Below are 55,651 nucleotides of genomic sequence, written 5' to 3'. Positions count from 1 at the left end.
ATCGTCAGCAGCTTGTCCGCCGCGAGCGCCGCAGGCCCCGGGTCCGCCGTCAGCACCCCGCCCACGGCCTCCGGGAACACCCGCCCGCGCGCGCCCCCGTCCAGCGCCTGCGCCAGGACCGCGACCTGCGCCAGCTCGTCCTGCACCGTCGGGATCACCAGGTCCGGGCCATACCTCACCACCAGGTCCCGCATCCCGGTCGCGTACTCCCACGCATCAGCTCGCGGTGCGCGGTCCGTCACCGGGTAGGACGCATCCACCACCGGCACGATGTCCACCCCCACCCACTCCACCCGACCCTCACCGGCGCTCGCGGCCGCCCGGGCGGCGAGCTGCGCGCCCAGAGCCCGGCCCGCGGGGCCACCGGCGCCCGTCACCAGGACGGTGGTCGTCGGCCCCGTCATCGATCGGTCCCCATCGGCCGCCTCCTCGTTCGGGTACACCGAGTCTCGCAACCCCGGGGTGGGGATGCACTCGGAACCCGCTGCACCACCGCCGCTGCTCCGCCGTTACTCCATGGCCGCCCCCAGCGGGTGGGACCGGATCGCGGCCGCCAGCTCACCCTCGATCCGGTCCAGGTAGACCCCCGTGGTCGCGATCGACGCGTGACCCAGCAGCTCCGCCACGACCTTCACGTCCCACCCGTCGGCGACCAGCAGCGTCGCCGTCGTGTGCCGCAGCGCGTGCGGCGTCGCCTCCCGCTGGTACGGCGCGGGCATCCGCGCCACCGCACGCGCCAGCAGCGCCCGGATCGCCTGCGTGTCGATCCGCCGGCCCCGCCACGACAGCAGCAGCGCCCGCTGCGCGTCCTCGTCCTGCGGTCGCCGGGCCGCCAACGTGGGACGCAGCACCGCCAGGTAGTCGTCCAGCGCCCGCGACAACGGCGGCGACAACGTCACCGTCCGCGTACTGCCACCCTTGCCCCGGATACGCCACGACGCATGCCCCGGCTCCCGCGTCACGTCCGCCACGTCCGCCCGCGCCAGCTCCGACACCCGCGGACCCAGCACCAGCAGCAGAGCCACCACCAACCGGTCCCGCGCCGCCAGGTCCTGGTCCGTGCGCGCCGGAGCCTGCGCCGGGGCAGTGGCCAGCAGGCTCCGCGCCGCACCCGCCGACAACGCCGTCCGCGCCGTCCGCAACGAACCCCGCACCTTCGCCGGCGGAGCCGCCCACTGCATCGGGTCCGCCTGCACCCAGCACTCCCGCGCCGCATACCCGAAGAACCGCGTGACCGACTGCCGGAACCGGTTCACCGTCGCCGTGCTGCGCCCCGGACCAGCCTTGCGCCCCGGATCCGCGTACCGCGCGTCCGGCGCCGACTGGTACCGCACCAGCACACTGTCCACGTCCGCACCCGTCACGTCGTCCAGCACCCGGTCACGACCCGCCAACCGCCCGAACTCCGCCACGTCACGCGAATAGCTGCGCGCCGTGGCAGGAGACAGGACACCACGGATCGTCTCGACCTCGACCGCCGCCAGATAACGACGGACGGCTTCTGCGACAGTGATGCGCTCAAGGCGCGGGGGAGCGACCATGACCGTCACCCTAGGCGCCGCCACTGACACTCCCGATATGCCGGAATGCACCCCTGACCTGCGACGAGACCACCCCCGCCACCCACCCGCCCGCACCGTGGTTGAATCCGCACGTGCGCGCCATCCAGTTCGACCAGTTCCACGGACCCGTCCACGTCCGCGACGTCCCCGACCCCACCGCACCCGACGACGGCGTCGTCGTCCAGGTCCACGCCACCGGCCTGTGCCTCAGCGACTGGCACGCCTGGTCCGGCCACGACACCGACATCACCACCCTGCCCCACGTCCCCGGACACGAGCTCGCCGGCACCATCACCCAGGTCGGCCCCGACGTCACCCGCTGGCACGTCGGCGACCGCGTCACCGTCCCCTTCGTCAGCGGCTGCGGCACCTGCCACTGGTGCCGCACCGGCCAGGCCCAGGTCTGCCCCCACCAGACCCAGCCCGGCTTCACCCACTGGGGCTCCTACGCCGAGCTCGTCGCCCTGCACGCCGCCGACGCCAACCTCGTCGCCGTCCCCGACGACCTCACCCTCCAGACCGCCGCCAGCCTCGGCTGCCGCTTCGCCACCGCCTACCGCGCCCTCGCCGGACGCGCCCAGGTCACCGCAGGGGAGTGGGTCGTCGTCCTCGGCGCCGGCGGCGTCGGACTCAGCACCGTCATGATCGCCGTCGCCCGCGGCGCCCACGTCATCGCCGTCGACCGCAACCCCACCGCCCTCCAGGCCGCCCACCACGCCGGCGCCGAGCACACCCTCCTCACCGACCCCACGGCGCTCGCGGCCGGGCTCGACGTCCCCGCCGCCGTGCACGAGCTGACCGGCGGCGGCGCGCACGTCGCGGTCGACGCCGTCGGCAACGAGCAGGCGTGCGCCGACGCGATCCTCAGCCTGCGCCGACGCGGCCGGCACGTGCAGGTGGGCCTGTTCCCGCCCGTGGACGGCGGCCCGCGGGTGCCGATGGGGCGCGTCATCGCCTGGGAGCTCGACCTGCTCGGCAGCCACGGCATGGCCGCCGCCGACTACCCGGAGATGCTCGACCTGGTCGCTTCCGGGGCGCTGCGCCCCCAGGACCTGCTGGACCGCGTGGTCGGCCTGGCCGAGGCCGCGCGGCTGCTGCCCACCATGGACACCGCACCGCGGGCCGGCATGGTCGTCCTGGACCCCCGCCGCCCCTGACCCCCCGCCCCTGACCGGCGCCGGACCTGACATCCGCGGCCCTGGGCGTCAGGTCCGGCGGCTGAACCGCGCGCGACCCTCGTCGATCGGCTTCGAGACCGAAGCTGCTTCGCTTTGAAGGCGCTCAGAGCGAAGTAGCCTCGGTCTCGAAGGGGAGCGGCGGCGGTGGTTCGTCGCGCAGCGCCCAGCGCAGGACGCCGTCGAGCGGCTCCGGGACGCGGCCCTGCGGGATCGCCTCCGTGAAGAGCCTGGCGTACCGCTCCTTGCGCCCGCTGCCGCTGCCCAGGAACCGGTGCAGCACCTGCGGCACGGTCCAGCCCTGCTGGGCGGGCTGGCGCCGCAGCCGCTCGAAGCTGCGCAACGCACCCTGCGCCGCGATGACCTCCAGGCAGCCGTCGACGCCGAGCGCACGCACGAGCTCGTCCTCCAGATCACGCTCGCACCCGAAGAACCCGAGCGCCGACAGGGGAGTGGTATCGCCGGGAACACGCCTGCCCGCCCGCTCCAGGGCCTTGAGCACGACGCGTTCCTCCGCGGAGTCGTACAGGCCGCCGACCCGGACCGGGACCGGGTGCGCCGCCAGGGCGGTGAGGTGGTGGCCCACGTTGGTCACGCCACCCATCGGCACGACCTGCACGGCGTGCGCACCCAGGGGGAGGGCCCACCGGGACGCGAGGGCCTCGATCGCGGCACGATCGCTCTCGCCCTCCACGAGGAGCACCGTGCGGGCGGTCAGGTCGAAGACGCCGGAGAGGTTCATCGTCCTCGGAGCGTAGGACGCCGGGGCGGTCGTGGGCGCCCGAATTACCCGCTGGTAGCGTGGTGCTCTTCGCTGAGCGTTGCAGAGGGTTGTGTTGCGCTATACACAATGCTTTAGAGCAGCAGGGTGGGCGTCGGTCTGGGGGGTGGGATCGGTCGGTTGCACTCGCACCACACCTGACTTCGGTCGGTTGCACCCATGCCACACCTGACTTCGGTCGGTTGCGCCGAGATCGGTCCATCGAGCGACCGATCTCGGCGCAACCGACCGAAGTCGCCAGGCAGCCCGTTGCGAAGGACCGAATCCAGGAACCGACGCCAGGAACCGACGCCAGGAACCCAGGCCACGGATCCAGGCCAGGGACCCAGGCCAGATGGCGAGTTGTGTGCCCGTCGACCATGTGCGTCACAGGGCGACCGCAGAGGCGCTCGACGCGCAAGCTTGTCCAAGGACACGCAGGCGCGCCCAGAGGGGACCGTCTGAGCTGCCTCCCAGCGCCGTTCCTCGCGCCGAAATGACATAATGTGCATTATCGGATCGCCAGAACGCACGCCCAGAGCTCAGCCTCCTGGCGCGATCGGCCACTCCTCGAACGACGTGCAGCGGCCGTCGGCGTCGAGCTCCAGGATCCAGAGGTCTCGCCACCGGTCACCGGACGGCTCGTACCGGACGTCGACGCGCACCACCGCCGTCCCGCCGTCCACCGCGACGACGTGTGCGCCCAGCGTGAACTGCTCGTCCGGCCCGTCGCGCTCGGCCTCCCAGAGCTCCGCGAGCGCCGGCAGGCCGACGACGGGTTCGGCCCACGGTGAGGTGCGGTAGGTGGCGTCGTCGGTGAAGATCTCGCCGAGGGCGTCGGTGCCCGGTGTGCGCCAGAGGCGTTCGTAGTCGCTTACCCAGGCCTCGGCGGTGGCGTGGTCGGTCATGTCACGAGGCTAGCGAGCCGTCCGGCGGTGTGCCGGGCGGTGGTCCGGGCCGGTCGACCTGTGCGGCCAGGCCGCGCGGTGCCTGGACGCAGTACGAGTCGGTGAGCAGCTCGGCGAGCTCGTCCCAGTCGGTGTGCTCGTCGAGCACGAGGCCGACGACGTCGGTGCCCCAGTCGGCCTTGAAGTACGGGCCGCCGAGGTGGGCGAACGCCTCGACCTCGCCGGGTTCGGCGCGGAACGTGACGCGGACCTTGCCGTCCTCTCCCCCGAACAGGTGTGCGACGGTGGCGTGCCGTACCTGCCAGGCGACGCCGGTCCAGGCGTCGCGTTCGGTGCACTCGGGCAGGCGGTCGAGGACGGCGGCGATCCGCTGGACGGTGTCGGTGGGGACGGGTGCGCGCTGGCTCACGGCAGGAGTCTCGCACCCGCCACCGACACTCCCCCGGTACCCGGACCAGCCTGCCGTCAGACCAGGCCGAGCTCCCGGGCCCGGGCGCCCGCCTGGAACCGGGATCCGGCACCGAGCGCCTCCATCAGCTCCGCGACCCTGCGGCGGTAGGTGCGCACGCCGAGCCCGAGCATGCGGGCGGCGGTCTCGTCCTTGACGCCCTGGCCGAGCAGGTCCAGCACCTGGGGTGCGATGCGGCGGATGTCAGCGATGCGGGCGTCGTAGACGGCCAGGTCGGTGGCGGAGCGCCATGCGGCCTCGAACAGGGAGATGACGCCCTGGACGGTCTCGGGCTGGGTGATCACGCTGTAGCTGCGCTGCCCGGCGGTGAGGTCTCCGGCGAGGATGACCAGCCGGCGGTCGAGGATGATCGTCTCGTTGATCTCCGCGGTGGAGATGCGGATCTGCGCGCCGTGCCGGTCGTGGTCGCGTGCCAGCCCGCGGGACGCGAGCGGGTCGAGCAGCAGGGCGGAGCGGTAGACCTTGCGGATCGTCGCGTCCCCGGGCCGGCGCCGGCGAATCACGCGGGCGAGCTCGTCCGAGGTCTGTGCGGCGGCCCAGGTGGCGAGGTCGTTGGCGGTGCAGGCGACGTCGGTGGCCGTCGCGAACAGGTGGGTCGTGCGCTCCATGAGCTCCTGCTCCCCGCGCACGATGGTGACGGCCTGGCCGGTCTGCATGACCACGATCCTGCCTCCCACCACTCCCCCGCGCCAAGGTCGGCAACAACCTGCCATCGTGCGGGGGCGAGCGGGGTGCGGCGTGAGGCTGGAGGCATGACGACAGCAGCAAGCACCTGGCAGCTCGGCGACCGGACAGTCCAGCGCGTCGGACTCGGCGCGATGCGGCTCATGGGCATGCCCTGGGACCCGCCGCGTCCGCGGGAGGACGCGATCGCCGTCCTGCGCCGCGCGGTCGAGCTCGGTGTGAACCACATCGACACCGCGGCGTTCTACTTCACCGCGACACGGTCGGCCAACGAGCTGATCAGCACGGCCCTGCAGCCCTACGGGGACGACCTGGTGATCACCACGAAGGTCGGCCCGGCCCGGTCCCGGGACGGCGGGTTCGAGCCGATGGCGCGGCCCGAGGACCTGCGCGGCCAGGTCGAGGAGAACCTGCGGCAGCTCGGCCGCGACCACCTCGACGTCGTGAACCTGCGCTGGGGCACCGCGCACGAGCAGGACCGGGGGTCGGTGGCCGAGCACCTCGGCGCCCTGGCGGAGCTGCGTGACGCCGGCCTGATCCGGCACCTGGGCGTCTCCAACGTGCTGCCGGAGCAGCTCACCGAGGCGCTGACCGTGGCGCCCGTGGTGTGCGTGCAGAACCAGTACGGTCTGACCAACCGGTCCGCCGACGCGCTGCTCGCGCTGTGCCGCGAGCACGGCATCGCGTTCGTGCCGTTCTTCGCGGTGGCGGGTGCGGCACCGACCCCGCCCGGGTCGACCCGGACCGGCCAGACCACGGAGGAGACCACCGAGCAGGCTCCGGCCGGTGAGGCGGAGCTGACCGCGGTGGCCGAGGCGCACGGCGTCACGCCCGCGCAGGTGCGCCTGGCCTGGACGCTGCACCGGGGCCCGCACGTGCTGGCGATCCCCGGCACGGGCAGCGTGGCGCACCTGGAGCAGAACGTCGCCGCCGGGGACCTCCGGCTCACGCCCGACGAGGTCGCCCTGCTCGACGGCGTCGCGCCCGCCTCCTGATACCGCACAGCAGCGAGCGGCGGCGTGCCCGGGAGGACCCCGGGCACGCCGCCGCTCGCACCACCCGGGCGACTACCGGTACTGCGCCGCGATCGGGCAGTCCATCGGGTCCGCGTACCCGAGACCCACGCGGTTCAGGTACTCGACGATGATCTGGTACGACTCCATCAGCCCCGTCTCGGTGTACGGGATGTTCTTCTCGGCGCAGAACGCCTGCACGATGGGGCGGGCGTGACGGAGGTTCACGCTGGGCATCCGCGGGAAGACGTGGTGCTCGACCTGGTAGTTCAGGCCGCCCATCGCGTACTCCACGAACCGGCCGCCGCGGATGTTGCGCGAGGTGAGCACCTGCCGGCGCAGGAAGTCGACCGTGTTGTCCTTGGGCAGCAGCGGCATGCCCTTGTGGTTCGGGGCGAACGTCGCACCCATGTACACCCCGAAGACGACCAGCTGCACGGCCAGGAACGACAGGCCCAGCGCGGGACCGAGCGTCAGCACCACGAGCACCGGGAACCCGATCAGCCGCACCCCCAGCAGGACGCTCTCCCAGACGCGGTGCTTGATGCCGGGGACGGTCGCGAGGGTCTGCACCGAGTTGGCGTGCAGCACCGGGCCGAACAGTGCCAGCATGGGGAAGAACAGCCAGCCCTGGCGGCGCGTCACCCAGCCCAGGAAGCCGGTGCGGCCCACCTCCTCGCCGGGCACGAACACCAGCGCGCCGGTGTCGATGTCGCCGTCCTTGCCGATCACGTTCGGGTGGCCGTGGTGCCGGTTGTGCTTGCGGTTCCACCAGCCGATGCTCAGCCCGACCACCAGGTTGCCGATGATCCGCGAGAACCACTCGTTGCGCCGGCCGTTCGCGAAGACCTGCATGTGCCCGCCGTCGTGGGCCAGGAAGGCGGCCTGCGTGAACACGACGCCGAAGAACGCGGCGACCGCGAGCTGCCACCAGGTCTGCCCCAGCGTCAGCAGCAGCACGAACGCGAGCGCCAGGGCGCCGGCGACGACGGCGGTGCGGCCGACGTACCAGCCGGCGCGGCGGCCCATGAGGCCCGCGGCGTTGGCGCGCTCGACGAGGTCGAAGTAGTCGTTGGTCTGCGCGTTGCGGGCCGTGCGTCGTTGCCGGGCCGGCCGCGGGGGTGCTTCGGTCGTCGTCATGCCGTCAACCTAGGAACGTGGTCTCGGGCGGCGCGTCCCCCGCGGGAGCCATTCGGACCCCCTACGTGAGTAGCCCCTCCGCGGGTCTACGGGAGCGGGAGGTCGTCCTCGGTGACGGGCAGGACGGTGGTGAGCTGGAAGCCGCCGTCGGGGGTGGGGCCGGTGGTGACGGTGCCGCCGAGGGCGGCGGCGCGTTCGCGGACGCCGGCCAGGCCGAGGCGGGCCCCGGGGGTGGGTTCGTCGTCGCGGGCGGGGGCGGTGTTGGTGATGCGGACGACGAGGTCGTGGCCGTCGTCGGTGAGGGTGAGGTCGACGGTCGCGGTGGAGCCGGGGGCGTGGCGCAGGGCGTTGGAGAGGGCTTCCTGGACGGCGCGGAAGGCGGTGAGGCCGACGGCCTCGGGGACGACGGCGGTGGTGCCGGTGTAGGTGATCTCGATGCCGGAGGCGCGGGTGGACTCGACGAGCTCGGGGATGTCGGACAGGCCGGGCAGGGGTGCGGTGGGGGCGGTGTCGTGGCCGCGCAGGATGCCGAGCAGGCCGCGCATCTCGGCCAGGGCGCGGCGGGAGGAGGTGGCGATCTCCTCGAACTCCTGCTGGACGCCGGGTTCGAGGCCGGGCTGGCGGTAGCGGGCGGTGGTGGCCTGGACGGTGATGACGGACATGCTGTGGGCGACGACGTCGTGCAGCTCGCGGGCGATGCGGTTGCGTTCCTCGAGCTCGCGGCGGCGGCCGGTCTCGGCGGCGCTGAGGCGTTCGGCCTGTTCCATGCGGACGATGCTGAGGATCCACAGGCGCATGAGGACGCCGACCAGCGCGATCCCGCCGCTGAGGGAGACGAGGACGACGCCGTTGGCGACGCCGCCCTGGGTGAGGTGGTGGGACAGGGCGGCAGGGGTCAGGACGGTGAGCATGGCGCCGGCGAGCCAGAGGGAGGCGGCCCAGTACCAGGGGTGGCGCAGGGCGAGCACGAGCACGGTGAGGCAGTGCGTCAGGAGCACGGTGACGGGCCAGGGCCACGGCCAGACGGGGTCGGCGTGGGAGGTGACGACCATGAGCGGGAGGGCTGCCGCGACGGAGGCGCCGAGGCCGGCCCAGGGCCAGCGGACGGCGAGGATCGCGGCGGAGCAGTGCAGCAGGGTGAGGCTCATGGCCGCGGCGGGGTGCGTGTCGTAGCCGGTGGCGGTCACGGGCCAGCCGACGGCGGCGAGGGTCACGGCGGCGACGATGACGACGGTCCAGAGCCAGACCACCTCGCGGCGGGCGATCGAGGACGCGGTCAGGTCGAGCCGGGCCAGGGAGCGCAGCGAGCGCAGCCGGCGGCGTCGGGTGGGGTGTGGGTGGTCCATCACGGGCAGGTTATGCCGTGGGGTGGGTGCGGCGCGTCACCCGTGAGAGGTACGTGCGTGTCGCACCCGGCTGGGTCGGTTAGGTTGTGGGGGTGCCACAGTCCGACGCCGACGCGATCCGCGTGCTGGTCGTCGACGACCAGTCGATGATCCGTGCCGGTTTCGCGGCGCTCCTGGAGGCCCACGAGGGCATCACCGTGGTGGGGACTGCCGACGACGGGGTCGGGATCGTCGAGGTGGTGCGCCGGACCCGCCCGGACGTGGTGCTCATGGACATCCGGATGCCGAAGGTCAACGGGCTGGACGCGACGCGCGCCGTCCTGGGCATGCCGGGCGTGGTGCCGAAGGTGATCATCCTGACGACGTTCGACGCGGACGAGTACGTGTTCTCGGCGCTGCGGGCGGGGGCGAGCGGGTTCCTGCTGAAGGACTCCCCGCCCGAGGAGCTCACGCACGCGGTGCGCGTGGTCGCGGAGGGTGAGGCGCTGCTGTCGCCGAAGATCACGCGGGCGCTGATCGCGGACTACGCGGCACGCCCGACGCGCCCGCAGGTGCCGGACGCGTCCGTGCGGTCGCTGACCGACCGGGAGCTGGACGTGATGAAGCTGGTCGCCGCGGGCCGGTCGAACGCCGAGATCGCGACGGACCTGTTCCTGGCGGAGCAGACCGTCAAGACGCACGTGTCGCGCATCCTGAACAAGCTCGACCTGCGTGACCGCACCCAGATGGTCGTGCGGGCCTACGAGTCGGGCCTGGTGCGCGCGGGCACCTGATCCCCCGCTCCCCCGGCCCGCGGGTAGCCTGTCGGCCGTGAGGATCGCCGTCACCGGTTCGACCGGCACGCTGGGCAGCCAGGTCGTGCGCCTGCTGGCCGCCGAGGACACGCACCAGGTGGTCGCGCTCGCCCGCCGCCCCGAAGCGGTGGCCACTGCCGTACCCACTGCCGTACCCACTGCCGCGAGCGCCGTGGTGGTCCGGTATGCCGACTACGAGGACCCGGGCTCGTTGCGGGCGGCGCTGGCGGGGGTCGAGGTGCTGGTGTTCGTGTCCAGCGACGGTGAGGCCGCGCGGATGATGGTGCACCACCAGAACGTGGTGCGGGCCGTGGTGGACGCCGGCGTGGGGCACGTGGTGTATCTCAGCGGGGTGGACGCCGACGTGTCGTCGCCGTTCTGCTATGCCTTCACCAACGGGTGGACGGAGCGGCTGCTCGAGGACAGCGGGTGCGGGTTCTCGTTCGCGCGTGCCGGTCTGTTCGCGGAGTTCTTCGGGGCGTTCCTGCGGCCTGCGCTGGGTTCGGGCGAGCTGCGGGTGCCGGCCGGGCGGGGGCGGGTGTCGCTGGTGTCCCGGGCCGACGTGGGGCGGTGCCTGGCGGCGCTCGCGGTCGCGGGGCCCAGCGGGACGCATCACGACCTGACCGGTCCGGTGGCGCTGGACCTGGACGCGGTGGCCGCCGTCCTGGCGGAGGTCGCGGGGCGGCCGGTGCGGTACACGGACGTGCCGCCGCCCGCCCTGGCGCGGGAGCTGGCCGGGGCGGGCGAGGACCCGTGGTGGACCTATGCGTACGCGAGCATGTTCGCGTCGGTGCGCGAGGACCGCTGGGGTGTGGTGTCGGGTGAGGTGCTGCGGCTGACGGGCCGGGAGCCGCGCACGCTGGGCGACGTCCTGCGGCAGGACGTCGCCTGACGTGCCTCAGCGGGACGCGCGCTCGGGCACCCTGTCGATGCCGCGGTCGGCGACGTAGTCGGCGAGGTGCTCCCCCGTGACGGTGGACCGCCGGGCCACGAGGTCGGCGGGTGTGCCCTCGAAGACGACGCGGCCGCCGTCGTGCCCGGCCCCGGGCCCGAGGTCGACGATCCAGTCGGCGTGCGCCATGACGGCCTGGTGGTGCTCGATGACGACGACGGACTTGCCGGCGTCCACGAGACGGTCCAGCAGGGCGAGCAGGTTGTCGACGTCGGCCAGGTGCAGGCCTGCGGTGGGTTCGTCGAGCACGTAGACGCCGCCCGGTTCCCCGAGGTGGGTGGCGAGCTTGAGGCGCTGGCGCTCGCCGCCGGACAGGGTGGTCAGCGGCTGGCCGATGGTGAGGTACCCGAGGCCGACGTCGGACAGGCGCCGCAGGATGGTGTGGGCCGCCGGGGTGCGGGCCGGGCCGCTGCCGAAGAACTCCTCGGCGCGGGCGACCGACATGCCCAGGACCTGGGCGATGTCCTGGTCCCCGAGGCGGTACTCGAGCACGGCGGCCTGGAAGCGTCGGCCCTCGCACTCCTCGCAGGTGGTGGCGACGGTGTCCATGAAGCCGAGCTGGGTGTAGACGACGCCGGCGCCGTTGCAGGTGGGGCAGGCGCCCTCGGAGTTGGGGCTGAACAGGGCGGGCTTGACGCCGTTGGCCTTGGCGAACGCCTTGCGGACGGGGTCGAGCAGGCCCGTGTAGGTGGCCGGGTTGGAGCGCCGGGACCCCTTGATCGCGGACTGGTCCACGACGACGACGTCGTCGCGCCCGGCGAGGCTGCCGTGGATCAGGGAGCTCTTGCCGGAGCCGGCGACACCGGTGACCACGCACAGCACGCCCAGGGGGATGTCGACGTCGACGTCGCGCAGGTTGTGGGTGCTCGCCCCACGGATCTCGAGGGCGCCGGTGCGGGTGCGGGGGGTCTCCTTGAGGTGGGCGCGGTCGCCGAGGTGGCGGCCGGTGAGGGTGTCGCTGCGGCGCAGGTCCTCGACCGTGCCCTCGAAGCAGATGGTGCCGCCCGCGCTGCCGGCGCCGGGGCCGAGGTCGACGACGTGGTCGGCGATGGCGATGGTCTCGGGCTTGTGCTCGACGACGAGCACCGTGTTGCCCTTGTCGCGCAGCTGCAGCAGCAGGTCGTTCATGCGCCGCACGTCGTGCGGGTGCAGGCCGATGGTCGGCTCGTCGAACACGTAGGTGACGTCGGTCAGCGCGGAGCCGAGGTGGCTGATCAGCTTGGTGCGCTGCGCCTCTCCCCCGGACAGCGTGCCCGAGGGGCGGTCCAGGGACAGGTAGCCGAGGCCGATCTCGACGAACTTGTCCAGCAGGGTGCCCAGGCTGCGTACCAGCGGCGCCACCGACGGCTCGTCCAGGTCCCGCACCCAGGCGGCCAGGTCGCTGATCTGCAGGGCGCACGCGTCGGCGATGCTCAGGCCGCGGACCTTCGAGGCGCGCGCCGCCTCGGCCAACCGGGTGCCGGCGCAGTCCGGGCAGGTGACGAACGTGACGGCACGGTCCACGAACGCGCGCAGGTGCGGCTGCAGCGCGTCCCGGTCCTTGCTGAGCACGGACCGGCGCACCTGCGGCACCAGGCCCTCGTAGGTGAGGTTGGCGCCGCCGATCTTGCGCTTGGTCGCGTCCCGGTACAGCAGGTCGTGCCGCTCGGTCTCGGTGTAGTCCCGCACCGGCTTGTCGCCGTCCAGGTACCCCGACTCGGTGAAGAACCGCACCGACCAGCCGCCCGCCTTGTACCCGGGCACGGTGATGGCGCCCTCGTTGAGCGACTTGTCCTCGTCGATCAGCTCGCTCAGGTCGATGTCGGAGACGGTGCCCCGGCCCTCGCACCGCGGGCACATGCCGCCGTGGTACACCGCCTCGCGCACGATCTGCTTCTCGCCTGTGGACGACGTCATCACGCCGCTGGCGGTGCGTGCCGGGACGTTGAACGAGTACGCCACCGCGGGGCCGGCCGACGGCGTGCCCAGCCGGCTGAACAGCAGGCGCAGCAGCGCGTTGGTGTCGGTCACGGTGCCCAGCGTGGAGCGCGGGTTGGCGCCCAGCCGCTCCTGGCCCACGACGATCGCCGTGGTCAGCCCCTCGAGCTCGTCCACGTCCGGCCGCGCCAGCGACGGCATCATGCCCTGCACGAACGCGCTGTAGGTCTCGTTGATCATGCGCTGCGACTCCGCGGCGATCGTCGCGAACACCAGCGAGCTCTTGCCGGAGCCGGACACCCCGGTGAACACCGTCAGCCGCCGCTTGGGGATCTCCAGGCTCACGTCGTGCAGGTTGTTCTCCCGGGCGCCACGCACCCGGATCATGTCGTGCTCGTCGGCCGGGTGCGTCACAGCTGCTTGATCCTCACGGTGTTGCCCGCCGGGTCACGGAACGCGCAGTCCCGGAACCCGTACGGCTGGTCGATCGGCTCCTGCATGACCTCGGCGCCGGCGGCCTGCACCCGCTCGAACGTGGCGTCCACGTCCGAGCTGCCCAGGATCACGGCGGCGTAGGTGCCCTTGGCCATCATCTCGGCCACGGTCCTGCGCTCCTCGTCGGTGACGCCCGGGTCGGCACCCGGCGGCGTCAGGACGATCGAGGTGTCCCCGCCCTCCGGGCCGACCGTGATCCAGCGCATGCTGCCCTGCCCCACGTCCAGCAGCACCTCGAAGCCCAGCGCGTCCCGGTAGAACGCGAGCGAGGCCTCCGGGTCGCTGTGCGGCAGGAACGTCTGATGGACGGTGACCGTCGGAGAACTGGTCTGGTCTGTGCTCATGACGCTCACGCTAGATCCGGTGCCCCGGTGCGCGCTTCTCGATTCCTGACCGACTCACGCACCGGCTCACGCACCGGCCGTGTCACCTGCTTGGCGATGCAGGCCGGCAACCCGGCCGTGTCGAGCACCTGGCCCTCCAGCGTCGGATCCGCCCGGTACACGCTCGGCGGCACCCCGACCAGCTCGGCGAACCGGGTGCTGAACGTGCCCAGCGACGAGCAGCCCACCGCGAAGCAGACCTCCGTGACGCTCAGGTCGCCCCGGCGCAGCAGCATCATGGCGCGCTCGATGCGCCGCGTCATCAGGTAGCTGTACGGCGACTCACCGTAGGCGGCCTTGAACAGGCGCGACAGGTGACCGGCCGACATGTGCACCCCCGCCGCGAGCGCCGCGACGTCCAGGGGCTGGGTGTAGTCGCGGTCCATGCGGTCCCGGACGCGGCGCAGCAGGGTGAGGTCGCGCAGGCGAGCGTCCTGAGCGGTGCTCGCCGGGGCACTGGCCGGGGTGGTGCTCACGGGGCAGATGGTGCCACGGCGGGGCGGCTTTGTCCCAGGTTCGGGTCGCTGAGCGGGAACAATGCGACCGTTTCGCGCGTTCCACAGAGCGGAATGAGCATTTGTCCGAAGTTTTCAGACCAGGGTCGTTCTCCCCTACCCGCTCTGTCCTCGGCCTTCGTGCCGGACCCTTGGTCGGCTTCCGGTCGGTGACCCGCCCAGCGCCCGCACAGGGCGTTCCCGGTGATCCTGGACCGGCTCGCGCGATGCTGCTCACCCGGCCCACCTATGCGAGGAGGACCACGTGACGACACCCGCCCTACGTCCCTACGCGCCGAGCGCCGTGCCCGCTGCCGAGCGCGGCGCCCGTCTGCGGGCGGTCTCCCCTGACCTACCTGATGAACCGGGTGCCGAGGAGGCCGGCACCCCGCACCCCGTCGCCCCGAGGGCGGTCGGACCACGGATGATCGTGGTCGGCGGCGTCCCCGGGGCGGGCAAGAGCACCCTGCTGGACCAGGTCGGGCGCGACGTGCCGCGCAGCGTCGTGCTGGACCCGGACCGTCACCGGCGGCGGATCGCCTGCCGGCTGCCCTCGTGGGTGCCGTACGGCGCCTACCGGTGGGCCGTCCACGGCCTGCACGCCGTGGAGACGGTGGCGCGGGTGGTGCGCGGTCCGCGCACGTCGGTGCCTCTGCTGGTGCACGACACGGCCACGCGGCCGGTGCGGCGGCGTGCCCTGGGTCTGCTGGCGCGGGCGCGGGGCTGGGAGCCGGTGCTGGTCGCGGTCGACGTCTCCCTGACCGACGCCCTGGACGGGCAGCTCGACCGGGGCCGCGTGGTGCGGCCCCAGCAGTTCGTGCGGCACTGGGAGCGGTGGACGGTGCAGCGTCCGCGGCTGACGGCGGTCGCTGACGGCGCCCGCGGGCCGTGGTCGGACGTGCACGTGCTGTCGCGTGCGCGGGCCCTGGACCAGGTCCGGGAGCTGGCACGGCGGGCGCCGGCCGTGGTGCCGGCGGGTGTGGGTGCCGGGGCGGCGACGTCGATGGCGCCTGCCCGGCCCGGCACGCCCTGCGCCGCGTGAGGGTCCCGCTCAGTCGTCGTGGGCGCCGCGCACGATGAAGTCGGCCGTCGCGGACAGGGACCCACCGTCCCTGTCCGCACGCTCGACGAGCGTGGTGTAGGCGGTCTCGGTGCTGACGCCGTCCTGGAAGGCGAGCACGCCCTTGGCCTGCTCGATGATCACGCGCCCGGCCAGGGCCGTGGCGACCCGGTCGGCGAGGGTGGTCTCGTCGAGGTGCTCGGGCTGGACCAGCACGAGGGCTGCCATGTCGGCGAGGGTCCGTGCGGTGGCCGACTGCTCGTCGGTGTGCAGGTGCTCGTCGCGGCAGAAGAGGTTCAGCCCGCCCAGCACCGTGCCTCGCCAGGTCAGCGGGTAGGCGTGCACCGAACGGAAGCCGGCCGCGACCGCGAGGCGGCCCACGGTGGGCCACCGCTCGAGCAGGGTGTCGGCTCCGGCCACCTCGATGGGCGCGCCGGTGGCCAGCACGTCGACGCAGGGGCCTTCCTCCACCTGTGACTGGTGCAGCTCCAGCTCGGCGGCGGCGTGCGACGTCGCGCTCAGGAGCTCCGGCCCCCCGGACGGTCCCCGCACGAGCAGCCCGGCCGCGTCGGACCCGGTGAGGCGCGTCGCGTCCCGGACGACGCGGTACAGCAGCCCGGTCACGTCGTGGTCGCGCAGGAGCACGGACATCGTCGTCGCCAGCGTGTCGGCGGGATCGCGGGGTGTCATGGCTCCTCAGTTCGTGGGTCCTGGTCGGTGACGATACCTCCCGTGCCAGGGTCGGTCCCGTCATGGGAGAACGTCAGCGTACGGTCCAGGATGTCGTCGACGACCGATTCCAGGGACGACGCGCGGCCGAAGGCGTGAGCCCGCAGGACCGCCAGGGCGTCGGCGGGCGGGATCCCGAGCTGCGCGGTGACGACACCCGTCGCCTGGTGCACCCGGGCGCGCTGCGGCCACCAGGGCTGGGTGCCGACGTCGAACGTGTCGGGATCCCCCAGCAGGGCGGCTCCTGCCGCGTCGGCCAGGAACTCCGCCTCCTCGAGCGAACGGGCCAGGCGTCCCCCGCGGACGTCGCCCCGCAGGTAGAGGGTCAGCACACCGATCACCCGGCCCAGGGGCCGCATCGGGACCGCGTACACGCTGACGGCGCCTTCGATCGCCGCGGCCATCGCCGTGAACATCGGAAACGCGGACGCGTCGGCCTGGCGCGACCCGGACCGGCCCGCGCCGTCGGCCGCCACGTCGGCGGTCAGCTCTGTCGACAGGTCCGCCGTCGCGCCGAGGTGCGTCACCACGGTGCGCCCCTCGGCGAACGCGAGGAGCGCGGGCCCCTCGCCGAGCACGGCCTGGAGGTCCTCGATCTGCGCGAAGGCGGGTTCGGCGATGCGCATCGTCAGGCGTTCGCTCGCCGACGACAGGCTCATCATCCCTGCCTGCGCGCCGAGGATCTCCGTGCAGGCGTCGCACAGGCGTGCAGCGAGTGGTTGCTCTGGTTGGTGCCCGGTCTGCCCCCGCGCCAGAGTCTGCGCGAGAAGCGCCAGGATCTCGGCATTGTCCATGACGTCGTGATGCCCTCCTCGCCGCTATTGTCGCATCGCGCGAGTCACTCGCAGGGCGCCGCCGTGAATCAGGACTCCTCGCTGGCCAGGGTCCGCAGGATCGTCTCGGCGACCTCGCGACGGCTCACACCCCGGGTCGCCGCGGCGCTGTCGAGGATGCGGGCGGCTTCCTGGGCCGAGCAGTCGTTCGTCGCCATGATGGTGCCCACGGCTCGCTGGATCGCGACCTCGTCGGACATGGTGCGGTACAGGCCCGTGGCCCGGTCCTCCAGCTCCGCGACCTCCAGGTGCAGGCGCACCGCGGCAGCGACCAGCTGCGTGTACGACTCGGCGGCCGCGAGCGCCCGGGCGTCCCAGGGTGAGGCGTCGCGCGAGTACAGGTTCAGCGCGATCACTGCACTCCCCCCGACCTCGCCGGGCACCGCGATCGCTGTGGCGAAACCTTCGTCGACCGCCTGCGTCCGCCAGGCGTGCCAGCTCTGTTCCGCGGCCACGTCGGTCACGACCCGGACACGCAGCTCGTCCATCGCGTCGATGCATGGACCGTCGCCCGCGAGCGCCTCGACCCGGTCGCAGCGAGCAGCGGCGGGAGTGCTGCTCGCTGCGCTGATGTCAGCGCCGTACTGGCGCAGCAGGATGCTCGCCTCGACGTCGATGCCCAGGACGCTCGGGGCGTGGGTGGCGTAGTCGTGCAGCGAGCTCGGCCTGGCCATCAATTACTCCGTTCTGGTGGATCGTTGGCTACCGTACACGCGCGAAGGCGCCGGTGGGCCCGGCCGTGGGTCAGCGCCAGCCGAGGGCGGGTGCCACGTGGGTCAGGACGTTCTCGACGACGTGGGCGTTGTAGTCGACGCCGAGCTGGTTGGGCACGGTGAGCAGGAGGGTGTCGGCGGCCTGGATCGCCTCGTCGCCGCGCAGGTCCTCCACGAGGGCGTCGGGCTCGCCGGCGTAGGTCTTGCCGAACCGGGCGCGGCCGGTGTCGAGGTGGCCCACCTGGTCCTCGCTGTACACCTCGGTGCCGAAGTAGCGGCGGTCGCGCTCGTCGGTGATCGGGAAGATGCTGCGGCTGACCGAGACCCGCGGGGTGTGCTCGTGGCCCGCGGCGGCCCAGGCGTCGCGGAACCGCTGGATCTGCTCGGCCTGCAGCCGGTGGAACGGGATGCCGGTGTCCTCGGTCAGGAGCGTGGAGGACATGAGGTTCATGCCCCGGGTGGCGGTCCACTCCGCGGTCGCGCGGGACCCGGCGCCCCACCAGATGCGGCGGCGTAGCCCCTCGGAGTGCGGTTCGACGCGCAGGAGCCCGGGCGGGTTGGGGAACATGGGGCGGGGGCTGGGCTGGGCGAACCCCTCGCCGTCGAGCACCTCCAGGAAGCGGGCGGTGTGCTCGCGGGCCATGGTGGCGCCGCCGTCGTCGGTGGGGGCGGGCTCGTGCCCGAAGTACCGGTAGCCCTCCACGACCTGCTCGGGTGACCCGCGGCTGATGCCGAGCTGCAGGCGGCCGCCCGAGATGAGGTCGGCGGCGCCGGCGTCCTCGGCCATGTACAGGGGGTTCTCGTAGCGCATGTCGATCACGCCGGTGCCGATCTCGATGCGGCTGGTGCGGGCGCCGATCGCGGCCAGCAGCGGGAACGGGGAGGCGAGCTGGCGGGCGAAGTGGTGCACACGGAAGTAGGCGCCGTCCGCGCCCAGCTCCTCGGCCGCCACGGCCAGGTCGATCGACTGCAGCAGGGCGTCCGACGCCGAGCGGGTCGCCGAGGTGGGGTGCGGCGTCCAGTGACCGAAGGACAGGAAACCGATGTGCTTCACGCTGACCTCAACTCTCCGCGGTGGTGCCGCCGTCCCGCCGGGCGTGACCGTTCCCGAAACGTTATCCCGTACCGGCATCGTTTTCGCCGTCCCGGACGTCTATGAGGGTGTGAGAAACAGTGTGAGCACGAACGACCCCTTTCTCGACCGCGCCGACAACGGTCCGGTCTTCACCACGGCGACCGAGCCCGTGCGCTGGTGGATCCCCCTGGTGGCCTCTACCGGCGCCCTGCTCGTGATGGTCCTCGGTGCCGCCGCTCTGGTCAGCGGCGCCGTGAACGCCACGCTCGACGGGATGCTGGGCTGATCCCGCCCGCCGACGCCGCCCCGGTCGCCTACGCCTGAGCGCGTACCGCGTCCGCGACGGCGTCGGCGACCCGGTGGTCGAACACGCCCGGGACGATGTACGCGCTGTTGAGCTCCTCCGGCGCCACGACGTCCGCGATCGCGAGCGCCGCGACCCGCAGCAGCTCGGTGGTGATGTCCCGGGCTCCGGTGTCCAGCAGCCCCCGGAACAGGCCGGGGAAGGCCAGCACGTTGTTGATCTGGTTGGGGTGGTCGCTGCGCCCCGTGGCCACCACGGCGGCCGTCTGCGCTGCCTCCAGCGGGTCGACCTCCGGCGTCGGGTTGGCCAGCGCGAACACGATCGCGTCCTTCGCCATCTGGGCCACGTCCGCGCCCGTCAGGATGCCGCCCGCGGAGACCCCGATGAACACGTCGGCGCCCTTGAGGCCCTCCTGCAGCGTGCCGGAGAAGCCGTCGGTGTTGGTGTTGTCGACGAGCCAGCGGCGGTGCGGGTCGTCGGTCGCCACGCCCGGGTGCAGGGCGCCGTCGCGGCCGAACGCGACGACGTGCCGTGCACCCTGGGCCTTGAGCAGCCGGATGATCGCGTTGCCGGCCGCGCCCACGCCCGACACGACGATCCGCACCTCCGCGAGGTCCTTGCCGACCACCTTCAGGGCGTTGACCAGGGCCGCCAGCACCACGATCGCGGTGCCGTGCTGGTCGTCGTGGAACACGGGGATGTCGAGCTCGGCCCGCAGGCGCGTCTCGATCTCGAAGCAGCGCGGCGCCGCGATGTCCTCCAGGTTGACGCCCCCGTAGACGGGCGCGATCGCCTTCACGATCCGCACGATCTCGTCGGTGTCGGTGGTGTCCAGGCACACCGGCCAGGCGTCCACGCCGCCGAACTCCTTGAACAGGGCCGCCTTGCCCTCCATCACGGGCAGCGCCGCCGCCGGGCCGATGTCGCCCAGGCCCAGCACCGCCGTCCCGTCGGTGACCACGGCCACCGTGTTGCGCTTGATGGTCAGCCGGCGGGCGTCCGCGGGGTTGTCCGCGATGGCCAGGCACACGCGCGCCACACCGGGCGTGTACGCACGCGACAGGTCCCGGCGCGTCCGCAGCGGCACCTTGTTCGTCACCTCGATCTTGCCGCCCAGGTGCATCAGGAACGTCGAGTCGCTCGACTTGAGCACCTCGGTGCCCTCGAGGGCGTTCACCGCCGCCACGACCCGCTCACCGTGCTCCGCGTCGACCGTGTCGCACGTGACGTCCACGACCAGCCCGTGCGACGTCGAGTGGGCGATGTCCACGCCCATGACCGCCGCCCCGGCGTCCGCCACGGCCGCTACCACCGAGCTCGTGGCACGCTGCGAGGCGGCCACCTCCACGCGCAGGGTGATCGTGTAGCTGGGGCTGGGCAACGACATCGTGGTTCTCCTCGGTCCGCCGGCCGCACCGGGCCGGTCCGCCGCGGACCCGGCGTCCGCGCACGAGGAGATTCCTACCGTCGGGACGTGACGCGCGCCACACGGGGCACCCGTCCGGGACGCGATCGTGACCGGGCGGGCACGATGGTGCCGTGCGCATCGCCCTCGACACCCCCGCCCGCGACGACGTCCGCCGCCTCCTGGACGAGCACCTCACCGACATGTACGCCACCTCCCCCGCCGAGAGCGTGCACGCCCTGGACCACACGGCCCTGCTCGCGGCCACCGTCACCTTCTGGACGGCCCGCGACGACGACGGCGTCCTGCTGGGCTGCGGCGCGCTCAGCGAGCTCAGCGGGGCCGGCGACGTGCCGCACGGCGAGATCAAGTCCATGCGCACCGCCACCACCGCCCGCGGCCGGGGCGTCGCCTCCGCCGTGCTGACCACGATCCTCGCCGAGGCCCGCCGCCGCGCCTACCACCGGGTCAGCCTCGAGACCGGCACCCAGGACTACTTCGCGCCCGCCCGCCGCCTGTACGCCCGGCACGGGTTCACCGAGTGCGGCCCGTTCGGCGCCTACGTCCCCGACCCGCACAGCACCTTCATGACCCTGCGGCTGGTGCCCGCACCGCTCAGCGCAGACGCTCCCGCAGCCCCCTGATCCGCCCCTCGTCCAGGCCCGCGTACCGCAGGTACGCCACCGGGTCCAGGTCGGCCAGCCACTCCAGCAGCGCGGCCCGGCGCTCGCGGACGCGCGCGTCCATCTGCTGCGGCGTCCACGTCTCGCCCGGGTGCTGCACCCAGGCGCCCCGCTCGACGTCGTAGGCCACGCCGCCCCCGCGGTGGCTGGTGCCCCGGAACGCGCCCTCGTAGTCCGCGGCGATGGCCTGGTGCTCGACGCCCGCGAGCACCAGCAGCATCGCAGCGACCATGCCGGTGCGGTCGCGGCCCGCCGAGCAGTGCACCAGCACCGGCCCCTCGGCGTCCGCGACCGCGCGCAACGCCCGCCCAACCAGGTGCGGGTACATCGCGGTCGTGGGCGCGTAGGACCGCGGGTGGTCCAGCCACGGCCCGCAGGCGGCCAGGAAGTGCGGGTCGCCCATGTCTTCCGTCGGCGTGCTGCGCACGACGACCGCGGCAGGCATCGCCGAGGGCATCAGGTCGCGGGCCTGCTTGATCTCGGCGGGGTTGCGCAGGTCGACCACGGTGGTGAGCCCGTCCGCGACGGCTCGTGCCCAGCCCGCTGCCGTGATCGGCTCGGGCGCCCCGGACCGCCAGACGCGACCGTGCGCGGTGACGCCGCCGTCCTCCAGCGGCAGGCCGCCGAGGTCGCGCAGGTTCACGGCGCCGTCCCAGGCCGTGCGGTTCGCCGGGTTGCTCATGACGGGAATCGTCGTGGGGGTCCCGGGGCAGGTCAACGGGGAGAACTGCCCACCCGGGACCGCCGGCCACCACCGTGAACCCGCCCGGTGCTCACCGGCGGCGCGGCAGCGGGACGCGGTCGAGGTCGGCAGCGACCGTGAGCTCGTCGTCGAACACCGTCCGCGCCTCGCGCTCGAACTCCGACGGGTCCGGGTAGCGCTGCGAGAAGTGGGTCAGCACCAGGCTGCGCACCCCGCTCTGCGCGGCCACGGTCGCGGCCTGCAGCGCGGTCAGGTGCCCGTGGTCGCGTGCGAGGCCCTGGTCCCGGTCCAGGAACGTCGACTCGATCACCAGCATGTCCACGCCCTCGGCCAGCGACCACACCGCGTCGCACAGCCGCGTGTCCATCACGAACGCGAAGGACTGACCGGGCCGAGGGTCGCTGACGTCCTCGACGCGCACCGTGCCGCCAGCTGTCCGCAGTTCGCCCTCCCGGACCAGGCGGCCGACGTCGGGCCCGGCGACGCCGGCCGCCGCCAGCCGGGCCGGGTCCATGCGCCGCCCGTCGGGCTCGTCCAGCCGGTACCCGTAGGCCTCCAGCGAGTGGTCCAGGCGGGCCGTGCTCAACACCGTGGGCCCGTGCAGCTCACCGGGCACCCGGGGCACGACGCCGTCCCGGGTTAGCCCCTGCAGCACCAGCCGCTCCTGGTGGTAGTACGCCGTCGCGTCGCACAGGGCCTCCACCCACCGCCTGCCGGACTCCGGGAACGTCACCGGCACGGTCTGCGGCACCGCGTCGAGACTGATCCGCTGGACCACGCCCGCCAGCCCGAGGCTGTGGTCCCCGTGCAGGTGGGTCAGGGCGATCCGGGTCAGGGCGCTCGCGGAGACCCCCGCGTACAGCATCTGCCGCTGGGTGCCCTCGCCGGGGTCGAACAGGATCACGTCGTCGTCCCAGAACAGGGCGTACCCGTTGTGGTTGCGCGTGCGGGTGGGCACCTGGCTGGCCGTCCCGAGGGTGACCAGCTCACGGCTCGCGGTCCGGTGGCCGGCGGTGCGTCGTGCCACGCCGCCGGCGTCGTCGTGCAGCATGTCCGCATTCTTCCGGACGCGCCGGAATGCATGCAGGTGCAAACTTTCCAAAGATCACCCGCAGCCGGGCAAGAGGTTCAGCGGGTCGCATCCGTACCGCGCCTGGGCCAGCACCAGCACCGCCCAGGCGAAGCCTCCGAGCAGCGCCGCGCCGACCAGGATGTTGAGCACCGGATAGCTGCCGCCCTGCAGCGCCGGGGCCAGCGCCAGGGCCGCTCCGGCCAGCAGACAGCCCAGTGTCACGATGGTGATCGGGCTGGTCAGCGCCTCCGAGGCGGGCGCCTGGAGCCACCCGAACCGGTCCCCCAGCACCACCAGCGCGACGTACGGAAGAGCGAATCCGAGCGCGGCTATCGCCCGCCAGTCCATGACCGAGATCTTCGACAGCACCATGACCTCCCCTTTTGACCCGCTCCAGACGGTGGCCAAACACCCATGACAAGTGTTAATAATCGGGGGGCGGTCCGCTATCTTTGGTAGTGATTTTCACAGAATCCGACATATTCGTACGATCTCCACTTTCAGGACTCTCGCACTGATGGCACCCTGTGGCGCGTCGTCGCGCCACCCGCCGCACGGCTGTCGAGGAAGGACGCGCATGGCGAGGGATGGACGCGTAGGCAAGCCGGCGTACGCAGCGGTGTCGACACGGGTCACCGGCATCGAGGTGGCCCGCTCGCGGCTGCGCGAGATCGCCGTCGTGCGCGTCGACGAGCAGGGCGTGGTCGTCGACGAGTGGTCGGCGGTGCTGCACCCGGACGGCGCGTGGATCGCGCTGGCCGACGTCGCCGCCACCCTGCGCGAGCGCCTGTCGCAGCTGGCGATCGTCACGCACAACGGCCGCCTCGGCGTGGAGGTGCTGCGGGCCGAGCTGGCCCACCTGGGGTGGGACCTGCCGCCGTTCGCCCAGCTCTCGATGATCGACGCCAGCTACCACTACCTGCCGGGCCTGAAGCACCGCCGGCTCTCGGACTGCTGCACCGCGGCCGGGGTCGCGATGGTGGGCGGCGGGATCCCGCCCAACTCCACCCCGGTCAACGAGGCCCGCGCCGTGGCGGGCCTGCTCGGCCGGTTCGTGCAGAGCGCGAGCGGTGTGCCCGACCTGCCGGAGCTGCTCCAGGTCACGCTGCGGGCCTGGGTGTACCCGTGGCCGGAGGGGCCCGGGCGGGCCGCGGGACCCGCCCGCCCGTGGCCGGGACGCCGCGGCCCGGGCATCCTGACGACGCTCGCCGGGCAGCCGCTGGCCGACGCCATCGCCGTGGTCGCCGACGTGCACACCCACGGGTACCTGGCCCTGATCGCCGAGATGCTGCACGACGGCCGCCTGACGCCCGAGACGTCGGCGCACCTGGCCGACATCGCGCCGCTGTACCGGCTGACGCCGGAGGCGGCCTCCGACGTGCGGCACCGGTTCTTCGACACGCTCGTGCACCAGGCGATCGAGGCGGACCGGTACCACCTGGAGGCCCGGCAGGAGCTGTGGCGCGTGGCGGACACGCTGGGCTGCCCCCGCGACGCCGTCATCGAGCCGATCGTGGAGGCGACCCCGGTCGAGTTCCCCAAGCTGGTCGACGAGTCCGGGGCCAAGAAGCCGACGGACGGGCGCAACCGCGCCACCCCCGCGCAGATGCGGGCGTGGGCCATCGCCAACGGGTTCGACGTCGAGGGCTACATCCGGCTGCCGTGGTCGATCGTGCGGGCCTTCGAGGAGGCGCACGCCGCCCCCGTGGACCGCACGCCCCGGCAGGGCCCGCCCGAGGAGCTGCCGGAGGGACCGCCGTCCGGTTCGGCGGCCACCCCGGCCCGCGCCCGGCACCGGGCCGGCGAGGCGGACGTGCCCCAGCTCGACTTCGACCGGCTGGAGACACCCCCGATCGGCAACCCCGTCGTCTGACCCGCGGGCCCCGCCGACCCCGGCGGTCAGGCGTCCGGGAAGCCCTGCGGGTTCCTCGACTGCCACCGCCAGGTGTCGGCGCACATGTCGTCGATGGTCTTGGTCGCGCGCCAGCCGAGCTCCGTGTGCGCCCGCGTGGGGTCGGCCCAGAACGCCGGCAGGTCGCCCGAGCGGCGCGGCCCGATCTCATAGGGCAGCTCACGGCCCACCGCACGCTCGAACGCCTTGAGCAGCTGCAGCACCGACGTACCCGTGCCGGTACCCAGGTTGAACGCCCGCGCCGGCTCCGCCATGTCGTCCAGGTGCTCCAGGGCCGCCACGTGCCCCGCCGCCAGGTCGGTGACGTGCAGGTAGTCGCGCTCGGCCGTGCCGTCCGCGGTCGGGTAGTCGCCGCCGAACACCGTCAGCTTCTCCCGCCGGCCGACCGCGACCTGCGCGATGAACGGCATCAGGTTGTTCGGCACACCCTGCGGGTCCTCACCGATGTCACCGCTCTCGTGCGCCCCGACCGGGTTGAAGTAGCGCAGCAGCGCCACCTTCCAGCCCTCGGAGATGTGCGCGACGTCCGACAGCACGCGCTCGATCATCACCTTCGTCTGCCCGTACGGCGACGAGGACGACAGGTGCTCGTAGTCCTCCTGGTAGGGCACGGGCGCCTTCTCGCCGTACACGGTGGCCGACGACGAGAACACCAGCCGCGTCACCCCGTGCTTCGCCATCGCCGCCGCGAGCGCGAACGTCGAGTCCAGGTTGTTGCGGTAGTACTCCAGGGGCTTGGTGACCGACTCCCCCACCGCCTTGAACCCGGCGAAGTGGACGACCGCGTCGATCTGCTCGTGCGCGAACAGCCGCTCGGTCTTGTCGACGTCGGTCAGGTCGAACGCGTGGAAGGGGATCGCACGTCCCGCGATCGCCTCCAGGCGGCCCTGGACCGTGGGCTTGGAGTTGGAGAAGTCGTCGACCACCAGGACGTCGTGACCGGCCGCTACCAGGGCAAGGACGGTGTGCGAGCCGATGTAGCCGGCCCCACCGGAGACGAGAACGCGCATGGGGCCCACGATAGCCGGGGAGGGGTCCCGGCCCGGCCGCCCTACCGTCGCCGGCATGACCCACGACTCGGCACAGAGCAGCCCCCGCCGTCCGCGCGCCCTGACCGCCGCCCTCGTCATCCTCTGGTTCCAGGTGGTCACCAACCTGGGCGGGGGTGTCCTCTTCGCCGTGCTCGCCGCCGACGAGGCGGAGCACGGCCGCGACGCGACCCTCGTCGCCGTGGCCGCCGCGCTCTCGCTCGTGGCCGCGCCCGTCCTCGCGGCCGGCGCGATCGGCCTCGCCCGACGCCGCACCTGGGCCCGCACGCCCGTGCTCGTCGTCGAGATCGTCGTCGTGCTCAACGGCATCGTCACCGTCGTCGTCGCCCTCCTGGACGGGCTGCCACCCACCGGGGCCGTCGGCATCGTCCTGGCCTTCCTCGTGATCGCCGGCACCTACTCCGCCGACACCCGGGCCTGGCTCACCGGACACGCCCCCCGGCCGCGCCCGACCGCCTGACGGACACGCCGCCCACTACGCTGCCCCCGTGGCCTACACCGAGCAGCGCACCGACTCCGCAGGCCGCACCGGGTACGTGGGCCGCTACCGCGTCGACGGACGCCTGCGCAGCACCCGCCGCTTCACCGTCCGCCGCGAGGCGCTCGCGGAGGCGCGCCGCCAGGAGGAGGCGGGCAAGCACGCCGAGTGGGTGGACCCGGCGGCGGGGCGGCTCACGGTCGCCGAGTGGTTCGCCACGTGGCAGGAGACGCGCGCGGACCGCGCCGCGCGCACCCTGGAGGCCGAGCGGGAGCGGTTCCGCTCCCTGGTGGCGCCCGCGTTCGGTGACCGGCCGCTGCGGCAGGTCACCCACGAGGACGTCGCCCGGTGGGCCGCGACCATGACCTCGCCGACCACCGGCGCCACGGCGTCCGCCGCGCGCCGCCGGGACGCGACCCGCCTCCTGGTCGCGCTGCTGGACGCCGCCGTGGACGCCCGCCGCCTGCGCACCAACCCGGCCCGGACGCCGTCGGGCAAGGTGCCCGCCCTGCCCCGGGCGCCCAAGACCAAGCCGCACCGCTACCTGTCGCACGAGCAGCTGCGGCGGGTCGCCGACGCGACCGCGTCCCCGCAGGCGCGCACGCTCGTGCTCCTCACCGCGCTCACCGGCCTGCGGTGGGGCGAGGTCAGCGCCCTCACGGTGGCGGACGTCGACCCGCTGCGGCGGCGCGTCCGGGTCACCAAGGCGTACACGCGCCTCGACGACGGCACGCTGCTGCTCGGCGACACCAAGACCCACGCGCGCCGCGAAGTGCCCCTGCCCGCCACCCTCGTGGGCGCGGTCACCGACCGGGCCGCCGGGCGCGCCCCGGCCGACCTGCTGTTCACCGGCGCGCGCGGCGGGCCGCTGCGGCGCGAGAGCTTCGACCGCTCGGCGTTCCGCCCCGCCGTCACCGCGGCCGGGACCGCGGTGGGCACGCTGCGGCAGGCCCTCGGCCTGCTCCCCTCCCCGCTGTTCGACGACGGCGTGACCGCCGCCGTGCGCCGGCTGCAGGCGGACGGCGGCCTGGAGCCCACCGGCGTCGTCGACCCCGCCACCTGGGCCCTGGTGGCCGAGGCCGACCGCACCCGCCGGGACGGGCTGACCCGCGGCGAGAAGGCGAGCCGCACCCGGCTGCTGACCGCGCTGTCCCGCACCACCCTGGCCCCCGGCGCGGAGGACTTCGACACGCTCACGCTGCACGACCTGCGCCACACCGCGGCGTCCCTCGCGATCTCCGGCGGCGCCACCGTGAAGGCCGTGCAGCGGATGCTCGGCCACGAGTCTCCGGTGCTGACCCTGTCGACCTACGCGGGCCTGTTCGAGGACGACCTCGACCAGCTCGGCGACGCGATGAGCGCGGCGTTCCAGGCGTCCGCCGTCGCGCCGGACCGTGGCGACGAGGGAACCGGCATCGCCCCGGTCCGGGCGCTGCGCAGCCGCGCCGGCTGACCGGCCCGGCCCGACCGGAAAGAAGATCCGGTCGTCATGTCGAGGACAGGACGACGGCTCCGTCCTAGGGTCGAGGGCGCGGGGAGACGCGTCCACGACACCGGGGTCCGGACGGCCCCCCGACCGAGGAGTGAACGACCATGGCGAAGTACCTTCTGCTCAAGCACTACCGGCGCAACAGCGGCCCCGCGTGGCTGCCCGGCACCGACGTGCCGATGGACCGGTGGACGCCCGAGGAGATCACCGAGCACATCGACTACATGCGCCGGTTCGCCGAGAAGCTCACCGAGTCCGGCGAGTTCGTCGGCGAGGGAGCGCTCGCGCCGGAGGGCACCTTCGTCCGGTACGACGGCGAGGGCCGCCCACCGGTCACCGACGGCCCCTTCGCGGAGACCAAGGACCTCATCGCGGGCTGGATGATCATCGACGTCGAGTCCCAGGAGCGGGCCTACGCGGCCGCCGCCGAGCTGTCCGCGGCACCCGGCCCCGGCGGGCGCCCGATCCACGAGTGGCTCGAGGTGCGGCCGTTCCTCGGCGAGGACCTGACGATCTCGGAGTGAGTGGTGGACGAGCTGATCCGTACGCTCGCCCCGCAGGTGCTGGGCGCCCTCGTCCGTCGCGGAGCAGACTTCGCGACGGCCGAGGACGCCGTGCAGGAGGCGCTGGTCGAGGCCGTCCGGCGCTGGCCCGACGGCGCCCCCGACGACCCCAAGGCGTGGCTGCTGCGCGTGGCCGGCCGCAAGCTCATCGACGTCCAGCGGTCCGAGGCGGCCCGCAGACGCCGCGAGGAGCGGGTGCACGACGAGCCGCCACCGGGCCCCACCGAGCAGTCCGACGACACGCTGCTGCTGCTCAGCCGCTGCTGCCACCCGGCGCTCAGCCCCGCGTCGGCGGTCGCGCTCACGCTGCGGGCCGTGGGCGGGCTGACCACCGCACAGATCGCGCGGGCGTTCCTGGTCCCCGAGGCCACGATGGCCCAGCGGATCTCGCGGGCCAAGCGCACCCTCGCCGGCGAACGGTTCGGCACGCCCGGTGACGTGCGGGCCGTGCTGCACGTGCTGTACCTGATCTTCAACGAAGGGTTCACCGGCGAGATCTCGCTGGCCGGCGAGGCGATCCGCCTGACCCGGCAGCTCGCGGCCGCCGAACCCGGCGACCCGGAGATCGCAGGGCTGCTGGCCCTCATGCTGCTGCACCACGCCCGCCGCGACGCCCGGTACACCGCGGACGGGCAGCTCGTCCCGCTCGACGAGCAGGACCGCACCCGGTGGGACACGGCGATGATCACCGAGGGCGTCGACGTGCTCCAGACGGCGCTGTCCCGCGACCGCTTCGGCGAGTACCAGGCGCAGGCCGCCATCGCGGCCCTGCACGACGACGCACCCGTCGCCGCCGAGACCGACTGGCCCCAGATCCTCGAGTGGTACGACGAGCTCGCCCGCCTCACCGACAACCCTGTCGTGGCACTCAACCGGGCCGTCGCGGTCGGACAGGTCGACGGACCCCGCGCCGGGCTCGCGGCGCTCGCCGACGTCGACCCGCGCCTTGCCCGCTGGGACGCCGTCGCGGCGCACCTGCACGAGCGGGCCGGGGACACCGAGCGGGCGATCCGGCACTACACGGTCGCGGCCGACCGTGCGACGAGCTCGGCCGAGCGCACGCACCTGATCATGCAGGCGGCGCGGCTGCGTACCGGCTGAGATACGCGTCCAGGGCCGCGGCCCCCGACAGCAGGGCCCGGCCCCGGGCCGTCAGCCGGGCGTGCCACTCGTCGAGCGCAGCCGCCAGCGGCTCGACCCCGCCCGCGGTCCGCACCTGCTCGACCAGGGGCGCGATCTGCTCCAGCAGGTAGCCGCCCCGCCGCAGCTGGTGGGTCAGCTCGGCGTCCCGGACGGCGGCGGCGTCGTAGACCCGGTATCCCGTCGCGGGGTCGCGACGCGGGCGCACCAGGCCCACGCGCTCCCACTGGCGCAGCGTCACCGGCCGGATCCGCAGCCGGGCGGCGAGCGGCCCGATGAACGTCTCGCCGCGCTGCGGGCTCGTCCGGCCGGCGTCGGCGCCCAGGCCGTCCAGCGTGTCCTCGACCGCCCGCAGCGTGCGGCGGTCGGCCAGGAGCTGGGCGTGCGTCTCGTCCACCAGGCGCAGGGCCGAGGCCTCGTCGCCGTCGTGCACGCACCGGAGGATCGCCGCCGCGGTGGCGTGACCGTGCCCGGGCACCAGGGCGAGGAAGGCGCGCAGCGCCTGGGCGTGCCGCGGCGTGTACACGCGGTACCCGGCCGCGGTGCGTTCGGCCCGCGGGAGGATGCCGGCGTCCTCGTAGTTGCGCACCGCCTGCGTGGACAGGCCGTGCTCCCGCGCGAGGTCGACGGGTCGCAGCCGCACCGCGGTTTGAAGGTTTCCCACGCTTGCTCGCCGTCCTCCCGGCCCAGGTCTCCACCGGAACCTCAACGGTACCGTGGAGGGAATGACCCACGGACTCGCAGACCTGCTCCGCCCCGCCGACGCCGGCTCCCTCCTCGACCTGTTCCCTGACCGGCCCCGCGTGCTCGCCCTCGGTGAGCCCACGCACCGCTCCCCCGAGCTGCTCGCGCTGCGCAACGACGTGTTCCGGGAGCTGGTCGAGCACCACGGGTACCGCACGATCGCCCTGGAGACCGACTGCCTGCGCGGCCTCCTGGTCGACGAGCACGTCACCACCGGCGCCGGTGCTCTCGAGGACGTCGTGGCCGCCGGGCTCAGCCACGACTGGGGCTCCCTGTCCGGCAACCGCGACCTGGTGGCCTGGATGCGCGCCTTCAACGCGGACCGGCCCGCGCACGACCAGGTGCGCTTCGCCGGGTTCGACGGCCCGCTCGAGATCGAGGCCGCCGCGAGCCCGCGTGCCGCCCTGGCCGGGCTGCACGCCTACCTCGCCGCGCACGTCGACGCGGCCCTGCTGCCCTGCACCGCGGACGCGCTCGACCGCCTCGTGGGGCCCGACGAGCGCTGGACCGAGCCCGCCGCGATGTTCGACCCGGCCCGCTCCGTGGGGCGCTCCGCGCAGGCGCGTGAGCTGCGTCTGGTGGCGGACGACCTGGCGGCGCTCCTGGACGCGCAGGGCCCGGGACTCGTCCGGGCCACGGGCCGCGAGGCGTGGGAGACGGCCGGCCTGCGGGCACGCACCGCCACGGGACTGCTGCGTTACCACTTCTGGACGGCGGAACCGTCGGAGGCCCGCATGCCCTGGCTGCTGCGCGTGCGCGACACGATGATGGCGCAGAACCTGCTCGCCCTGGCCGAGCGTGCACCGGTGCTGGTGAACGCCCACACCAGCCACCTGCGCCGCGGCGCGAGCCACCTGACGATGTGGGGGCACGACCGCCTGGAGTGGTGGGGTGCGGGTGCCCAGGTGAGCGCCCGCCTGGGCACCGGGTATGGCACCAGGTATGGCACCGGGTACGGGTACGCGGCCGCGGCCGTCGGCACCGTCGCGGACCAGGGGGTCCAGGCCCCGCCCGCGGACACGGTCGAGGGGGCGCTGTACACGCTGCCCTCGTCGGACCGGAGCGTCGTCGACGCCCGGCGCCTGGCGGACGCCCTCGGGGGCGTCGTGCCCCGGGAGTCGTCCTGGTTCGGCTACGCCCCGCTGGACGCCGGTCACCTGGCCGAGGCGGACGGCATCGTGTTCGTCCGGGACGTCACCGCCGGGTGAGCCTCGCGAGCCGGCCGCCGACGCGCCGGCGCAGTCGCTGCTCACCATGTGCTCACCGCGGCGGATAACTCGCGCCGCTGAGCGGCTCACATCCCCGGCGTACCAACGATTCTCGCTATTGTGCGCACCCGCTTCAGGAAAGCGGGTGCGTAGTTAGCGGGATGCAGAGTCGTAGTAGTATTGCGCTACTACGCGTACTACTACGCGAGCCGAGAACTGGGACGACGGGGGAACGAAGGTGCGGGACAAGGAACGGGTCTTCCAGGCGGCCGACGAGCTGACCGCCGAGGGTGCACCGGTGACGGTGACGAGCGTCCGGGAGCGCGCGGGCTGCTCCAACGCGGCAGCGACCAGGTACCTGCGGGAGTGGCGCGACGACAGGGTGGCGCAGGACGAGGCGCGCAACGCGCTCCCGGAGCTGCCCGCAGCGGTGGGCACGCTCGTCGGCCGCGGTACCGAGGCCCTGTGGCGCGCAGCGGTCGAGGCCGCACGGGCCGAGCACGAGGCGGCGGTGGCGGCGGCCGACGACGCGCTGACCGCCGTCGTCGGCGAGGCGGACGCGCTGGCCGCGCGGGTGGACGAGGCGGACGCCGAGCTGGCCCAGTTCCGCGCCGTGCTGGAGTCCGCGCGCGAGTCCGCCCGGGCCGCGCAGGAGGAGCGGTCGGCGACGGAGCGTGAGCGGGCCGAGGCGGTGGCGACGAACGCCCGGCTGGAGACCGAGCTCGCCGACGCGCGTGCAGCGCTCGCTCAGGCCCGGGACGAGCTCGCCGAGGAACGTGCCGCGGTGGTGGCCGCCGAACGGGCCCGGGCGGACGCCGAGGCGGCGCGGGCGCAGGCGGAGGGCGCCGCCGTCGGCCTGCGGGAGTCGCTCACCGATGTGCGCGCCGCACTCCAGGCGGCACGGGACGAGGGCACCCGGGCGCAGCACGACCGCGCGTCCGCCGAGGCGGCCCGGGCGGCGGCGGACGCGTCGGTGGCCCGCCTGGAGGGCGAGCTCTCCGCGGCGAAGGAGGCGCTCGCGGCGGCGCGGGCACAGGCCGCCGACGCCGAGCAGGCCCGGATCGCGGCCGTCGCCGGCCAGGCACAGGCCGAGGGCACCGCCGCGGGGCTCCGGGAGGCGTTGGAGGCCCTCCCCTCCCCCGTGCCCGCGGGGTCGCCGAGCGGGGCCTGACGGCGTCGGCGGTGCCGGTGTCGGTGTCAGTGGCGGATGGTGTGATGGCTCCATGAGCCTCAGAGGATTCGCGACCATCAACTACTGGGCCGACGACATCGCCGCGGCCGCCGACTGGTACACCGAGGTGCTCGGGGTGAAGCCGTACTTCCAGCGTCCGGGACCGGACGGCGCCCTCGCGTACGCCGAGTTCCGGATCGGTGACAACGAGGCGGAGCTGGGCCTGGTCAGCCGGTCGTTCGCGCCGCCGGGACTGTCCGCGCAGCCGGGCGGCGCCGTCATGTACTGGCACGTCGACGACCTGGAGGCCGTGGTCGCCCGGCTGCTGGAGCTGGGCGCCACCGAGCTCGAGCCTGTCACGCCGCGCGGTGACCTCGGCTTCGTGACGGCGTCCGTGGTGGACCCGTTCGGCAACGTGGTCGGGGTGATGTACAACCCGCACTACGTGGAGCAGGTCGGTTCGTCGCGGTAGCCGGGTGGGTGCGGGTCCGGCGCGTGGTGGCCGCGTCAGGCGCCGAGGCGCGCCACCCCGCCGGTCTCCAGCGCGGCCCAGACTGCCCCGTCGGGGCCCACGGTGATGCCGTGCGGTTCGGACGACGGCGTCGGCAGGTCGTGCTCGACGATCTCCCCGTCCGCGCTGATGTGGGCGATGCGGTTGGCGCCCCACTCGGTGAACCAGCACCCGCCGGCGCCGTCCGCGACGATCGCGTGCGGCTTGGCGGTCCGGTCCGGGAGGGAGAACTCCTTGATCTCGCCGTCCAGCGCGAGCCGGCCGATCTGACCCGCCGCGATCTCGGTGAACCACAGGGCCGAGTCGTCACCCGTGATCCCCACGGGCCCCGCGGCCGGCGTGGGCAGCGGGTGCACGGTGACGTCGCCGCGCACGGAGATGCGGCCGACGGCGTTCGCCTGGTTGAGCGTGAACCACAGCGCGCTGTCCGCGCCGATGGTGATCGCCGAGGGCATGCCGCCGGTGACCGGGACCTCGAACTCCGTGACCTGGCCCGTGGCGCTGACCCGCCCGACCCGGTCCGCGTTGAGCTCCGTGAACCACATGGCGCCGTCCGGCCCGGGCGCGATGCCGTACGGTCCGCAGCCGGCGGTCGGCAGGGCGAAGGACCGCACCGCGCCGTCGGGCGTGATGCGGCCGATCCGGTGGTCCGCGGTGCGGGCGAACCAGAGCGCGCCGTCGGTACCCGGGGCGATGACGGTGGGCTGGCACCCGGGGGCGTCGAGCGGGAACTCGGTGACCTCGCCGTCAAGGGTCAGGCGCGCGATGCGGCCGTTCTGCGCGAGGGTGAGCCAGAGGGCACCGTCCGGACCCGCGGTGATGCCGTACGGTCCGGCTGTCGCGTCCGTCACGGGGATCTCCGTGACGGACAGGTCCTCGGGACGGTGCACGCTTGCTCCTCGGCGAGACGGGTCGGCCGCGGCGGCGACCTGCGGGGTTCGGTCACCGCACCCTGCCTGCCCGACGGCGGTGGCGCAACCGCTTCGGGGTGTGGCTCGGCGATAGCCTCAGGGGGTGACCCGCGAGGAGCGCCGTCTGCGCCTGTCGATCGACGACCAGATCGAGCACCGGTACCTCGAGGTGCCGTTCGAGCTGCCGCGGGGCGCGACGGCGCTCGAGGTGTCCCTCGCGTACGACCGTGACGCCGCGGTGATCGACCTCGGCTGCCGCGACCCGGAGCGCTGGCGCGGATGGTCGGGCGGGGCCCGGTCCCGGTTCGTGATCGCACCGCACGCCGCCACCCCCGGGTACGAGCCGGGTGAGCTCGTCGCCGGGACGTGGGCGGTGGTGCTGGGCCTGCACGTGCTGCCCGCGGACCCGGTGGACGTGACCGTCACGGTGGCCACGGGCGTGGACGCAGGCGGCGTGGCGGACGAGGCGGACGCTCCCCCGCCGTCGTCGGGCCGGGCCGGTGCGACCAGGACCGGCCGCGACCTGCCCGCCCCTGCGGGCCTCACCTGGTACGCGGGCGACCTGCACGCGCACACCACGCACTCGGACGGGACACTGACCGTCGCCCAGCTCACCGCCGCGGCGGCCGGCCGGGGCCTGGACTTCCTCGCGGTGACCGACCACAACACCGTCTCCCACCACCCGCACCTGCCGGGCGTCGGCGCGGCGTACGACACGTGCCTGCTGCCAGGCCAGGAGGTGACCACGCACGCGGGCCACGCGAACGCGTTCGGCGACATCGGCTGGGTCGACTTCCGCCGTCCCGCGGCGCGGTGGCGTGCCGACGTCGAGGAACGGGGCGGGCTGCTGTCCGTGAACCACCCGGTCCAGGACGACTGCGGCTGGCAGCATCCCGTGCGGACGCGGTACCTGGAGCTGTGGCACATCTCGTGGTTCCTGGACCTGACGGCGACGGGCGCGTGGGCCTACCTGCGCACCCTCGGCACCCGGGCGGCGGACCTGCCCGTGCTGCTGGGCGGCAGCGACTTCCACACACCCGACCAGGGCTACCCGCCCGGCACCCCCACCACGTGGGTCGCCGCCGAGGACCGGTCGCCCGAGGCGGTCCTCGACGGGGTGCGGCAGGGCCGCACCGCGATCAGCCGGTTCCCCGGACCCGGCGAGCCCGCGCTCGTGCGGGTCGGCGACGACCTCGTGGCGCTCGACGCGGACGGCACCGTCCTGGTCGGGGCGCCGGTCGCCGACGACCCCGACGGCCCGCCCGGCGGCACGGGCCGTCGGCAGCGCGTGCGGGGCGACCGCGTCGTCGTGCACGCGCCGCGCGAGCGCGGCCCCTACCGGCTGGAGGCGCCGGACCGGATGCTGCTGGCGGTCAGTGCGTGAGAGTCGGTGCGTGAGGCTCAGTGCGTGAGGCTCAGCGCATGACGGGCGACGCGTCCTCGGGCGCGGCCGGGAGGCGGATGAACCGCGAGACCACCGTGCCGACCAGGAGCAGCGCGAACGGGTACAGCGAGAGGTAGACGCGGAAGGCTCCCGCGGGGTCGGGTCCGGGGTCGTCGCCCGAGTGGTAGCCGAAGAACACCGCGAGCGACAGCACCGCGCCCGCCGTGACCAGTGCGTTGAGGCGGCCCAGCACGCCGAACGCCGCCAGGAACAGCCCGCTGCGGTGCACGCCGTGGCGGGCGGCGTCGGCGTCGAGCACGCGTGCGATCACCAGGTCGTTCGTCGCGAGCACGCCCGAGTAGCCCACCGCCACGGCCAGGCCGCCGAGGATGCCGGTCAGCAGGTCGGTGGCGAAGTACATCGGCACGAACCCCGCGGCCGCGACGGGCAGCGCGAGCCGCCACGTCCACGCCGCGCCCTTGCGCCGCACCACCGCGGCCCACACGCTCAGCATGCCGATCGCCGCGGCGATGACCACGAGCTGCAGGATGCTGGCGTCCAACGCCGAACCCTCCAGCGTGTACTGCACGTAGAGCTGCAGGCCGCCGAGCACCAGCGCCATCGCCGCGCCGTAGCAGGCGTTGACCACGCCCACCGTCCAGAACTGCGGGGTGGAGAGCACCTCGCGCACCGAGCGGAAGAACCTCGGCCGCGGCTCGGCGTCCAGCGCGCGGTCCTCCCGCACGCCGAACGCGGTCCACAGGATGACGACGGCGGCCACGACACCGAAGATCACCGCCAGCCGGCCGTACCCCACGGCCGACCCCTCGGTGCCCAGCACCGAGCGCGCCAGCACCGGGGTCAGGGCCAGCGCGACGACCAGCGCCACGAGCTGCGCGCCCTGCCGCACCGCGTTGGCGGTGGCCCGGCGTCGCTCCTGGGTGAACAGCTCGGGCAGCAGCGCGCCGTAGCTGGCGTTGATCAGCGAGTCCGCCATCTCGGTGGTGATCGCGAAGAGCGCGAACCACACCGTGAGCCCGACCGCGGACTCGGCCACGGGCCCCGGCACGGTGAACAGCGCGACCGTGGTGCAGGCCAGCACCAGGGCACCCACCACCAGGTAGGGCCGACGCCGCCCCCAGCGCGAGCGGGTGCGGTCCGACAGGTACCCGAACACCGGGTTGTCCAGCGCGTCCAGCACGCCGTACACCGCGTACACGGTCGCGTAGACCGCGGCGTCCAGGCCCAGCAGGTCCACGTACACGAAGAACATCGAGCCCTTGACGAGGTTGATCGGCAGCGACGTGCCGAACATCCCCAGGCCGTACCGCACCGGCGACGTGCCCCCGTGCTGCGCGCCGTCGTCGGCCTCCACGCCCGCGAGCCCGCTCACCACGCACCCACCAGGTCGATGCCCTGACGGTCGATCTCGCGGGCGAGCACGGGGTCGCCCAGCAGGCGCAGCTCCCACGTGCGCTTGCGCCACCAGTCCGGGGCCGCCGCCCGCAGGCGTGCCGTGTCCGGCGCCGGGTGCAGGAAGATCTCGCTCGTGCCCTCCGGCAGCCGGGCCAGCAGACGCAGGTAGTGGTCCCGCAGCGACGGGTAGTCCCGGGCCTCCGCGTCGCCCCCGCGGTGGGTGGCGATCACGCGGGGCAGCCGCACGCCCGCGGCGTCGGCGGCCGCCACGGCGTCCGCGTGCCGCTCCCGGATGTCGGGGCGGGCGAGCAGCGGGTCTCCGTCGCCGTACAGCTCCAGCCCGCGGGGCAGGCGGAACGCCAGGCCGCGGGCGGCGCACACGCCGAGCGCCTCGCCCAGGTAGGAGCGGCCCGCGAGCCCGTAGAGCGTGCCGCGGTGGGAGTCCAGGCGGTCGGGCGCCGGCAGCCCGGCGGCGGCCGCGGCCCGCGCGACGACGTCGGCCTGCGCGGTGATCCGGTCGACGACGTCGCCGAACCCGCCCGGTGGCTCGGGCGTGGGCAGCACCACGTGCACGCCGGGTGCGACCCGGGCCCCGGACCGGGCCAGCAGCTCCACGAGGTGCTGGACGCCGGGGGCCGCACCCGGGCCCGACTCGTCGTCGGGGCTGCCGGCGGCGATGACGCCGACGGCGGTCAGCGGCGAGCCGGCCAGCAGGGCGGCGATCTCACGGTCGGCGTCGGGGTCGGTGCCGGCGTCGTCGGCGGTCAGGACGAGGCTGCGCGTCATGCGCCCAGTCTGGACCGGGCCGACCCGCCGGCGGCGGAGGACAGGCGGGTGCAGGGCTGGGTCAGGCGGTACCGATGACACTGGTGCCCAGGACCTCGCCGACCTCGCCGAGCTGCACCTCGAGGTCCCACGGCGTGGTCACGTGCGGGATGGCCGCGGGCACGCACGCCGCCATCGCGGTGTGGAGCGTCAGGCTGGCGCCGAGCGTGTCGGCGCGCCAGACGCCGGGGCCCACGACCTCGAACTCCCCCGGCCCGGTGCGGTGCAGCACCACGACGTACTCCTGCCCCTTGCGCAGCACGTCGGGCAGGCCCGACCCGGGCGGCTGCGACAGCGAACCGACCTGCGTGACCGTCATGGTCGCGTCGCCGGCGGCCGCACCCAGCAGCACCTTGCGCAGCCGCACCTCGGTCCGGGTGTAGGGCACTCGTTCCACCGTGTCGACGTGCGCGCCGTCGGCCTGCACCAGGGCGACGACGTCCGCGTCGGCGACCAGCTGCTCGACCGTGCCGTAGTCCTCGGGGGCCGTGAACTCGACGGCGCGTGCGTCGGTGACGCACGAACCGAGCAGGAGGCATGCGGTCACCGCGCCGACCAGTGCACCCGCCTGCCGTCGCATCGCTCGTGTGTTCCTCTCGTCCGGCGGGCGCCGCGTGATGCGGGCCCGTCGTGCAACGAATGCTCCTCCGTTGCACGAGCGCAGGACAAGGGTTCATGGGCGTCAACAGACCCCCGGGAGGGCGCGAGTTTGCCACGATGTGAAATCACGTGGCCACCTCGCCGCGTGGCCACCCGGGCACGCGGTGCCGGGCGGGTCAGCTGGCGCGGGTCAGGCGGCGTGGGTCTCGGCGATGGCCCGCACGAGCCCCGAGGTGGAGATGGAGCCGCTGCGGTAGCGCTCCACGGCGCGGACGAGCGCGTCGCTCACGTCACGCGGTACCCGGCTCGAACGGGTGGCCGGGTACCAGATCTCCCGCTCGAACACAGCGGTGCGGCGGGCGGGACCGCGGAACAGGCGTCCCGCGAGGGGCGGCGGCGCCGGGACGGGCGGCAGGGGCGCCGGGGGCATCGGCACGGGCGGAACCTGCCCCGCCGGACCGGGAGCCGGAGGCGGCGGCACCGGCGGCACGGAGCCGACGGTCGTCGCCCCGGGCGGCGGGGGTACCGCGGGAGCGTGAACCGCGGGAGCCGGGGGCGGCGGAACCTGCGCAGCGGGCCGGTCCGCGAGCCGCGAGGCCCGGTACCGGGCGCCCGGGTTCCAGCGCAGGGTGGGCGCCTCCGGCGTCACACGCCGGACGCCGGTGCTCGCCCGGCGTGGCGCCTCGGCCTCGGGAGCCTCCGCGTCCTGGACGACGGCTGCCCCGGTCGCCGCCTCGATCGCCGTCTCGGTGCCCGCCTCCGCAGGCGCCGGGTCGGGTGCCGCGACGCGGGCCGCCGCGGCCTGGTCGGCGTGCGCCTTGCGCAACGCGGCCACGATCCGCGCGATCCGGTCGGTGTCGGCGGCCACGTAGGGGGCGCTCGCGGTGGTGGTTTCCGCCGTGGTCTCGGCGACCGGCTCTCCGGACCCGTCCGGGACAGGCTGCTGCGTACCGTCCACCATGACCACGCTCCCTCGCCCTCGTGCCACGACCCCTCGTGGCCGATGTCCCTTATGTTCCCTGCCGGGGCGGGGGCGTGCAAGCCCTGGTCAGTCGCCTCCGAGCAGGTCGAGGAAGCTGGGCGTCGTCGCGAACGGGTCGGGGGGTCCGGTGCGTTGGCGGCGGTCGGCCACTACGGCGGCCAGGGTCCGGCCGGCGCGGTCGATGCGTTCGGGTAGCGCGGTGCCGCCGTCGTGCTCGTGGCCGCCGGCTTGTGCCCAGTCGTCGGTGGCTGCGAACACCGAGGTGGTCACGACGTCGGCGCGCAGGTAGGTGAACAGGGGGCGCATGGAGTATTCCAGGGCCAGGGAGTGGCGTGGTGTGCCGCCGGTCGCGCCGAGCAGCACGGGCATGCCGGTCAGGGCGTCCTTGTCGAGGATGTCGAGGAACGACTTGAACAGCCCGGAGTAGGTGGTGGTGAACAAGGGGCTGACGGCGATGACGGCGTCGGCCCGGGTGATGGTCTGGATGTCGCGTGCCAGGTCACCGGTGGGGAACCCGGTGAGCATGGCGTCGATGACGGCGTGGGCGTGGTCGCGCAGCTCGATCGTCTCGACGGTCGCGGGCTGGCCCAGGGCGGCGAGCTCGCGGACGGTGGCCTCGGCCAGGCGGTCGGCCAGCAGGCGGGTTGAGGAGGGCTGGCCGAGCCCGGCGTGCACGACCGCGATCGTGCGACCGGGCTGGTCCTGTCCGGGGGTGCCGGGCTGGGGGGTGCCGGGGGCTGCGGTCACGAGAGGACCTCTTCGGCGCGCCGGCCGGTGTACTGGTCCCCGCCCTCGCCCACGTGGGTGGCGGCGGTCTCGCCCTTGGCGCGGGCGGCGGCCACGCGCTCGGCGTGCGTGGGCGGGTTGGCCGGCACGTCGGCGGGCAGCTTGGCGTCGGCGATCTTGCGCAGCTCGGGCACGACGTCGGAGGCCAGGATGTCGATCTGCTCCAGCACGGTCTTCAGGGGCAGGCCGGCGTGGTCGATCAGGAACAGCTGGCGCTGGTAGTAGCCGACCTCGTCGATGAACGACCCGTAGCGGTCGATGACCTGCTGCGGGGAGCCGACGGTCAGGGGCGTGTCGCGCGTGAAGTCCTCCATGGACGGGCCGTGCCCGTAGACGGGCGCGTTGTCGAAGTAGGGGCGGAACTCGGTCCAGGCGTCCTGGCTGTTCTTGCGGATGAAGGCCTGCCCGCCCAGGCCCACGATCGCCTGGTCGGCCCGGCCGTGGCCGTAGTGCTCGAACCGCTGACGGTAGAACTGGATCATCTGCTTGGTGTGGCTGATGGGCCAGAAGATGTTGTTGTGCAGGAACCCGTCGCCGTAGTAGGCGGCCTGCTCGGCGATCTCGGGGCTGCGGATCGAGCCGTGCCACACGAACGGCGGCACGCCGTCCAGGGGCCGGGGGGTGGCGGTGAAGCCCTGCAGCGGGGTGCGGAACTTGCCCTCCCAGTCCACGACGTCCTCGGTCCACAGGCGGCGCACCAGGGCGTAGTTCTCGATCGCCAGCGGGATGCCCTGGCGGATGTCCTGGCCGAACCACGGGTAGACGGGGCCGGTGTTGCCGCGGCCCATCATGAGGTCCATGCGGCCCTCGGAGATCACCTGGAGCATCGCGTACTCCTCGGCGATCCGCACCGGGTCGTTGGTCGTGATCAGGGTGGTGGCCGTGGACAGTGTGATGTCCTTGGTCACCCCCGCCAGGTAGCCGAGCATCGTGGTCGGGCTGGAGGCCACGAACGGCGGGTTGTGGTGCTCACCGGTGGCGAACACGTCCAGACCTGCCTGGTCGGCGTGCTTCGCGATCGTGAGCATCGCCCGGACCCGCTCGGTGTCGTCCGGCGTGCGGCCCGTGGTCGGGTCCGTCGTCACGTCACTGACACTGAAGATCCCGAACTGCATGATGGAGCGCTCCCCTCAGGTTGTTTCATGCATCTGCATGAACATCCGGCTCAACCGGGTGGTGGACTCGATTGTTCCCCGGCGGCCACCCGTACCCGCCCGGACGCACGTGAGATCGCGCACATCAGCGCCCAGTTTGCCCGGAGTGCGCTTGCGAGCGCACCTGCGACGCGTAGCCTGATCAGGCGGCTGGAACATCACCGAGGGTCCCTGCGTTGGCACTACGGACCTTTTTCCACCACCCATCCCGACAACCCTCTGGAGGACATCGTGCCCGACCGGTCCCTGCGCGGTATGAGCATCGGTAGTAAGAGCATGGAGTCCGACGAGGGCGTGGACTTCGCCCCTCGGTTCCAGGCCTACTACGACTGCCCCAACGGCCACACCATCATCCTGCCCTTCGCCACCGACGCGGACGTCCCCCCGATCTGGGAGTGCCGCTGCGGCGAGGAGGCGCTGCTCCGCGACGCCGAGAAGCCCGAGCCCAAGGCCACCAAGCCTCAGCGCACCCACTGGGACATGCTGCTGGAGCGCCGCACCGTCAAGGAGCTCGAGGACCTGCTCGACGAGCGCCTGGAGCTCCTGCGCGCCGGCAAGCTGCGCCGCTCGGCCTGACGCCCACGGCGTCGCCGCGACAGCCGACGAGGACCGCCGCCCGGACCACACGGTCCGGGCGGCGGTCTTCTGTCATGCCTGCGCCGTGCGCGGGCGGCCCGCGATGCCCGTCACCAGACCCGTGACGACCAGCAGCACCGCCAGGCCGCCCACCACCCACCCCGGCCAGTACCCCGCCGCCACCGCCGGCGTGACCGACGACCGCAACGGCAGGTGAGCGACGAACTCGTCCGCCGTGAACAGCCCCGTGCTGCGCACCACCGTGCCGTCCGGCGTGATCACCCCCGAGACCCCCACCGTCGAGATCTGCACCGTCGCCCGGCCCGTCGTGATCGCCTGCACCCGCGACATCGCCAGCTGCTGCGTCGACTCCGCCGTGAACCCGAACGACGCGTTGTTCGTCGGCACCACCAGCACCTGCGCGCCCTGGAGCACCGCGTCCCGCACGATCTCGTCGTACGCCACCTCGAAGCAGATCACCGTACCCAGGCGGTGGTCCCCCTGCCCCAGCCGGCTCGGCACGTCCACGAACGGCGGGTTCACCCCCGCGATCATGTCCGTCGTGACCCGGTCCACCTGGTCCGAGAACACCCGCAGCACCGACCGCAGCGGGATGTACTCACCGAACGGCGCCGGATGCTGCTTCGCGTACCGCCCGATCACCCCGGTGCCCGCCTGCCACAGCAGCGACACGTTGTACCGCCCACCCGTCTCCGGGAACTCCTGCGCACCCACCAGGATCGGCGCCCCCACCGCCGTCGCCGCCGCGTCCAGGCCCCGCGCCACGTCGGGCGCCTCCTGCGGGTCCAGGTCGCTGCCGTTCTCCGGCCACAGCACCACGTCCAGCTCCCCCGCGAAGCTCTCCGCGAGCGTGTACGTGCCCTGCAGGTGGTTGTTCAGCACCTCGGCCCGGTTCGCGAACGCACCCAGGCCCGGCTCCCCCACGTCGCCCTGCACCGCACCCGCCCAGAGCGTGCCCCGCTCCGCCAGGTCGCTGCCCGCGTCGTACACCTCCTGCCCGTCCGGCGTCGCCACCGGCCCGGCGCTCGCGGAGGCGGGCAGCGGCAGCACCAGCGGCCCGACGGCGACCGCGGCACCCAGCAGCAGGGCCCCGACGGCGCGGCCCGCCCGGGCCCGCAGCGCGGCCGCGACGGCGAGGGCGAGCAGCGCGCCGGCGAACGCGACCAGGAGGCCGACGGCGACGGTGCCGCCGAGCCACGCGGCCCGACCCGTGGGGGCGCCGGCCATGGCCCAGGCCAGCCGGCCCCAGGGGAAGCCACCGAACGGGAGCTCGGCGCGCCACTGCTCCACGGCCACGTACAGCACGGCGAACGCGGCGGCGAGCCGCCAGCCGCGGCGGCGCAGGAACCGTGCCCGGCGTGCCCAGGTCCACAGGGCGCCGAACGCGGCCAGGAACAGGGCCTCCACGGTCGACACGGCGATCCAGGGCGCGGTCTCGGTGGACTCGTGCGCCCACCACAGGTGCGGCAGGAAGAACGCGAGGCCGAACAGCAGGCCGACCAGGGCGTTCCAGGCGGCGTGGTCGCGGCCGAGGGACCAGTAGAGGACAGCGACCGCGACGAACGCGGCGGGCCAGACCCCGGCGTCGGGGAACGCGGCCCAGAGGACCAGGCCCCCGGTCACCGCGAGGAACAGGGACAGCAGCCGGGACGGCTCGGGCGCGCGCACGAGCGCAGCCTACCCGCGGCGCCGACGGCGTCGGCCGGGTCAGAACGTGTCGTGGATGACGACGCCGTCGCGCAGGGTGTGCAGGCACTCGGGGGTGGGGGCGTCGGGCGACAGGTCGGGCAGCAGGGGTGTGCCGGCGCGGGCCTCCTCGCTCCAGGACGCCAGGCGGCCGGGTGCGGCCTGCACGCCGAGCTGCTCGGCACGCCACACGGCCAGGTGGGCGGGGGCGCCGACGCGCAGCTGTCCGGCGCCGGTGTGGTCGAGGCCGGCCAGGCGCCACCCGCCGCGGGTGTGGGCGCGGAAGGCGGCCCCGGCGGAGATGCGCTGGTCGGGGTCCTCGTGGCCGGTCGCGGCGCGCACGCCCTGCCAGGGGTCCACGGGGGTGACGGGGGTGTCCGAGCCGAACGCGAGCGGCACACCGGCCTGCGCGAGGTCGGCGAACGGCATGAGCGACCCGGCGCGCGCGGCGCCCAGCCGGGTCACGTACACGCCCTGGCCGCCGCCGGCCCGGGTGTTGAACGCTGTGTCGAACGCGGGCTGCACCGACAGGCCCACGCCCCGCACGAGCAGCGCGGCCAGCGTGGTCGCGTCGACGAACAGGGCGTGCTCGATGCGGTGGTGGCCGGCGCGCACGGCGCTGTCGCCGGTGATCTGCGCGGCGACCTGCAGGCCGAGCACCATCTCGTCCATGGCGCGGTCGCCGATGACGTGGAACGCGCCCTGCACGCCTGCCTCCTGGACGGCGGCCAGGTGGTGGGCGATCTGGTCGGCGTTCAGGTACAGGTTCCCGGTCCAGGGCGTGCCGTCGGGGTTGGTCAGGGTGCCGGTGAACGACGCCGAGGACGGGTCGGCGGGCAGGTCGGAGTAGGGGCTGCGCAGCGCGGCGGTGCGGGACCCGATGGACCCGTCGACGTTGAGGTCGCCGCCGATGCCGGACAGGAACGGCAGCTCGGCCAGCAGCGCGCGGGCGTCGTCGGCGGTGCGGCACAGCTCGCCACGGTAGGCGGCCAGGTGCGGCAGGCCGCCGGCCGGGTCGCTGGTCAGGGCGTGCAGCTCGGCCAGCCCGGCGCGGGTGTCGAGGTGCTCGCCGCTCATCTCGTGCACGGACACGATGCCGCGGGCGGCCCACGCGGCGAGGGTGTCGCGGTACAGGCGGGTGCGGTGCTCGGCGGTCAGGGTGTGCGCCACGGCGCGCACGGTGTGGTGCAGGTCCGCGGTGACCAGGCCGGTCTGGGCGGGGGCGTCCGACCACCCGGAGCCGGACAGGCCGGTGCCGGTCCAGGCGGGGTCGTGCTCGATGCCGGCGCGGGCGGCCATCGCGCTGGACACGACCGCGGAGTGCACGTCGACGCGGGCCGCGTACACGGCGCGCCCGCCGCACGCGGCGTCCAGCTCCGAGCGGGTGAACGCCCGCCGTTCGGGCCAGGCCTGCTCGTCCCACCCGAACGCGAGGAGCACCCGCTCGCCCGACGGGTCGGACACCTCCAGGCGGCGTGACCGGCCGTGCAGCACGGCCAGCGCCTCACCGAGGGACCGCACTCCCCCGCCGACGCTCAGGTCCACCGAGTCGGCGGCCAGGCCGCTCTCCAGGACGTGCGCGTGCGCGTCGACGAACCCCGGGGTGACCAGGGCTCCGTCCAGGTCGACGACGCGGTCGGCGCGCGCGGCCAGCCCGGCGGCGGTGTCGTCGGCACCGAGCCAGGCCACCACGCCGTCGTCCACGAGGATCGCCTCGGCGAACGGGTCGGCGGCGGAATGGACCACACCGTTGCGGTACAGGATGGATCGGACAGGCTGGCTCACGCTCGGAACTGTATGCGATCGGCAGCATCCGGGCGCGACCGCGCAGGCAGGACCACCCGCGGTTCACCTCACAGGCTGGAGTAGGCCACCACCCCGCGCAGCACGGCGTCCTGCGCCTTGCGGGCCGTGGTGCGCAGCCTCTCGGACGGCGCGGCGCCGCCGAGCTGGTCGAGCACGTCGACCACCTGCTTGCACCAGCGCACGAAGTCGCCGGCCGCGAGGTCGGAGCCGCGCAGCACGCTGTCCAGGCCCTTGCCGGACGCCCACCGGTGCATCGCCCCGACCAGGCCCAGGTCGAGCGGCCCGGTCGCGTCGATGCCGTGCGCCTCCTCCAGGTCGTCCACCTCGGACCACACCCGCTGGGTGTCGTCCAGGACGGCGGCCAGGCGCCCGGTCGGCCCGCCGGGGATGTACGGGTCGGGGGCGTCGTCCCGCCGCCCCTGGTAGACGACCGTGGACACGACGGCGGCGAGGCCCGCCGGGTCGAGGCCGTCCCACACGCCGCGGCGCAGGCACTCGGCCAGCAGCAGGTCGTTCTCCGCGTACAGGCGGCGCAGCCACCGCCCGTCGTCGGTCACCCGCACCCGCTTCTCGGTGCGCTGCAGGTACCCGAGGGTGAGCAGCACGTCCAGGGTGCGGTCGAAGGTGCGCGCGATGGACCCGGTGCGGCCCTCGACGCGGCGCACGAGCTGGTCGTGCTCCCGCTTGAGCTTGTTCCACCGCTCGGCCCAGCGGGCGTGGTCGTCCCGGTCCGGGCAGGCGTGGCAGGGGTGGTTCTTCAGTGCCGTGCGCAGGCGGGCGAGCTCGGTGTCGGTGGCGGCGTCGGCACGGCGGCGCGGGTTGCCGCCGCGGGCGGCCCGGCCCGCACCGACCGGGCTGCTGGACGTGTGCGCGGAGGGCACGTCGTCCGCCATGGCGCCGAGCGCGTTGCGCATCGTGGAGACCAGGTCGCGGCGCGCGTCGGGCTTGCGCGGGTTGAACGACTTGGGGATCTTCACGGTGGTGACGGTCACCAGGCCGTCCGGCGCGTCGGCCAGGGTGAGCTTCTTGACCTGCCGCTCCTGGGTGAGCACGGTGGGGCGGGGCCCGTCGAACCCGCCCGGCTCGCCCGGGTCGAGCACGAGCACGTACCCGCGCCGGCGCCCGGACGGCACCTCCACGACGTCACCGCGGCGCAGCTTCTCCAGGGACGCGACGACCTCGGCCCGCCGCGCGCCGGTGGCCGCGCGGGACAGCTCGCGCTCGCGGTCCTTGATGGCGCGCCGCAGGTCCATGTACTGGGCGAAGTCGCCGACGTCGCAGGTCATGGCCTTCGCGTACCCGTCGAGGGCCTCGGCGTGCGCCTGGGCCTGCTTGGCCAGGCCGACGACGCCGCGGTCGGCCTGGAACTGCGCGAAGGAGGTCTCCAGGACCTCGCGGGCGCGGTCGCGGCCGACCTGGGCGACGAGGTTGACGGCCATGTTGTAGGTGGGCCGGAAGCTGGACCGCAGCGGGTACAGGCGCTTGGACGCGAGACCGGCCAGCGCGACGGGGTCCAGGGCGGGGTGGTCGACGACGACGGCGTGCCCCTCGATGTCGATGCCGCGGCGTCCGGCGCGCCCGGTGAGCTGCGTGAACTCGCCGGGGGTGACGGGTACGTGGCTGGTGCCGTCCCACTTGACGAGCTTGTCCAGCACGACGGACCGGGCGGGCATGTTGATGCCCAGGGCGAGGGTCTCGGTGGCGAACACGACCTTGACCAGGCCGCGGGAGAAGAGGTCCTCGACGGTCTCCTTGAACACGGGCAGCATGCCGGCGTGGTGGGCGGCGACGCCGCGCGCCAGGGCCTGCGACCAGGACCAGTAGCCGAGCACGTCGAGGTCCTCGGGCGGGATGGCGGCGGTGCGTTCCTCCACGACGGCGCGGATCGTGGCCTCCTCCTGCGGGGTGGTCAGCCGCAGGCCGGCCTTGAGGCACTGGTCGACGGCGGCCTCGCACCCGGCGCGGGAGAACACGAAGTAGATGGCGGGCAGCAGCCCGTCGGCGTCCAGGGCGTCGATGACGACGAACCGTGGCGGGGTGCGGCGGGCCGGCCCCATGTCGCTGCCGTGGCCGCCGGTGCGGCGCCCGCCGGGCCCGCGGTAGCCGCGGTCGCCCCTGCCCCGGTAGCCGCGACCGCGTCCGCCGTGGTCGCCGGGGCGGGTGCCGCCCCGCCCGGAGCGGAACGCGGCGGACAGGTCGGGGTTGATGGGCGGGCTGGTGCCGGGGTCGGTCGGGTCGACGTGCCCGGCGTACAGGTCCAGCAGGCGCGGCTTGCCGCGCGGCTCCGGGGAGGACATGAGCACGTGCTGCCACAGGGGCACGGGGCGTCGTTCGGAGACGACGACGGCGGTGTCGCCGCGCACCATCTCGAGCCAGTCGCCGAACTCCTCCGCGTTGGACACGGTGGCCGACAGGGACACGAGCTGCACGTCGTCGGAGAGGTGGATGATGACCTCTTCCCACACGGGGCCGCGGAACCGGTCGGCGAGGTAGTGCACCTCGTCCATGACGACGTAGGCCAGGCCGTCCAGGGTGGTGGACCCGGCGTACAGCATGTTGCGCAGCACCTCGGTGGTCATGACGACCACGGGCGCGTCACCGTTGATGGTGGTGTCGCCGGTGAGCAGGCCGACGTTGTCCGCGCCGTGGCGGCGCACCAGGTCGGCGTACTTCTGGTTGGACAGCGCCTTGATGGGCGTGGTGTAGAACGCCTTGCGTCCGGAGGCGAGGGCCAGGTGCACGGCGAACTCGCCCACGACGGTCTTGCCCGCCCCGGTGGGCGCGGCGACCAGGACGCCGCGGCCCTGCTCGAGGGCCTCGCACGCGGTGACCTGGAAGTCGTCGAGGTCGAACCCGACGACCTCCCGGAACCGTGCCAGCTCGGGGTGCTGAGCCGCGGAACGACTCCGGGTCCGAAAAGCCGTGTACCGCTCCGAAGGGCTCAGGTCGTTCATGAGGGACAGCCTACGGGCCGTGTGTGACACGGACCGGTACCGACCCTCGGGTCCTCACAGCTCGGCGGCCTCCAGGCGCCGCTCGATCCGCCGGTCGTGCAGCAGCGACACGCCCACGGCCCCGAAGTAGAGCACGCAGATCGGCAGCGCCACCAGGATCATCGTCAGCGCGTCGGGGGTGGGGGTGATGATCGCGGCGAACGTGAACGCCACGAGCACCGCCCACCGCCACCCGCCGAGCATGCCCCGGCCGGTCATCAGGCCGGCGAAGTTCAGGCCCACGAGCAGCACCGGGGACAGGAACGCCAGCCCGAACGCGATGAGCAGCCGCATCACCAGCGACAGGTACTCCTGGGCGTTGGTGAACGCCGTCGCGTCGTCGGGCAGGAACCCGGACAGGATCTGGATGGCGTGCGGGAACACGAGCCACGCCATGTAGGCGCCGCCCAGGAACAGCGGGAACGCGGCCCCGACGAACCCGTACGCGTACCGGCGCTCGTTCTTGTTCAGGCCGGGCGTGATGAACGCCCACACCTGGTACAGCCACCACGGGCACGTCAGGAACACGGCCAGGAACAGCGACGACTTGATCTTCAGGTCCAGGGCCGCCATCGGCCCGGCGAAGTTCAGCGTCATCTCGTTGCCGCGCATCTGCTCCGCGACCACGAGGGGCCGCTGGAGCAGCTGCAGCAGCGGGTCGTACAGCAACCAGCCCACCACGGCCCCCACCACGAGGCCGACCGCGATCAGGACGAACCTCTTGCGCAGCTCGAGCAGGTGCTCCAGCAGGGGCATCCGGCCGTCGGACGCCCGCTTCGTTCGTGCCACCGGTCAGGCCTTGGGGATGTCGCGGTCCCTGTTCTCGACGATCCCGGGTACCGAGCCGGAGCCCGTCCCGGTGCTCGTCCCCGTGCTGGTCCCGGTCGTGTTCTGCGTCGAGGTGCCGGGTGCGGCGGCGTCGCCGTCCCTGCCCTTGTCGTCGTCGCGCAGGTCCTTCATCTCCTTGCGGAAGATCTTCATCGACTGCCCCACGCTCTTGGCCAGGCCCGGCAGCCGGGTGGACCCGAACAGGAGCAGGACGACGACGAGCAGGACGATCCAGTGCCACGGCTGCATGGCGCCCATGGTGACTCCTTATGGTGCGGTACGGACAGGTCCGATCCTACGCGAACCGGAAGGGCCTCCCGGTAGCCCCCAGGTGGACCGGAGATGACTGGACCCCGCAGACCCACCCGGGCCCGGCACAGGACCGGCACAGGACCGGCACAGGACCGGCACGGCGTCAGTCGTTGAAGTGCTTCCACTTCTGCCACGTCGACACGTGCCGCGCCCGCCGCGCCTCCCTGCGCTCCGTGCGTGCCGCCCGCTGGGCGTCGACCCGCTGGTAGTGGATCGTCACGTCGTCGAACAGGCTCGGACCCGCATGCTGCGTGCTCGCCGCCTCCCGCGCCTGGTCCGCCGCCTCCTGCAACCGGTCGGCCGACTCCGCGAACCGCTGCGACGCCCGCCCGAGCTCCTCCAGCAGTCCTCTCGCCGACCGCCACAGAGAACGGGCCAGGAAGAACGCTCCGACGAGGCTGCCCACGATCAGCAGGGCCCACACCCAGAACCACATGGTCGACCAGCCTAGTGCCGATCCGGCGATACGGCTGCCTCGCCCGCTGCGTCGCCCGTCACCCCGTACACGGCGAGCGCTTCCCGCGCGGCACCCGCCACGTCCTGCGCCGCCTCCGGCGGCGACACCGACCGCACGTACGGGCCCAGCTGGATCAGGGTGCTGCGCAGCCACCCCGGGTTCGTGACCCGCAACGTGACCTCGAAGTCCCCGTCGGGCAGGTTCCGCACCGACTCCACGGGCACCTCCTCGGCGAACCAGCGCGCCCGCGGCGCGAACCGGATCGTGGCCAGCGGCGCCGACCCGCCCGCGAACAGCGCCCCGAAGTCGATCTCCGCGAGCTGCCCCGCATGGTCCTGCACCGGCACGTCCGTCTCGACCGCCTCCAGGATCCGGTCCACCCGGAACGTGCGCGGCGCACCCGCCCGGTAGCACCACGCCGCCAGGTAGGCGAACTCGTCCTGCGTGTGCAGCCGCACCGGGTCCACCTCCCGCTCGCTGACCACGTCCGACGAGCTCACGTACCGGATCCGCAACCGGTGCCGCGCCGCCAGCGCCCCCGAGATCACCGACACCACCTGCCGGTCACCGTCGGGCGCCAGCCGCACGTCCACGGCGCTCGCGGCCTCGCCCGTGGCGTCGGTGAGCTTGCCCAGCGCGGACTCGACGACGGCGGAGCGGGCGGGGTCGGCCTGGACGGCGCCGGTGGCCTTCATGGCGCGCAGCGCCGCCACCAGGGCGACTGCCTCCCGGGTGCCGAGGCGCAGCGGCCGGGTCATGCCGCGCGCCTCGGTCAGGTGCACCACGCCGCGGTCGATGGACGCGGCGTCGAAGTCGATCAGGTCGTCGGGCCAGTACCCCGGGGTGCCGGACACCCACAGGGCGTCGACGTCCTTCTGGATCTGCGCCGGCGTGGTGCCGAAGCGCCGGGCGAGGTCCTCGACGGGTACGGGCCCGGCGCCGTCGAGGTAGGCCACGATGCCCAGCAGCCGCAGCAGCCGGTCGTCCGCGCGCTCAGCCACGGGACACCCCCGCGGTGGCGGGCGCGAGCGCGGCGGCGGCGCGCAGGCGACGCACGGTCTCCTCGCGCACGGCCTCCGGGTCCAGGACCACCAGTGCCGCGCCGTACCCGGCGGCCTCCGACGCCATCCCGGTCAGGGACCGGAACGGGACCTCCAGCACGTCCCACCCGGGTCCGCTCGCGTCCGAGCCGGTGCCGGCACCGGGCAGCCGGTCCAGCCAGGCCTGCCGCTCGCCGTCGGGCACGGCCTTGGCGCGGGCGCGCAGCGCGCTCGCCCGCTCGGGGCGGACGGCGACCACGGCCTGCCGCACCTCGCCGTGCGTCTTGCCGAGCATGACGTCGGTCTCGAACTCGGGGATCTGGTAGGCGCCGGACGCGCCCACGATCCTCACCCGGGACTCGATGCGGGACATGCGGAACACGCGCGGCGCCTGCCGGTCCCGGTCGAACGCCATGAGGTACCAGCCGCCGTCGCGGGCCGCGATGCGCCACGGCTCCACGTGCCGGGTCAGCACCGCCCCGTTGTACGCGGCGCGGTAGGCGAACGTGACCGCCCGGCGCGCCTCGATGGCCTCCATGAGGGGCCCGTACGCGTCACCGACCGCCCGCACGGACGGCGCCAGGCCCGCCAGCGCGTCCGCCGACGGGTCGCCCGCCCCCGCCGCGCGCAGCTTCACCATGGCGCGGGTGATGTCGGTCTGCAGCGTCTTGTCCTGCCAGAACTGCGCCGCCAGGGACAGCACACCCAGCTCCGCCGGGGTCAGGTCGATCGACGGCAGCGCGTACGCGTCCTGGTCGATGCGGTACCCCAGCTCGTCGGTGTGCCCGCCCGTGCCGACCGTCACGACCGGCACCCCCAGCGCCCGCAGCATGTCCTTGTCCCGCTCGAACATCCGCTCGAACGCCTCGGCGCTGGGCGCGTCCGCGTACCCGGCCACGGCGGCACGCACCTGCTGCTTCGTCATCGCCGCGTTCGTGTTCACGAGCGCGATGACGAGGTTCAGGAGGCGTTCGGCAGGATTCAGGGCCGGACCGGCGGCGGGACCGGGGCCGGCTGCGGAGGACAGGTCGCTGGACATCAGGACAACGGTAGCCTCCAACCTGTGATGACGTGGCGGATCGGCACAGTGATTTCCACAGGCAAGGCGTGGCGCGGGGCACGCGAGCTCGAGGTGACCCTCGACCGGCCCCTGCCGGGCCACCCCGAGGACGACCCCGAGGACGGCGGAGCACCCGCCACCGTGCGGGCCCTGGCCTACACCGACCTCGTCGGCGACCCCGCACCGGGCGACGCCCTGCTGCTCAACGTCTCCGCCCTCGCCCGCGGCCTCGGCACCGGCGGGTACGCCCTCGTCGTCGGCCCCGCCTCCCCCGGCACCACCCTGCCGCCCGACCCCGCCCCCGGACCCGGCCACCTCGTCAAGGCCCGCTACACCCCCCTGCAGACCATGGTCCTCGGCGTCGACGAACAGGAATCACCCCACCACGCCACCCTCGCCGACGCCGACGACCTGCACGGCATGCCCGTCGTCGTCGCCGACCTGCACTCCGCGCTGCCCGCCGTCGTCGCCGGACTGCGCCACGCCCCCGGCGGCGACACCCTCAAGATCGCCTACGTCATGACCGACGGCGGCGCCCTGCCCGCCGCGTTCTCCCGCACCGTCGCCGCCCTGCGCGACGCCGGCTGGCTGCACACCTGCGTCACCGTCGGCCAGGCCTACGGCGGCGACCTCGAGGCCGTCACCGTCCACACCGGCCTCCTCGCCGCCCGTCACGTCGCCGGCTGCGACGTCGCCGTCGTCGCCCAAGGACCCGGCAACCTCGGCACCGGCACCCGCTGGGGCTACTCCGGCGTCGCCGCCGGCGAAGCCGTCAACGCCGCCGCCACCCTCCACGGCCGCCCCGTCGCCTCCCTGCGCGTCTCCGGCGCCGACCCCCGCGACCGCCACCTCGGCATCTCCCACCACTCCCTGACCGCCTACACCCGCGTCGCCCTCGCACCCGCCGACATCCCCGTGCCCGCCCCCACCCCCGACGTCGAGAACCTCCCCGCCTGGGGACCCACCCTCACCACCCGCCTGCACCAGCAGACCACCGCCCTGGCCACCGCCGGCCACACCCTCGTCGACGTCCCCGCCGACCCCACCCTCCTCGACACCCTCCGCACCAGCCCCGCCGGCCTGCGCACCATGGGCCGCGGCCTCGACGCCGACCCCGCCTCCTTCGTCACCGCCGCCGTCGCCGGCCTGCACGCCCACCACCTCACCACCCAGCCCACCACCCCCACCGCATGAGACCCGCCACCCGCCTCACCGCGACCCTCACCCTCATCACCCTCGCCGTGCTCGGCGCCGCCACCGCCACCCCCTGGACCTTCCACCCACCCCACCTCGACACCCCCGTGCTCGAACCCCCCACCCCCGCCCAGCCCGCCGTCACCGCCACCCCCACCACCCCACCCCGACCCGTGCCCGACCCGGTCACCGACACCACCTGGCTCGCCGTCACCGCTGCGATCGTCATCGCCCTGCTCCTCCTCGCCGGCGGCACCCGCCTCGTCCGCCACCTCCTGACCATCTACCGCGAACGCCGCGACACCCACCCCGACACCCTCCGCGGCGGCACCACCACCGACGCCCTCGGCGACGACGTCGACCTCCCCGAGATCCAGGACGCCGTCACCCGCGCCCTCGCCCACCTCGACCGCCACACCCGCCCCCGCGACGCCGTCGTCGCCGCCTGGGTCGCCCTCGAGGAAGCCGCCGACCGCGCAGGCACCCACCGCGACCCCGCCCAGACCGCCACCGAGTTCGCCGGCACCGTCCTGGCCGCCACCCCCGCACCCCCCACCGCCGTCACCCACCTGCGCACCCTCTACCAACGCGCCCGCTTCACCGACCGCCCCATCGACCACCGCGCCGTCACCCAGGCCCGCGAGGCGCTCGCGGACATCGCGCGCAGCCTCGACGTGCGCGACGTCGAACCCGCCGCCGACCCCTCGGACGACGGCCGGAGCGGCGCATGAACGTCCGCCGCGTCGTCACCGTCACCGTCCTGACCGGCCTCGCCGCCGCGTGCCTCGTCTGGTGGAACGTCGTCGACCCCTGGCACGCCGCCGCGGCCACCGCCCTGGCCTGCGCCCTCACGATGCTGTGGGCCGCGACCGAGAACACCGTGGCCGACCCCGAGTGGCCGCGCACCGCCGTGGAGACCCGTCCCGGCGGCCGGCACGACGTGTCCGACCTGGGCTGGTCCGTGTTCGGCCGCGACGGCCTGGTCACCGACCGCGTCGTGCGCCGCGTCCGGGCGCTGGCCGTGGACCGGCTGCGCGCGCACGGCGTCGACACCGACGACCCCGCCGCGCAGGCCGACGCCGAGCGGCTGCTCGGTGCCACGGTGGTGCGGCAGCTGTCCTCCGGGGTGCCGCCCCGGGCCCGTACCGTGCAGGACTGGCTCGACGCCGTCGAACGCCTCGGGGCGGCACCCAGCAGCAGTACCGACCCCAGTACCGAACCCGGTACCGACGTGAAGGAGCACCGTGCCTGACCTGCCTGACCTCACGACCCCCGCCCCCGCGCCGCTGCCCGTCGCCGACGTCGCCGCGCTCGGCGAGCAGGTCCTGGCGGAGGTCGGCACCGCCGTCGTCGGTATGCACGACGCGCTGCGCACCGCCCTGGCGACGATCCTGGCCGGCGGGCACGTGCTGTTCGAGGACGTGCCCGGGCTGGGCAAGACCCTCGCCGCCCGGTCCCTGGCGTCCGCGCTGGGCCTCGACTTCGCGCGCCTGCAGTGCACGCCGGACCTGCTGCCGGCCGACATCACCGGGTCCTCGGTGTTCGACCCGGCGACCCGCACGTTCGAGTTCCGCCCCGGACCTGTCTTCACCGGCCTGTTCCTCGCCGACGAGATCAACCGCACCGCGCCCAAGACCCAGTCCGCGCTCCTGGAGGCCATGGCCGAGCGGCAGGTGTCCATCGAGGGCACCAGCCGCCCCCTGCCGCGCCCGTTCCACGTCCTGGCCACGTCCAACCCCGTCGAGTACGAGGGCACCTACCCGCTGCCCGAGGCGCAGCTCGACCGGTTCATGGTCCGGCTCGCCGTCGGCTACCCCGACCCCGCCCAGGAGGCCGAGGTCCTCACCCGGCGCCTCGCCCGCCGGCAGGAGGCCGCGACCGTACGCCGCGTCGTCGACCCCGCCACGGTCCTGGCCATGCAGGCGGGCACCGAGGCCGTCGACGTCGACCCCGACGTCGTGCGCTACTGCGTCGACCTGACCACCGCCACGCGTGACCACCACGCCCTCGAGGTCGGTGCCTCGCCCCGCGGCTCCCAGAACCTCGTGCTGCTCGCCCGCGCCGTCGCCGTCCTGGACGGCCGCGACTACGTGCTGCCCGAGGACGTCAAGCGCGTCGCCGTGCCCGTCCTGGCGCACCGCATCACCCTGACCCCCACCGCGTGGGCCTCGGCCACCCGCCCCGAGACCGTCGTCAGCGACCTCCTGCAGACCGTGCCCACCCCCGCCACGGTGCGCACCCGATGACGGTCGGCGGCATCATCGTCGAACGCGGCCGCACCAGCCGCGGCACCCGCGCCGACGGCGCACGCGGCTGGCGCACCACCAGCGCACGCACCGCCGCCGTCGTCACCGGCGTGCTCCTGCTCGCGCTGGGCGTGCTCGCCGGACGCGCCGACCTCGCCCTCGTCGGCGTGCCCGGGCTCCTCGCCACCGCCTGGGCCACCGCACACCGGCCCGCCGCACCGCTGCGCGCCACCCTCCGCCAGCCCACCGAGCCGAGCACGCCTGGAGAGCTCGCCGCCACCCTGGAGCTCACCCCCGGAAGCCGGCACGGCGCCGATGTCGTCCACCTCCGCATCAGCGCCGCCGGGCACCGCAGCACCCACCTCGCGCTCGCCGCCCGCACGCGCGGCAGCGCACCCGACGGGACCCGGCAGGTACCGCTGCGCCTGTCCTCCGTACGC

At 74.0% G+C, this 55,651-nt stretch carries 58 protein-coding genes (2 of these 58 only partly in view); 22 read left to right on the top strand and 36 right to left on the bottom strand.

Annotation, left to right across the window (positions count from 1 at the left end; genetic code table 11):
• Both APR03_RS13920 and APR03_RS13915 read right to left on the bottom strand, forming a co-directional pair.
• Positions 1–404: the beginning of an ATP-grasp domain-containing protein gene (locus APR03_RS13920; protein WP_253836535.1), read on the bottom strand. The gene continues 541 nt to the left of window position 1, outside the view; 404 of the gene's 945 nt are visible here — the first part of the coding sequence; it begins with the start codon at positions 402–404; its stop codon lies beyond the left edge, outside the window.
• Between the two features lie 105 nt (positions 405–509).
• On the bottom strand, positions 510–1,541 hold the full coding sequence (locus APR03_RS13915; protein WP_253836533.1) for a tyrosine-type recombinase/integrase: 1,032 nt from the start codon (positions 1,539–1,541) through the stop codon (positions 510–512).
• A 113-nt stretch (positions 1,542–1,654) separates the two neighbouring features.
• On the opposite strand from APR03_RS13915, the gene APR03_RS13910 reads away from it, so the two are divergent.
• Positions 1,655–2,719, top strand: coding sequence for an alcohol dehydrogenase catalytic domain-containing protein (locus APR03_RS13910; RefSeq protein ID WP_253836531.1), 1,065 nt, complete (start codon positions 1,655–1,657; stop codon positions 2,717–2,719).
• A 124-nt stretch (positions 2,720–2,843) separates the two neighbouring features.
• On the opposite strand, the gene APR03_RS13905 is transcribed toward APR03_RS13910, so the two are convergent.
• The 4 genes from APR03_RS13905 to APR03_RS13890 all read right to left on the bottom strand — a co-directional run bounded on the left by APR03_RS13905 (position 2,844) and on the right by APR03_RS13890 (position 5,530).
• Positions 2,844–3,479, bottom strand: coding sequence for a TOPRIM nucleotidyl transferase/hydrolase domain-containing protein (locus APR03_RS13905; protein WP_253836529.1), 636 nt, complete (start codon positions 3,477–3,479; stop codon positions 2,844–2,846).
• Between the two features lie 560 nt (positions 3,480–4,039).
• Positions 4,040–4,405 (bottom strand): nuclear transport factor 2 family protein, encoded by a 366-nt coding sequence (locus APR03_RS13900; RefSeq protein WP_253836527.1) that lies wholly within the window; start codon positions 4,403–4,405, stop codon positions 4,040–4,042.
• Position 4,406: 1 nt separating this feature from the next.
• Positions 4,407–4,814 carry an MmcQ/YjbR family DNA-binding protein gene (locus APR03_RS13895; RefSeq protein ID WP_253836525.1) on the bottom strand — a complete coding sequence of 136 codons (408 nt, stop codon included), beginning with the start codon at positions 4,812–4,814 and terminating at the stop codon, positions 4,407–4,409.
• A gap of 56 nt (positions 4,815–4,870) precedes the next feature.
• The gene (locus tag APR03_RS13890; RefSeq protein ID WP_253836524.1) at positions 4,871–5,530 is read right to left on the bottom strand and encodes a helix-turn-helix domain-containing protein; all 660 of its coding nucleotides are present in this window, start codon (positions 5,528–5,530) and stop codon (positions 4,871–4,873) included.
• A gap of 96 nt (positions 5,531–5,626) precedes the next feature.
• On the opposite strand from APR03_RS13890, the gene APR03_RS13885 reads away from it, so the two are divergent.
• Positions 5,627–6,553 (top strand): oxidoreductase, encoded by a 927-nt coding sequence (locus APR03_RS13885; protein WP_253836523.1) that lies wholly within the window; start codon positions 5,627–5,629, stop codon positions 6,551–6,553.
• Positions 6,554–6,625: 72 nt separating this feature from the next.
• Here the strand turns inward: APR03_RS13885 and APR03_RS13880 are convergent, their stop codons facing one another.
• Positions 6,626–7,711, bottom strand: a complete 1,086-nt coding sequence (locus APR03_RS13880; RefSeq protein WP_253836522.1) for a fatty acid desaturase family protein — start codon at positions 7,709–7,711, stop codon at positions 6,626–6,628.
• Positions 7,712–7,797: 86 nt separating this feature from the next.
• Positions 7,798–9,057, bottom strand: coding sequence for a sensor histidine kinase (locus APR03_RS13875; RefSeq protein ID WP_253836521.1), 1,260 nt, complete (start codon positions 9,055–9,057; stop codon positions 7,798–7,800).
• A gap of 92 nt (positions 9,058–9,149) precedes the next feature.
• On the opposite strand from APR03_RS13875, the gene APR03_RS13870 reads away from it, so the two are divergent.
• Together APR03_RS13870 and APR03_RS13865 are read left to right on the top strand one after the other, a co-directional pair.
• A complete protein-coding gene (locus APR03_RS13870; protein ID WP_308216498.1) occupies positions 9,150–9,830 on the top strand; it encodes a response regulator in 681 nt (226 codons plus the stop codon).
• 37 nt (positions 9,831–9,867) lie between these two features.
• On the top strand, positions 9,868–10,743 hold the full coding sequence (locus APR03_RS13865) for an NmrA family NAD(P)-binding protein (protein WP_253836520.1): 876 nt from the start codon (positions 9,868–9,870) through the stop codon (positions 10,741–10,743).
• Positions 10,744–10,749: 6 nt separating this feature from the next.
• On the opposite strand, the gene APR03_RS13860 is transcribed toward APR03_RS13865, so the two are convergent.
• Genes APR03_RS13860 through APR03_RS13850 form a run of 3 tightly spaced genes read right to left on the bottom strand, consistent with a single transcriptional unit; the run spans position 10,750 to position 13,984 of the window.
• A complete protein-coding gene (locus APR03_RS13860) occupies positions 10,750–13,107 on the bottom strand; it encodes an ATP-binding cassette domain-containing protein (protein ID WP_253836851.1) in 2,358 nt (785 codons plus the stop codon).
• 23 nt (positions 13,108–13,130) lie between these two features.
• On the bottom strand, positions 13,131–13,559 hold the full coding sequence (locus APR03_RS13855; RefSeq protein ID WP_253836519.1) for a VOC family protein: 429 nt from the start codon (positions 13,557–13,559) through the stop codon (positions 13,131–13,133).
• A 5-nt stretch (positions 13,560–13,564) separates the two neighbouring features.
• The gene (locus APR03_RS13850; protein WP_253836849.1) at positions 13,565–13,984 is read right to left on the bottom strand and encodes a helix-turn-helix transcriptional regulator; all 420 of its coding nucleotides are present in this window, start codon (positions 13,982–13,984) and stop codon (positions 13,565–13,567) included.
• A 373-nt stretch (positions 13,985–14,357) separates the two neighbouring features.
• Between APR03_RS13850 and APR03_RS13845 the strand changes: the two genes are divergently transcribed.
• On the top strand, positions 14,358–15,134 hold the full coding sequence (locus tag APR03_RS13845) for an AAA family ATPase (RefSeq protein WP_253836518.1): 777 nt from the start codon (positions 14,358–14,360) through the stop codon (positions 15,132–15,134).
• Positions 15,135–15,143: 9 nt separating this feature from the next.
• On the opposite strand, the gene APR03_RS13840 is transcribed toward APR03_RS13845, so the two are convergent.
• The 4 genes from APR03_RS13840 to APR03_RS13825 form a co-directional block, all read right to left on the bottom strand.
• On the bottom strand, positions 15,144–15,842 hold the full coding sequence (locus tag APR03_RS13840; RefSeq protein WP_253836517.1) for a GAF and ANTAR domain-containing protein: 699 nt from the start codon (positions 15,840–15,842) through the stop codon (positions 15,144–15,146).
• Positions 15,839–16,540, bottom strand: coding sequence for an ANTAR domain-containing protein (locus APR03_RS13835; RefSeq protein WP_253836515.1), 702 nt, complete (start codon positions 16,538–16,540; stop codon positions 15,839–15,841). Before APR03_RS13835 ends, APR03_RS13840 begins: the two co-directional genes overlap by 4 nt.
• A 203-nt stretch (positions 16,541–16,743) precedes the next feature.
• Positions 16,744–17,388 carry a GAF and ANTAR domain-containing protein gene (locus APR03_RS13830; protein WP_253836513.1) on the bottom strand — a complete coding sequence of 215 codons (645 nt, stop codon included), beginning with the start codon at positions 17,386–17,388 and terminating at the stop codon, positions 16,744–16,746.
• Between the two features lie 70 nt (positions 17,389–17,458).
• The gene (locus APR03_RS13825; protein WP_253836511.1) at positions 17,459–18,481 is read right to left on the bottom strand and encodes an LLM class flavin-dependent oxidoreductase; all 1,023 of its coding nucleotides are present in this window, start codon (positions 18,479–18,481) and stop codon (positions 17,459–17,461) included.
• Positions 18,482–18,602: 121 nt separating this feature from the next.
• On the opposite strand from APR03_RS13825, the gene APR03_RS13820 reads away from it, so the two are divergent.
• The gene (locus APR03_RS13820) at positions 18,603–18,788 is read left to right on the top strand and encodes a hypothetical protein (RefSeq protein ID WP_253836510.1); all 186 of its coding nucleotides are present in this window, start codon (positions 18,603–18,605) and stop codon (positions 18,786–18,788) included.
• A gap of 28 nt (positions 18,789–18,816) precedes the next feature.
• On the opposite strand, the gene APR03_RS13815 is transcribed toward APR03_RS13820, so the two are convergent.
• Positions 18,817–20,193, bottom strand: a complete 1,377-nt coding sequence (locus tag APR03_RS13815) for an NAD-dependent malic enzyme (protein ID WP_253836508.1) — start codon at positions 20,191–20,193, stop codon at positions 18,817–18,819.
• Between the two features lie 152 nt (positions 20,194–20,345).
• On the opposite strand from APR03_RS13815, the gene APR03_RS13810 reads away from it, so the two are divergent.
• Complete coding sequence (locus APR03_RS13810) at positions 20,346–20,855, top strand: GNAT family N-acetyltransferase (RefSeq protein WP_253836506.1); 510 nt, start codon at positions 20,346–20,348, stop codon at positions 20,853–20,855.
• Here the strand turns inward: APR03_RS13810 and APR03_RS13805 are convergent.
• The 3 genes from APR03_RS13805 to APR03_RS13795 form a co-directional block, all read right to left on the bottom strand.
• A complete protein-coding gene (locus APR03_RS13805; protein WP_253836505.1) occupies positions 20,827–21,576 on the bottom strand; it encodes a tyrosine-protein phosphatase in 750 nt (249 codons plus the stop codon). The two genes, APR03_RS13810 and APR03_RS13805, sit on opposite strands and share 29 nt — an antisense overlap.
• Positions 21,577–21,667: 91 nt before the next feature.
• Positions 21,668–22,648 (bottom strand): ribonuclease Z, encoded by a 981-nt coding sequence (locus APR03_RS13800; protein ID WP_253836503.1) that lies wholly within the window; start codon positions 22,646–22,648, stop codon positions 21,668–21,670.
• Between the two features lie 54 nt (positions 22,649–22,702).
• The gene (locus tag APR03_RS13795) at positions 22,703–23,041 is read right to left on the bottom strand and encodes a hypothetical protein (RefSeq protein ID WP_253836501.1); all 339 of its coding nucleotides are present in this window, start codon (positions 23,039–23,041) and stop codon (positions 22,703–22,705) included.
• 205 nt (positions 23,042–23,246) lie between these two features.
• Here APR03_RS13795 and APR03_RS13790 point away from each other — a divergent pair, with 205 nt between their 5' ends.
• On the top strand, positions 23,247–24,542 hold the full coding sequence (locus APR03_RS13790) for a 3'-5' exonuclease (protein WP_253836498.1): 1,296 nt from the start codon (positions 23,247–23,249) through the stop codon (positions 24,540–24,542).
• A gap of 26 nt (positions 24,543–24,568) precedes the next feature.
• Here APR03_RS13790 and galE read toward each other — a convergent pair whose 3' ends face one another.
• On the bottom strand, positions 24,569–25,591 hold the full coding sequence (gene galE, locus APR03_RS13785; RefSeq protein ID WP_253836496.1) for a UDP-glucose 4-epimerase GalE: 1,023 nt from the start codon (positions 25,589–25,591) through the stop codon (positions 24,569–24,571).
• A 55-nt stretch (positions 25,592–25,646) separates the two neighbouring features.
• Here galE and APR03_RS13780 point away from each other — a divergent pair, with 55 nt between their 5' ends.
• The 4 genes from APR03_RS13780 to APR03_RS13765 all read left to right on the top strand — a co-directional run bounded on the left by APR03_RS13780 (position 25,647) and on the right by APR03_RS13765 (position 29,261).
• Positions 25,647–26,090, top strand: a complete 444-nt coding sequence (locus tag APR03_RS13780; RefSeq protein WP_253836494.1) for a hypothetical protein — start codon at positions 25,647–25,649, stop codon at positions 26,088–26,090.
• Positions 26,091–26,118: 28 nt separating this feature from the next.
• Entirely contained in the window at positions 26,119–27,561 is a 1,443-nt protein-coding gene (locus tag APR03_RS13775; RefSeq protein WP_253836492.1) for a tyrosine-type recombinase/integrase, read from the top strand.
• Between the two features lie 140 nt (positions 27,562–27,701).
• Positions 27,702–28,121 carry a YciI family protein gene (locus APR03_RS13770; RefSeq protein ID WP_253836487.1) on the top strand — a complete coding sequence of 140 codons (420 nt, stop codon included), beginning with the start codon at positions 27,702–27,704 and terminating at the stop codon, positions 28,119–28,121.
• Positions 28,122–29,261 carry an RNA polymerase sigma factor gene (locus APR03_RS13765; RefSeq protein WP_253836485.1) on the top strand — a complete coding sequence of 380 codons (1,140 nt, stop codon included), beginning with the start codon at positions 28,122–28,124 and terminating at the stop codon, positions 29,259–29,261.
• On the opposite strand, the gene APR03_RS13760 is transcribed toward APR03_RS13765, so the two are convergent.
• A complete protein-coding gene (locus tag APR03_RS13760; protein WP_253836483.1) occupies positions 29,230–29,964 on the bottom strand; it encodes a TioE family transcriptional regulator in 735 nt (244 codons plus the stop codon). The two genes, APR03_RS13765 and APR03_RS13760, sit on opposite strands and share 32 nt — an antisense overlap.
• Positions 29,965–30,025: 61 nt before the next feature.
• On the opposite strand from APR03_RS13760, the gene APR03_RS13755 reads away from it, so the two are divergent.
• The 3 genes from APR03_RS13755 to APR03_RS13745 all read left to right on the top strand — a co-directional run bounded on the left by APR03_RS13755 (position 30,026) and on the right by APR03_RS13745 (position 32,895).
• Positions 30,026–31,252 carry an erythromycin esterase family protein gene (locus APR03_RS13755; RefSeq protein ID WP_253836481.1) on the top strand — a complete coding sequence of 409 codons (1,227 nt, stop codon included), beginning with the start codon at positions 30,026–30,028 and terminating at the stop codon, positions 31,250–31,252.
• Positions 31,253–31,490: 238 nt separating this feature from the next.
• A complete protein-coding gene (locus APR03_RS13750) occupies positions 31,491–32,423 on the top strand; it encodes a DNA-binding protein (protein WP_253836479.1) in 933 nt (310 codons plus the stop codon).
• Between the two features lie 52 nt (positions 32,424–32,475).
• Entirely contained in the window at positions 32,476–32,895 is a 420-nt protein-coding gene (locus tag APR03_RS13745) for a VOC family protein (protein WP_253836474.1), read from the top strand.
• A 35-nt stretch (positions 32,896–32,930) separates the two neighbouring features.
• Here APR03_RS13745 and APR03_RS13740 read toward each other — a convergent pair whose 3' ends face one another.
• Entirely contained in the window at positions 32,931–33,824 is an 894-nt protein-coding gene (locus APR03_RS13740; protein WP_253836472.1) for a Vgb family protein, read from the bottom strand.
• A gap of 124 nt (positions 33,825–33,948) precedes the next feature.
• On the opposite strand from APR03_RS13740, the gene APR03_RS13735 reads away from it, so the two are divergent.
• Positions 33,949–35,229 (top strand): CehA/McbA family metallohydrolase, encoded by a 1,281-nt coding sequence (locus APR03_RS13735; protein ID WP_253836470.1) that lies wholly within the window; start codon positions 33,949–33,951, stop codon positions 35,227–35,229.
• Positions 35,230–35,260: 31 nt separating this feature from the next.
• Here the strand turns inward: APR03_RS13735 and APR03_RS13730 are convergent, their stop codons facing one another.
• The 6 genes from APR03_RS13730 to APR03_RS13705 form a co-directional block, all read right to left on the bottom strand.
• Complete coding sequence (locus APR03_RS13730) at positions 35,261–36,622, bottom strand: MFS transporter (protein ID WP_253836468.1); 1,362 nt, start codon at positions 36,620–36,622, stop codon at positions 35,261–35,263.
• Positions 36,619–37,431: a ChbG/HpnK family deacetylase gene (locus APR03_RS13725; RefSeq protein WP_253836466.1), complete on the bottom strand. Its 813-nt coding sequence runs from the start codon at positions 37,429–37,431 to the stop codon at positions 36,619–36,621. Before APR03_RS13725 ends, APR03_RS13730 begins: the two co-directional genes overlap by 4 nt.
• A 61-nt stretch (positions 37,432–37,492) precedes the next feature.
• Entirely contained in the window at positions 37,493–38,050 is a 558-nt protein-coding gene (locus APR03_RS13720; RefSeq protein ID WP_253836464.1) for a hypothetical protein, read from the bottom strand.
• A 210-nt stretch (positions 38,051–38,260) separates the two neighbouring features.
• Positions 38,261–39,031, bottom strand: coding sequence for a hypothetical protein (locus tag APR03_RS13715; protein ID WP_253836462.1), 771 nt, complete (start codon positions 39,029–39,031; stop codon positions 38,261–38,263).
• Positions 39,032–39,118: 87 nt separating this feature from the next.
• Positions 39,119–39,799 carry an FMN reductase gene (locus APR03_RS13710; protein ID WP_253836460.1) on the bottom strand — a complete coding sequence of 227 codons (681 nt, stop codon included), beginning with the start codon at positions 39,797–39,799 and terminating at the stop codon, positions 39,119–39,121.
• Positions 39,796–40,953, bottom strand: a complete 1,158-nt coding sequence (locus tag APR03_RS13705) for an LLM class flavin-dependent oxidoreductase (RefSeq protein WP_253836458.1) — start codon at positions 40,951–40,953, stop codon at positions 39,796–39,798. The genes APR03_RS13710 and APR03_RS13705 overlap by 4 nt, the downstream gene beginning before the upstream one ends.
• Positions 40,954–41,223: 270 nt before the next feature.
• On the opposite strand from APR03_RS13705, the gene APR03_RS13700 reads away from it, so the two are divergent.
• On the top strand, positions 41,224–41,568 hold the full coding sequence (locus tag APR03_RS13700; RefSeq protein ID WP_026365682.1) for an RNA polymerase-binding protein RbpA: 345 nt from the start codon (positions 41,224–41,226) through the stop codon (positions 41,566–41,568).
• Positions 41,569–41,640: 72 nt separating this feature from the next.
• Here the strand turns inward: APR03_RS13700 and lnt are convergent, their stop codons facing one another.
• The 8 genes from lnt to APR03_RS13660 form a co-directional block, all read right to left on the bottom strand.
• Positions 41,641–43,257 carry an apolipoprotein N-acyltransferase gene (gene lnt / locus APR03_RS13695; RefSeq protein ID WP_253836457.1) on the bottom strand — a complete coding sequence of 539 codons (1,617 nt, stop codon included), beginning with the start codon at positions 43,255–43,257 and terminating at the stop codon, positions 41,641–41,643.
• Positions 43,258–43,296: 39 nt separating this feature from the next.
• Positions 43,297–45,060, bottom strand: coding sequence for an amidohydrolase (locus APR03_RS13690; RefSeq protein WP_253836456.1), 1,764 nt, complete (start codon positions 45,058–45,060; stop codon positions 43,297–43,299).
• 68 nt (positions 45,061–45,128) lie between these two features.
• Positions 45,129–48,035, bottom strand: coding sequence for a DEAD/DEAH box helicase (locus APR03_RS13685; protein WP_253836455.1), 2,907 nt, complete (start codon positions 48,033–48,035; stop codon positions 45,129–45,131).
• Positions 48,036–48,089: 54 nt separating this feature from the next.
• Positions 48,090–48,863, bottom strand: coding sequence for a twin-arginine translocase subunit TatC (gene tatC, locus APR03_RS13680; RefSeq protein WP_504967660.1), 774 nt, complete (start codon positions 48,861–48,863; stop codon positions 48,090–48,092).
• 3 nt (positions 48,864–48,866) lie between these two features.
• A complete protein-coding gene (gene tatA / locus APR03_RS13675) occupies positions 48,867–49,160 on the bottom strand; it encodes a Sec-independent protein translocase subunit TatA (RefSeq protein WP_253836454.1) in 294 nt (97 codons plus the stop codon).
• Between the two features lie 157 nt (positions 49,161–49,317).
• On the bottom strand, positions 49,318–49,650 hold the full coding sequence (locus APR03_RS13670; RefSeq protein ID WP_253836453.1) for a hypothetical protein: 333 nt from the start codon (positions 49,648–49,650) through the stop codon (positions 49,318–49,320).
• Between the two features lie 11 nt (positions 49,651–49,661).
• Positions 49,662–50,672, bottom strand: a complete 1,011-nt coding sequence (locus APR03_RS13665) for a helix-turn-helix transcriptional regulator (RefSeq protein ID WP_253836452.1) — start codon at positions 50,670–50,672, stop codon at positions 49,662–49,664.
• Positions 50,665–51,750 carry a helix-turn-helix transcriptional regulator gene (locus APR03_RS13660; RefSeq protein WP_253836451.1) on the bottom strand — a complete coding sequence of 362 codons (1,086 nt, stop codon included), beginning with the start codon at positions 51,748–51,750 and terminating at the stop codon, positions 50,665–50,667. The genes APR03_RS13665 and APR03_RS13660 overlap by 8 nt, the downstream gene beginning before the upstream one ends.
• Before the next feature lie 24 nt (positions 51,751–51,774).
• Between APR03_RS13660 and APR03_RS13655 the strand changes: the two genes are divergently transcribed.
• The 5 genes in view from APR03_RS13655 to APR03_RS24895 are tightly spaced (each overlapping or abutting the next) and all read left to right on the top strand, a layout consistent with a single transcriptional unit that may run on beyond the window.
• Positions 51,775–52,965: a DUF3866 family protein gene (locus APR03_RS13655; RefSeq protein ID WP_253836449.1), complete on the top strand. Its 1,191-nt coding sequence runs from the start codon at positions 51,775–51,777 to the stop codon at positions 52,963–52,965.
• On the top strand, positions 52,962–53,696 hold the full coding sequence (locus tag APR03_RS13650) for a DUF4129 domain-containing protein (protein WP_253836447.1): 735 nt from the start codon (positions 52,962–52,964) through the stop codon (positions 53,694–53,696). The genes APR03_RS13655 and APR03_RS13650 overlap by 4 nt, the downstream gene beginning before the upstream one ends.
• Complete coding sequence (locus tag APR03_RS13645) at positions 53,693–54,217, top strand: hypothetical protein (protein WP_253836445.1); 525 nt, start codon at positions 53,693–53,695, stop codon at positions 54,215–54,217. The genes APR03_RS13650 and APR03_RS13645 overlap by 4 nt, the downstream gene beginning before the upstream one ends.
• Positions 54,210–55,211, top strand: coding sequence for an AAA family ATPase (locus tag APR03_RS13640; RefSeq protein WP_253836444.1), 1,002 nt, complete (start codon positions 54,210–54,212; stop codon positions 55,209–55,211). The genes APR03_RS13645 and APR03_RS13640 overlap by 8 nt, the downstream gene beginning before the upstream one ends.
• Positions 55,208–55,651, top strand: the start of a protein-coding gene (locus APR03_RS24895) for a DUF58 domain-containing protein (protein ID WP_275977520.1). 939 nt of this gene lie beyond the right edge of the window; 444 of the gene's 1,383 nt are visible here — the first part of the coding sequence; the start codon lies at positions 55,208–55,210; its stop codon lies off the right edge, out of view. Before APR03_RS13640 ends, APR03_RS24895 begins: the two co-directional genes overlap by 4 nt.

It is taken from the genome of Promicromonospora thailandica, from assembly GCF_024171955.1.
In the GTDB taxonomy this organism is placed as follows: domain Bacteria; phylum Actinomycetota; class Actinomycetes; order Actinomycetales; family Cellulomonadaceae; genus Promicromonospora; species Promicromonospora thailandica.
The sequence above is the reverse complement of the archived record's forward strand: the minus strand, read 5'-3'. Positions and strand labels throughout refer to the sequence as shown.

Excerpts from the sequence above, each read along its gene's own strand:
- APR03_RS13915 (WP_253836533.1), bottom strand. The coding sequence starts at position 1,541 with ATGGTCGCTCCCCCGCGCCTTGAGCGCATCACTGTCGCAGAAGCCGTC.
- APR03_RS13905 (WP_253836529.1), bottom strand. The coding sequence starts at position 3,479 with ATGAACCTCTCCGGCGTCTTCGACCTGACCGCCCGCACGGTGCTCCTC.
- APR03_RS13900 (WP_253836527.1), bottom strand. The coding sequence starts at position 4,405 with ATGACCGACCACGCCACCGCCGAGGCCTGGGTAAGCGACTACGAACGC.
- APR03_RS13890 (WP_253836524.1), bottom strand. The coding sequence starts at position 5,530 with ATGCAGACCGGCCAGGCCGTCACCATCGTGCGCGGGGAGCAGGAGCTC.
- APR03_RS13885 (WP_253836523.1), top strand. The coding sequence starts at position 5,627 with ATGACGACAGCAGCAAGCACCTGGCAGCTCGGCGACCGGACAGTCCAG.
- APR03_RS13880 (WP_253836522.1), bottom strand. The coding sequence starts at position 7,711 with ATGACGACGACCGAAGCACCCCCGCGGCCGGCCCGGCAACGACGCACG.
- APR03_RS13875 (WP_253836521.1), bottom strand. The coding sequence starts at position 9,057 with ATGGACCACCCACACCCCACCCGACGCCGCCGGCTGCGCTCGCTGCGC.
- APR03_RS13860 (WP_253836851.1), bottom strand. The coding sequence starts at position 13,107 with ATGATCCGGGTGCGTGGCGCCCGGGAGAACAACCTGCACGACGTGAGC.
- APR03_RS13855 (WP_253836519.1), bottom strand. The coding sequence starts at position 13,559 with ATGAGCACAGACCAGACCAGTTCTCCGACGGTCACCGTCCATCAGACG.
- APR03_RS13850 (WP_253836849.1), bottom strand. The coding sequence starts at position 13,984 with ATGGACCGCGACTACACCCAGCCCCTGGACGTCGCGGCGCTCGCGGCG.
- APR03_RS13840 (WP_253836517.1), bottom strand. The coding sequence starts at position 15,842 with ATGACACCCCGCGATCCCGCCGACACGCTGGCGACGACGATGTCCGTG.
- APR03_RS13835 (WP_253836515.1), bottom strand. The coding sequence starts at position 16,540 with ATGAGCCTGTCGTCGGCGAGCGAACGCCTGACGATGCGCATCGCCGAA.
- APR03_RS13830 (WP_253836513.1), bottom strand. The coding sequence starts at position 17,388 with ATGGCCAGGCCGAGCTCGCTGCACGACTACGCCACCCACGCCCCGAGC.
- APR03_RS13815 (WP_253836508.1), bottom strand. The coding sequence starts at position 20,193 with ATGTCGTTGCCCAGCCCCAGCTACACGATCACCCTGCGCGTGGAGGTG.
- APR03_RS13805 (WP_253836505.1), bottom strand. The coding sequence starts at position 21,576 with ATGAGCAACCCGGCGAACCGCACGGCCTGGGACGGCGCCGTGAACCTG.
- APR03_RS13800 (WP_253836503.1), bottom strand. The coding sequence starts at position 22,648 with ATGCTGCACGACGACGCCGGCGGCGTGGCACGACGCACCGCCGGCCAC.
- APR03_RS13795 (WP_253836501.1), bottom strand. The coding sequence starts at position 23,041 with ATGGTGCTGTCGAAGATCTCGGTCATGGACTGGCGGGCGATAGCCGCG.
- APR03_RS13790 (WP_253836498.1), top strand. The coding sequence starts at position 23,247 with ATGGCGAGGGATGGACGCGTAGGCAAGCCGGCGTACGCAGCGGTGTCG.
- galE (WP_253836496.1), bottom strand. The coding sequence starts at position 25,591 with ATGCGCGTTCTCGTCTCCGGTGGGGCCGGCTACATCGGCTCGCACACC.
- APR03_RS13780 (WP_253836494.1), top strand. The coding sequence starts at position 25,647 with ATGACCCACGACTCGGCACAGAGCAGCCCCCGCCGTCCGCGCGCCCTG.
- APR03_RS13770 (WP_253836487.1), top strand. The coding sequence starts at position 27,702 with ATGGCGAAGTACCTTCTGCTCAAGCACTACCGGCGCAACAGCGGCCCC.
- APR03_RS13755 (WP_253836481.1), top strand. The coding sequence starts at position 30,026 with ATGACCCACGGACTCGCAGACCTGCTCCGCCCCGCCGACGCCGGCTCC.
- APR03_RS13745 (WP_253836474.1), top strand. The coding sequence starts at position 32,476 with ATGAGCCTCAGAGGATTCGCGACCATCAACTACTGGGCCGACGACATC.
- APR03_RS13725 (WP_253836466.1), bottom strand. The coding sequence starts at position 37,431 with ATGACGCGCAGCCTCGTCCTGACCGCCGACGACGCCGGCACCGACCCC.
- APR03_RS13720 (WP_253836464.1), bottom strand. The coding sequence starts at position 38,050 with ATGCGACGGCAGGCGGGTGCACTGGTCGGCGCGGTGACCGCATGCCTC.
- APR03_RS13715 (WP_253836462.1), bottom strand. The coding sequence starts at position 39,031 with ATGGTGGACGGTACGCAGCAGCCTGTCCCGGACGGGTCCGGAGAGCCG.
- APR03_RS13705 (WP_253836458.1), bottom strand. The coding sequence starts at position 40,953 with ATGCAGTTCGGGATCTTCAGTGTCAGTGACGTGACGACGGACCCGACC.
- APR03_RS13685 (WP_253836455.1), bottom strand. The coding sequence starts at position 48,035 with ATGAACGACCTGAGCCCTTCGGAGCGGTACACGGCTTTTCGGACCCGG.
- tatA (WP_253836454.1), bottom strand. The coding sequence starts at position 49,160 with ATGGGCGCCATGCAGCCGTGGCACTGGATCGTCCTGCTCGTCGTCGTC.
- APR03_RS13670 (WP_253836453.1), bottom strand. The coding sequence starts at position 49,650 with ATGTGGTTCTGGGTGTGGGCCCTGCTGATCGTGGGCAGCCTCGTCGGA.
- APR03_RS13660 (WP_253836451.1), bottom strand. The coding sequence starts at position 51,750 with ATGTCCAGCGACCTGTCCTCCGCAGCCGGCCCCGGTCCCGCCGCCGGT.
- APR03_RS13650 (WP_253836447.1), top strand. The coding sequence starts at position 52,962 with ATGAGACCCGCCACCCGCCTCACCGCGACCCTCACCCTCATCACCCTC.
- APR03_RS13645 (WP_253836445.1), top strand. The coding sequence starts at position 53,693 with ATGAACGTCCGCCGCGTCGTCACCGTCACCGTCCTGACCGGCCTCGCC.